54 protein-coding genes and 1 tRNA gene (2 of these 55 cut by a window edge) are annotated in these 57,671 nt (G+C 57.9%); 34 read left to right on the forward strand and 21 right to left on the reverse strand.

The window, feature by feature from the left end; translation table 11 throughout:
• A protein-coding gene (gene ydiJ / locus IE123_RS03855) for a D-2-hydroxyglutarate dehydrogenase YdiJ (RefSeq protein ID WP_189515250.1) crosses the window boundary here: on the reverse strand, window positions 1–96 show its beginning. It extends 3,003 nt beyond the left edge of the window; the window shows 96 of its 3,099 coding nt (coding positions 1–96); the start codon lies at window positions 94–96; its stop codon lies off the left edge, out of view.
• 296 nt (window positions 97–392) lie between these two features.
• Here ydiJ and serS point away from each other — a divergent pair, with 296 nt between their 5' ends.
• Window positions 393–1,673, forward strand: coding sequence for a serine--tRNA ligase (serS, locus tag IE123_RS03860; protein WP_189515252.1), 1,281 nt, complete (start codon window positions 393–395; stop codon window positions 1,671–1,673).
• Between the two features lie 72 nt (window positions 1,674–1,745).
• Complete coding sequence (gene cobA / locus IE123_RS03865; protein ID WP_308430183.1) at window positions 1,746–2,921, forward strand: uroporphyrinogen-III C-methyltransferase; 1,176 nt, start codon at window positions 1,746–1,748, stop codon at window positions 2,919–2,921.
• Window positions 2,922–2,945: 24 nt separating this feature from the next.
• On the opposite strand, the gene IE123_RS03870 is transcribed toward cobA, so the two are convergent.
• Genes IE123_RS03870 through IE123_RS03880 form a run of 3 tightly spaced genes read right to left on the reverse strand, consistent with a single transcriptional unit; the run spans window position 2,946 to window position 3,819 of the window.
• Complete coding sequence (locus tag IE123_RS03870; RefSeq protein ID WP_189515254.1) at window positions 2,946–3,206, reverse strand: hypothetical protein; 261 nt, start codon at window positions 3,204–3,206, stop codon at window positions 2,946–2,948.
• A complete protein-coding gene (locus IE123_RS03875; RefSeq protein WP_189515256.1) occupies window positions 3,206–3,418 on the reverse strand; it encodes a hypothetical protein in 213 nt (70 codons plus the stop codon). Before IE123_RS03875 ends, IE123_RS03870 begins: the two co-directional genes overlap by 1 nt.
• 41 nt (window positions 3,419–3,459) lie before the next feature.
• Window positions 3,460–3,819 carry a hypothetical protein gene (locus IE123_RS03880; RefSeq protein WP_189515258.1) on the reverse strand — a complete coding sequence of 120 codons (360 nt, stop codon included), beginning with the start codon at window positions 3,817–3,819 and terminating at the stop codon, window positions 3,460–3,462.
• 672 nt (window positions 3,820–4,491) lie between these two features.
• Here IE123_RS03880 and IE123_RS03885 point away from each other — a divergent pair.
• Window positions 4,492–4,576 (forward strand) — tRNA-Leu (locus IE123_RS03885).
• 169 nt (window positions 4,577–4,745) lie between these two features.
• Here the strand turns inward: IE123_RS03885 and IE123_RS03890 are convergent.
• Both IE123_RS03890 and IE123_RS03895 read right to left on the reverse strand, forming a co-directional pair.
• Window positions 4,746–4,925: a hypothetical protein gene (locus tag IE123_RS03890; RefSeq protein WP_189515260.1), complete on the reverse strand. Its 180-nt coding sequence runs from the start codon at window positions 4,923–4,925 to the stop codon at window positions 4,746–4,748.
• A 217-nt stretch (window positions 4,926–5,142) separates the two neighbouring features.
• Window positions 5,143–5,358 (reverse strand): hypothetical protein, encoded by a 216-nt coding sequence (locus tag IE123_RS03895; protein ID WP_189515262.1) that lies wholly within the window; start codon window positions 5,356–5,358, stop codon window positions 5,143–5,145.
• A 437-nt stretch (window positions 5,359–5,795) separates the two neighbouring features.
• Here IE123_RS03895 and IE123_RS03900 point away from each other — a divergent pair, with 437 nt between their 5' ends.
• The 4 genes from IE123_RS03900 (at window position 5,796) to IE123_RS03915 (ending at window position 9,592) form a co-directional block, all read left to right on the forward strand.
• A complete protein-coding gene (locus tag IE123_RS03900; protein WP_229819573.1) occupies window positions 5,796–6,332 on the forward strand; it encodes a ComF family protein in 537 nt (178 codons plus the stop codon).
• A 34-nt stretch (window positions 6,333–6,366) separates the two neighbouring features.
• On the forward strand, window positions 6,367–7,341 hold the full coding sequence (locus IE123_RS03905; RefSeq protein WP_189515897.1) for a serine/threonine protein kinase: 975 nt from the start codon (window positions 6,367–6,369) through the stop codon (window positions 7,339–7,341).
• 94 nt (window positions 7,342–7,435) lie between these two features.
• Window positions 7,436–7,990, forward strand: coding sequence for a GTP cyclohydrolase I FolE (folE, locus tag IE123_RS03910; protein WP_229819574.1), 555 nt, complete (start codon window positions 7,436–7,438; stop codon window positions 7,988–7,990).
• A 144-nt stretch (window positions 7,991–8,134) separates the two neighbouring features.
• A complete protein-coding gene (locus tag IE123_RS03915; protein WP_189515266.1) occupies window positions 8,135–9,592 on the forward strand; it encodes an NAD-dependent succinate-semialdehyde dehydrogenase in 1,458 nt (485 codons plus the stop codon).
• Between the two features lie 106 nt (window positions 9,593–9,698).
• Here IE123_RS03915 and IE123_RS03920 read toward each other — a convergent pair whose 3' ends face one another.
• From IE123_RS03920 to ppa, 9 genes are all read right to left on the reverse strand, one after another.
• Window positions 9,699–9,854, reverse strand: a complete 156-nt coding sequence (locus IE123_RS03920) for a hypothetical protein (protein WP_189515268.1) — start codon at window positions 9,852–9,854, stop codon at window positions 9,699–9,701.
• Between the two features lie 301 nt (window positions 9,855–10,155).
• A complete protein-coding gene (gene purH, locus IE123_RS03925; RefSeq protein WP_229819575.1) occupies window positions 10,156–11,769 on the reverse strand; it encodes a bifunctional phosphoribosylaminoimidazolecarboxamide formyltransferase/IMP cyclohydrolase in 1,614 nt (537 codons plus the stop codon).
• Between the two features lie 52 nt (window positions 11,770–11,821).
• The gene (gene fis / locus IE123_RS03930) at window positions 11,822–12,118 is read right to left on the reverse strand and encodes a DNA-binding transcriptional regulator Fis (protein WP_229819576.1); all 297 of its coding nucleotides are present in this window, start codon (window positions 12,116–12,118) and stop codon (window positions 11,822–11,824) included.
• Window positions 12,115–13,128 carry a tRNA dihydrouridine synthase DusB gene (gene dusB, locus IE123_RS03935; protein ID WP_189515270.1) on the reverse strand — a complete coding sequence of 338 codons (1,014 nt, stop codon included), beginning with the start codon at window positions 13,126–13,128 and terminating at the stop codon, window positions 12,115–12,117. Before dusB ends, fis begins: the two co-directional genes overlap by 4 nt.
• A 94-nt stretch (window positions 13,129–13,222) precedes the next feature.
• Window positions 13,223–14,143, reverse strand: a complete 921-nt coding sequence (prmA, locus tag IE123_RS03940) for a 50S ribosomal protein L11 methyltransferase (RefSeq protein WP_189515272.1) — start codon at window positions 14,141–14,143, stop codon at window positions 13,223–13,225.
• Between the two features lie 111 nt (window positions 14,144–14,254).
• Entirely contained in the window at window positions 14,255–15,598 is a 1,344-nt protein-coding gene (gene accC / locus IE123_RS03945) for an acetyl-CoA carboxylase biotin carboxylase subunit (protein WP_189515274.1), read from the reverse strand.
• Window positions 15,599–15,611: 13 nt separating this feature from the next.
• Window positions 15,612–16,091: an acetyl-CoA carboxylase biotin carboxyl carrier protein gene (gene accB / locus IE123_RS03950; RefSeq protein WP_189515276.1), complete on the reverse strand. Its 480-nt coding sequence runs from the start codon at window positions 16,089–16,091 to the stop codon at window positions 15,612–15,614.
• A 230-nt stretch (window positions 16,092–16,321) separates the two neighbouring features.
• Window positions 16,322–18,232, reverse strand: coding sequence for a protein-disulfide reductase DsbD (gene dsbD, locus IE123_RS03955; RefSeq protein WP_189515278.1), 1,911 nt, complete (start codon window positions 18,230–18,232; stop codon window positions 16,322–16,324).
• A gap of 173 nt (window positions 18,233–18,405) precedes the next feature.
• Window positions 18,406–18,942, reverse strand: a complete 537-nt coding sequence (ppa, locus tag IE123_RS03960; RefSeq protein WP_115852970.1) for an inorganic diphosphatase — start codon at window positions 18,940–18,942, stop codon at window positions 18,406–18,408.
• Between the two features lie 228 nt (window positions 18,943–19,170).
• Between ppa and IE123_RS03965 the strand changes: the two genes are divergently transcribed.
• The gene (locus IE123_RS03965) at window positions 19,171–20,856 is read left to right on the forward strand and encodes a bifunctional protein-serine/threonine kinase/phosphatase (RefSeq protein ID WP_189515902.1); all 1,686 of its coding nucleotides are present in this window, start codon (window positions 19,171–19,173) and stop codon (window positions 20,854–20,856) included.
• A gap of 106 nt (window positions 20,857–20,962) precedes the next feature.
• Here IE123_RS03965 and IE123_RS03970 read toward each other — a convergent pair whose 3' ends face one another.
• On the reverse strand, window positions 20,963–22,222 hold the full coding sequence (locus tag IE123_RS03970) for a 6-phosphofructokinase (protein WP_189515280.1): 1,260 nt from the start codon (window positions 22,220–22,222) through the stop codon (window positions 20,963–20,965).
• 277 nt (window positions 22,223–22,499) lie between these two features.
• Between IE123_RS03970 and mpl the strand changes: the two genes are divergently transcribed.
• Window positions 22,500–23,885 carry a UDP-N-acetylmuramate:L-alanyl-gamma-D-glutamyl-meso-diaminopimelate ligase gene (mpl, locus tag IE123_RS03975; RefSeq protein WP_189515282.1) on the forward strand — a complete coding sequence of 462 codons (1,386 nt, stop codon included), beginning with the start codon at window positions 22,500–22,502 and terminating at the stop codon, window positions 23,883–23,885.
• Window positions 23,886–23,978: 93 nt separating this feature from the next.
• On the opposite strand, the gene IE123_RS03980 is transcribed toward mpl, so the two are convergent.
• On the reverse strand, window positions 23,979–25,397 hold the full coding sequence (locus tag IE123_RS03980; RefSeq protein WP_189515284.1) for a bifunctional DedA family/phosphatase PAP2 family protein: 1,419 nt from the start codon (window positions 25,395–25,397) through the stop codon (window positions 23,979–23,981).
• 208 nt (window positions 25,398–25,605) lie between these two features.
• Here IE123_RS03980 and IE123_RS03985 point away from each other — a divergent pair, with 208 nt between their 5' ends.
• The 14 genes from IE123_RS03985 to msrQ all read left to right on the forward strand — a co-directional run bounded on the left by IE123_RS03985 (window position 25,606) and on the right by msrQ (window position 38,803).
• On the forward strand, window positions 25,606–26,886 hold the full coding sequence (locus tag IE123_RS03985; RefSeq protein ID WP_229819577.1) for a glutamate-5-semialdehyde dehydrogenase: 1,281 nt from the start codon (window positions 25,606–25,608) through the stop codon (window positions 26,884–26,886).
• Window positions 26,873–27,535 carry a nicotinate-nucleotide adenylyltransferase gene (gene nadD, locus IE123_RS03990; RefSeq protein WP_308430184.1) on the forward strand — a complete coding sequence of 221 codons (663 nt, stop codon included), beginning with the start codon at window positions 26,873–26,875 and terminating at the stop codon, window positions 27,533–27,535. Before IE123_RS03985 ends, nadD begins: the two co-directional genes overlap by 14 nt.
• 91 nt (window positions 27,536–27,626) lie before the next feature.
• Window positions 27,627–27,992 (forward strand): ribosome silencing factor, encoded by a 366-nt coding sequence (gene rsfS / locus IE123_RS03995; protein WP_189515288.1) that lies wholly within the window; start codon window positions 27,627–27,629, stop codon window positions 27,990–27,992.
• Window positions 27,989–28,456: a 23S rRNA (pseudouridine(1915)-N(3))-methyltransferase RlmH gene (gene rlmH / locus IE123_RS04000; RefSeq protein WP_189515290.1), complete on the forward strand. Its 468-nt coding sequence runs from the start codon at window positions 27,989–27,991 to the stop codon at window positions 28,454–28,456. Before rsfS ends, rlmH begins: the two co-directional genes overlap by 4 nt.
• Window positions 28,457–28,529: 73 nt before the next feature.
• Window positions 28,530–30,446, forward strand: coding sequence for a penicillin-binding protein 2 (mrdA, locus tag IE123_RS04005; RefSeq protein ID WP_189515292.1), 1,917 nt, complete (start codon window positions 28,530–28,532; stop codon window positions 30,444–30,446).
• Between the two features lie 5 nt (window positions 30,447–30,451).
• Entirely contained in the window at window positions 30,452–31,588 is a 1,137-nt protein-coding gene (rodA, locus tag IE123_RS04010; protein WP_189515906.1) for a rod shape-determining protein RodA, read from the forward strand.
• Between the two features lie 56 nt (window positions 31,589–31,644).
• Complete coding sequence (gene mltB, locus IE123_RS04015; RefSeq protein WP_229819578.1) at window positions 31,645–32,625, forward strand: lytic murein transglycosylase B; 981 nt, start codon at window positions 31,645–31,647, stop codon at window positions 32,623–32,625.
• A gap of 1 nt (window position 32,626) precedes the next feature.
• Window positions 32,627–33,580, forward strand: a complete 954-nt coding sequence (locus IE123_RS04020; RefSeq protein WP_229819579.1) for a septal ring lytic transglycosylase RlpA family protein — start codon at window positions 32,627–32,629, stop codon at window positions 33,578–33,580.
• Window positions 33,581–33,605: 25 nt separating this feature from the next.
• Window positions 33,606–34,799, forward strand: coding sequence for a D-alanyl-D-alanine carboxypeptidase family protein (locus IE123_RS04025; protein WP_189515294.1), 1,194 nt, complete (start codon window positions 33,606–33,608; stop codon window positions 34,797–34,799).
• Between the two features lie 124 nt (window positions 34,800–34,923).
• Window positions 34,924–35,250 carry an HP0495 family protein gene (locus IE123_RS04030; RefSeq protein ID WP_189515296.1) on the forward strand — a complete coding sequence of 109 codons (327 nt, stop codon included), beginning with the start codon at window positions 34,924–34,926 and terminating at the stop codon, window positions 35,248–35,250.
• A gap of 49 nt (window positions 35,251–35,299) precedes the next feature.
• Window positions 35,300–36,037 (forward strand): lipoyl(octanoyl) transferase LipB, encoded by a 738-nt coding sequence (gene lipB, locus IE123_RS04035; RefSeq protein WP_189515298.1) that lies wholly within the window; start codon window positions 35,300–35,302, stop codon window positions 36,035–36,037.
• Window positions 36,037–37,011 carry a lipoyl synthase gene (gene lipA / locus IE123_RS04040; protein WP_189515300.1) on the forward strand — a complete coding sequence of 325 codons (975 nt, stop codon included), beginning with the start codon at window positions 36,037–36,039 and terminating at the stop codon, window positions 37,009–37,011. The genes lipB and lipA overlap by 1 nt, the downstream gene beginning before the upstream one ends.
• 164 nt (window positions 37,012–37,175) lie before the next feature.
• Window positions 37,176–38,186 (forward strand): protein-methionine-sulfoxide reductase catalytic subunit MsrP, encoded by a 1,011-nt coding sequence (msrP, locus tag IE123_RS04045; RefSeq protein ID WP_189515302.1) that lies wholly within the window; start codon window positions 37,176–37,178, stop codon window positions 38,184–38,186.
• Window positions 38,186–38,803, forward strand: a complete 618-nt coding sequence (gene msrQ / locus IE123_RS04050; RefSeq protein ID WP_189515304.1) for a protein-methionine-sulfoxide reductase heme-binding subunit MsrQ — start codon at window positions 38,186–38,188, stop codon at window positions 38,801–38,803. Before msrP ends, msrQ begins: the two co-directional genes overlap by 1 nt.
• Before the next feature lie 49 nt (window positions 38,804–38,852).
• Here the strand turns inward: msrQ and IE123_RS04055 are convergent, their stop codons facing one another.
• Window positions 38,853–39,875, reverse strand: coding sequence for a zinc-binding alcohol dehydrogenase family protein (locus tag IE123_RS04055; RefSeq protein WP_189515306.1), 1,023 nt, complete (start codon window positions 39,873–39,875; stop codon window positions 38,853–38,855).
• A gap of 140 nt (window positions 39,876–40,015) precedes the next feature.
• Here IE123_RS04055 and IE123_RS04060 point away from each other — a divergent pair, with 140 nt between their 5' ends.
• On the forward strand, window positions 40,016–40,639 hold the full coding sequence (locus IE123_RS04060; RefSeq protein WP_189515308.1) for an NUDIX hydrolase: 624 nt from the start codon (window positions 40,016–40,018) through the stop codon (window positions 40,637–40,639).
• On the forward strand, window positions 40,639–41,589 hold the full coding sequence (locus tag IE123_RS04065; protein WP_189515310.1) for a DUF429 domain-containing protein: 951 nt from the start codon (window positions 40,639–40,641) through the stop codon (window positions 41,587–41,589). Before IE123_RS04060 ends, IE123_RS04065 begins: the two co-directional genes overlap by 1 nt.
• Window positions 41,590–41,675: 86 nt before the next feature.
• On the opposite strand, the gene pyk is transcribed toward IE123_RS04065, so the two are convergent.
• Window positions 41,676–43,145 (reverse strand): pyruvate kinase, encoded by a 1,470-nt coding sequence (pyk, locus tag IE123_RS04070; RefSeq protein WP_189515312.1) that lies wholly within the window; start codon window positions 43,143–43,145, stop codon window positions 41,676–41,678.
• Window positions 43,146–43,466: 321 nt separating this feature from the next.
• Here pyk and topA point away from each other — a divergent pair, with 321 nt between their 5' ends.
• From topA to IE123_RS04090, 4 genes are all read left to right on the forward strand, one after another.
• Window positions 43,467–46,136, forward strand: a complete 2,670-nt coding sequence (topA, locus tag IE123_RS04075; protein ID WP_189515314.1) for a type I DNA topoisomerase — start codon at window positions 43,467–43,469, stop codon at window positions 46,134–46,136.
• Window positions 46,133–46,591 (forward strand): DUF6586 family protein, encoded by a 459-nt coding sequence (locus IE123_RS04080; RefSeq protein ID WP_189515316.1) that lies wholly within the window; start codon window positions 46,133–46,135, stop codon window positions 46,589–46,591. Before topA ends, IE123_RS04080 begins: the two co-directional genes overlap by 4 nt.
• Window positions 46,592–46,680: 89 nt before the next feature.
• Window positions 46,681–46,926 (forward strand): hypothetical protein, encoded by a 246-nt coding sequence (locus IE123_RS04085; RefSeq protein WP_189515318.1) that lies wholly within the window; start codon window positions 46,681–46,683, stop codon window positions 46,924–46,926.
• Window positions 46,927–47,015: 89 nt separating this feature from the next.
• Window positions 47,016–47,717, forward strand: coding sequence for a lipopolysaccharide kinase InaA family protein (locus tag IE123_RS04090; protein ID WP_189515319.1), 702 nt, complete (start codon window positions 47,016–47,018; stop codon window positions 47,715–47,717).
• 35 nt (window positions 47,718–47,752) lie between these two features.
• On the opposite strand, the gene lexA is transcribed toward IE123_RS04090, so the two are convergent.
• Entirely contained in the window at window positions 47,753–48,382 is a 630-nt protein-coding gene (gene lexA / locus IE123_RS04095; RefSeq protein ID WP_189515321.1) for a transcriptional repressor LexA, read from the reverse strand.
• Between the two features lie 165 nt (window positions 48,383–48,547).
• Between lexA and IE123_RS04100 the strand changes: the two genes are divergently transcribed.
• From IE123_RS04100 to IE123_RS04110, 3 genes are all read left to right on the forward strand, one after another.
• Window positions 48,548–49,258, forward strand: coding sequence for a TetR/AcrR family transcriptional regulator (locus IE123_RS04100; RefSeq protein WP_189515322.1), 711 nt, complete (start codon window positions 48,548–48,550; stop codon window positions 49,256–49,258).
• Between the two features lie 35 nt (window positions 49,259–49,293).
• A complete protein-coding gene (nagZ, locus tag IE123_RS04105; protein WP_229819580.1) occupies window positions 49,294–50,292 on the forward strand; it encodes a beta-N-acetylhexosaminidase in 999 nt (332 codons plus the stop codon).
• A gap of 256 nt (window positions 50,293–50,548) precedes the next feature.
• On the forward strand, window positions 50,549–51,085 hold the full coding sequence (locus IE123_RS04110) for a hypoxanthine-guanine phosphoribosyltransferase (protein ID WP_189515912.1): 537 nt from the start codon (window positions 50,549–50,551) through the stop codon (window positions 51,083–51,085).
• A 137-nt stretch (window positions 51,086–51,222) separates the two neighbouring features.
• On the opposite strand, the gene mfd is transcribed toward IE123_RS04110, so the two are convergent.
• Window positions 51,223–54,681, reverse strand: a complete 3,459-nt coding sequence (mfd, locus tag IE123_RS04115; RefSeq protein ID WP_189515324.1) for a transcription-repair coupling factor — start codon at window positions 54,679–54,681, stop codon at window positions 51,223–51,225.
• 388 nt (window positions 54,682–55,069) lie between these two features.
• On the opposite strand from mfd, the gene IE123_RS04120 reads away from it, so the two are divergent.
• Window positions 55,070–56,518 carry a glyceraldehyde-3-phosphate dehydrogenase gene (locus tag IE123_RS04120; protein WP_189515325.1) on the forward strand — a complete coding sequence of 483 codons (1,449 nt, stop codon included), beginning with the start codon at window positions 55,070–55,072 and terminating at the stop codon, window positions 56,516–56,518.
• A 278-nt stretch (window positions 56,519–56,796) separates the two neighbouring features.
• On the forward strand, window positions 56,797–57,671 hold the 5' portion of the coding sequence (locus IE123_RS04125) for a Na(+)-translocating NADH-quinone reductase subunit A (protein WP_189515326.1). Its footprint extends 481 nt past the window's final position; the window shows 875 of its 1,356 coding nt (coding positions 1–875); the start codon lies at window positions 56,797–56,799; its stop codon lies beyond the right edge, outside the window.

Here is a 57,671-nt window from a genome sequence, read left to right on the forward strand (position 1 = left end):
CGCGGCAATGTCACCCTTGAAACCGCGGGCCTCAAGGGTGTCAAGAAACTGCTGATAGCACTGCTCGAGCGCTGAAGTCTTAAGCTGTTCGGTCATGATCAAGTCTTGCGGCTGTCGTCTGTCAGGAGCGTTCGATTGTTCTGCGCCATCGGCTCGGGCGGCAGTTGGCGTGCGTATTCTGTCTCATCGCAGTAGGCAGGCGGCTGTCGCCATTGCGGATCGGTATGCGCATAATGCACTGGCGGTCATGCAGCTGCGGCAGATAAAGTGTCGTGGTCGGCTGTCGGCCAATAGTGTCGGGCAGCGTTATTTTTTACAATGTGTTCCTTTTTTTGATTCCGCATCGCGTTCGCGATTGGCGGACATTATTGTCACGAACCGACAGGATAGTCATGCTCGATCCCAAACTGCTGCGCAGCGACCCTGACAGCGTTGCCGCAAGCCTTGCCCGCCGCGGCTATGCCCTTGATGTTGACCAGGTCCGCACGCTCGAGGCACGCCGACGTGAGCTTCAGACCCGTACCGAAGAACTCCAGAACGAGCGTAACACCCGCTCAAAGGAGATCGGGCAGGCCAAGTCACGCGGCGAGGACATCGAGCCGTTGCTGGCAAGTGTTGGCAATCTGGGCGATGAACTCGACAGCGCCAGCCGTGAACTCGCTCAGGTGCAGGCCGAATTCGAGGCCATCGCGACTGCCATTCCCAATCTGCCGCACGAGAGCGTGCCCAATGGGCAGGACGAGGAAGACAACGTCGAGCTGCACCGCTGGGGCACACCGCGCGAGTTTGACTTTACCGTGCGCGATCATACCGACCTGGGCGGCATGTATGGCTATCTCGACTTTGAGCTGGCGACCAAAATCACCGGCTCCCGCTTTGCCGTCATGCGCGGGCCCATCGCGCGGCTGCACCGGGCACTGGCACAGTTCATGCTCGACAAGCAGACGCTTGAGCACGGCTATGAAGAGGTGGCCGTACCCTATATTGTCAATCGTGACTCGCTCTTTGGTACCGGACAGCTGCCCAAGTTCGGCGATGACCTCTTCAAGCTGGAAGGCGATCAGGAGTATTACCTGATCCCGACCGCCGAGGTACCGCTGACCAACATCGTGCGTGATGAGATTATTGACGGCGCGAAACTGCCGCTTCGTATGACCGCACATACACCCTGTTATCGCAGTGAAGCCGGCGCCTATGGCCGCGATACTCGTGGCATGATTCGCCAGCATCAGTTCGACAAGGTCGAGATGGTGCAGGTCGTTGATCCCGAGCACTCCTATGAAGCGCTCGAAGAGATGCGCGGGCACGCCGAGGCGATCCTGCAGGCGCTGGAGCTGCCGTATCGGGTGGTCACCCTGTGTACCGGCGACATGGGCTTTGGCGCTGCCAAGACCTATGACCTTGAAGTGTGGCTGCCCAGCCAGAACACCTTCCGCGAAATCTCCTCGGTGTCCAACACGGAAGATTTCCAGGCGCGACGCATGCATGCACGCTTTCGTGCCCAGGGGCAGAAAAAGCCATCACTGGTGCATACGCTCAACGGCTCGGGGCTCGCGGTCGGCCGCTGTCTGCTGGCATTGATGGAAAATCATCAGCAGGCCGATGGCTCGATCACCATTCCCGAGGCCCTTCGCCCCTGGATGGGGGGGGTGGAGCGTATTAACCAGCCATGATGATGCGCGCGTCGGCACGCAAGGGTCGGCGCGCTGTATGATCAGGCGATAACAACAACGCTTGGAGGGCTTATGGAACTGCTTTCACTCCAGTTTGATCCTCGTCATCTGGAGGCGCATCTGATCGGCGCCGGTCAGGCGGCGCTGTTAATGGCGCGTCAGTTCGAAGGCCTTGAGCTGGCCCTGACCCTGCATGGTGAAATGATGCCGGCGCTGGCGGCGCTGGCGGATCAAGAGGGCTGGCACTGTGTCGACGACATGCCGCAGACCGGTCAGCTCTGGATGGTGGCCACCGGCAGCAAGGATGAGGATGCCCACTGGGCAGCCATGGCGCGCGAGCGCCATATCGGGGTCCATGTGCCTGCCTGTCCTGAGCTATCTACCGTGCGTTTACCGGTTCGCACCCGGGCGCTGGCCCCCGAGACATCAAACTCCCTGCGACGTGGTCATGTCTCCCTGGTTGGCGCCGGCCCCGGCGATCCCGGGCTTTTGACACTGCGCGCGCTGGAGCGACTCCAGGAGGCGGAAGTGGTCATTCATGACCGGTTGGTCAGCCCGGAAATTCTGGCGCTTGCCAATCCGCAGGCGCGCCGCCTGTACGTTGGCAAGGCACGCTCGGCACATAGTGTGCCTCAGGAAGGCATCAATCAGTCACTGGTGGACTGGGCGCGCGCGGGATATCGCGTCGTACGACTGAAAGGAGGGGATCCCTTCATTTTCGGTCGCGGTGGCGAAGAGCTACAGGCGCTGGCGGCCGCAGGGCTCTCCTTTGAAGTCGTGCCGGGCATTACGGCAGCCACGGGGATTTCGGCCTACACCGGTATTCCGCTGACGCATCGCGATCATGCACAGTCCGTGCGTTTTGTCACCGGACATCTGCGTAATGGCACCTGTGATCTTGACTGGCAGACCCTGGCGGCGCCTGGGCAGACGCTGGTCTTTTACATGGGCCTTGGGACGCTGGACACCCTCTGTGAGCAGCTGATACGTCACGGGTTGTCTGCCTCAACGCCGATCGCGTTGGTAGAGCAGGGCACAACCGCCAGACAGCGCCTGCATACCGGTACGCTTGAGAATTTGCCGGGCCAGCTTGAAGATCTGAAGGCAGCGCCACCGACCCTGATTATTGTCGGGGAGGTTGTGACCCTGCATGACACGCTGGGCTGGTTTGCCACGCAAACGGCCAAAAGCCTTGGCTGGGAAAGCGGCAAGCATCCCTCACCGCTACCGCTGGCCGACAGCCGCTGATTGGAAAGCGCTTGCCTTGCGTTGTCAGTGCAAAAAGGGGATATCGGGGATTGCGGGTACCGGGAAGGGCATCGGTATGTTCTGCATATAGCTGATTACCAGTGCCAGTACAATGGGGCTGAACAGGGCAAACAGGGTCAGCATCAGCCAGTTGAAACGTTCATACCAGAGCACATTGCGATAGCGGCGGTTGGAAGGCAGCGGGTTGCGCAGCGAACGATACCCCATCGGCATCTTTTCTTCTGGCACTTCGTCAGTGGCGACATCAGCATCCGGCTGGGACATTACGACACCATCTGTGCCTGAATCAGTGAATCGATCAATATATCCTCACCCAGCTCGGGGCGTGTCACGCGCAAAATGATAAAGGCGGTACGGTGTGCGGACTCGAACGTGTTCCACGCCTCGTCGGGGCACGCCAGAAAGGATTCCATCCAGCGTGATGCCCATGCCTGACAGGGCGTGTGATGTTCCGGATAGCAGGCGCTGGTCATCACGGGCCACTCCATCAAGAAATCGATATGTTCATGACAGTGTATCAGCGAACGTCACGATCGCGATCATTGGTTGTTGTGCTTGATGAGCGTGGTACAGAGGTGGCATTGCGCTGCTGATAACTGCGCTTTTCCCGTTGAAGATTACGCTGTGATTGCCGCAACTGTTGCTGTTGCAGTGACCGCTCGCCATGCGAGGTAGTCTGCGGGTTGCGCAGGCTGGATTTCTGACGGTTGATGCTGGATTCATTGGACTGAATACGGGAGTGTTGCTGAGCGCGCTCGAAGCGTTGTTGTGCTTCACTGCCGGCGCGCTCCTGGGATGCGGCAACACCCTGAGCCATGCCTGCTGCCAGCATCAGACCGACAGACAAGGATAGAAGACCAATGCGATGTTGACGCATGCTGACGCTCCTCTGATCGGGCACGGCTCATTCAACCAGGGGGTTAGCCTGCCTTGCGGGCCAGGCCGGCACGATGGAGTTGAAACTCTTCGACCATGGCAAGTTCGTAGGCCGCCTGACGAAACTCCTGCATGGTGCAGATATAGTGTCCATTAGGACAGTGTAGTTCGTGATGGCCTGAAGTATGCCCAGGCCATGAAAGCGGGACATTGCATTCAGGACAACGCGGGCCACCGCGGGAAGCAGTAGTTGGGTTCATGACATTTCCCTTGTCAGTTTGGATAGCAATTACATGATGACGGTCACCAAAGGCATTCCTTGCCCTTGATGCGCTGCGGACTCTAGCACACTGTAGCGGTCTGTACAGGCTTACTTATATTGATAAATAGGCGAGAAATGTCTCAATTTAAGGCTGGAGTAATAACCCGGGGTTGTTGAAAGGAGAGTCGTCATCAGAGTTGAAATGAAATATCGGTCACGATTTTCAAGATTAATTCAAAAGTCATGGAACCAATCCTGACCATCACGGTCAGAGATAGTGCAAGACATCCTTCTGGGTTTCTTTGCCCCTCACCTTGAGGGGCTTTTCTTTGCCCGGAATTCACAGGATGACGGCGGATATGTCTGTGCCAATTGACTGTGGCGATGCAATGCGTACAATACGCCGCACTCGCGGGAGTGGTGGAATTGGTAGACACGCTGGATTTAGGTTCCAGTGCCGCAAGGCGTGAGAGTTCGAGTCTCTCCTTCCGCACCATTTGTTATTGCCTCTGTTGTTATTCCCCCTTTATATAGTCATCAATAGTCATCAAGACCTGTTGTCCGTGATCGGCACGCTATCAGGCATCGCCCGCTCCTGAGTAATACAGTCAGAAAACGGGCATGGACATGCGCGCCAGTCTCTCTTTCTTTTAAAAGCCTTCAGCTTACTGATCCTGCTCCTGTTGATTAAGTTCCTCACAGGCAGCTTTCGCGGCGTCTTCCGTCGTATAGGTCGATATTTCCATTTTTGTCCCTTCCAGAAATACGACAAATCCTTCGACGTGATCGTTCTCACCCGTGGAGGTGAATTCTCCTGCTTTGGCATATTGATAACGATAAGGCATGGATGCCTCCAGTGAATTGATGCTAGTGGGTGTGCTGTCATAAAAATCAGGGCAACAGCTTCTGTCACGCCATGCCCGTACTGTTGCATTTGCAGTCGTTTCACTGCATCCGCTCAACGCCACGTTTGGGTCTGTCAGCGGCATGCATCACTTGATAACGCCTGTAATGAAACACCCGGCCATGGGCCGGGCGCCCTCCGGTGCTCTACTGTCATCATTACATATCGTTGTCCTGTTCCACGTCCGAGGCGCTGGGATTGCTTGAATCCTCGCGATTGAGCAGGTCGCACTGCATCCTTGCTTCGTTTTCAGAGGCAAAGATGCCTGACTGATCACCGGTTTCTTCGTCGTAGACGATAAAGCTCTGATCGGTTTCAGCTGCAGCAGTCGCATCCAGTGCATCCTGTGAAGCCGGTTTATAGGCGTAAGTCATGGCATGACCCTCAGTAGATGACCTTTTCAATGTAGCGCCGCGAAGCCTGTGTCGATGATGTCCAATGGTCCTGTCTCCTGAGACAGACAATCGAGGAGTCAGTGTTCACTAATCCATGTTTCATCGAATGTGACCGGCAGGTGCGGGTGGCAGGGCAGTGTTTAGTGCAGGCCATATCTGCCGATAGCCTTTTGATACTGTCAAAAAGGCTTCGCATGACAATCAGCTCAGGATACCCACTGCTGGTAAAAGGCAGACGTCTTGTTGAAAGGCTTGATCGCACCCTTGCCTGGAGCATGCCGGGATACTGCAGCTTTTGTCTGGCGGGCACTGCAGGCAACAGACCCTGGTGTGAGCCTTGCTTCAGGGCGTTGTCATGGCATACCAGTGCCTGCCCGCTGTGCAGTGAGCCACGGCCGGCTTCGGTGTCGGGGAGTATGCCCTGTGGTTATTGTCTGAGGCAGCGACCGAATTTCGATGACAGCTGGGTGCCCTTTCTCTATGAAGGCGAGATTGCGCAGCTGATTCAGCGCTTCAAGTTCCGGGCCGAGCGCCGCGCTGGCCAGGTTCTTTTGCAGCTCATGCTGCAGGCACTTGAGCTACGTCATGGCCCTCTCCCTGTGCAGGCCATTGTCACGGCGGATCTTCATGTCAGGCGCGCACGAGAGCGTGGGTTTGATCAGACCCTGTGGCTGGGCAGGCGCATGGCTCGCGCGCTTGATCTGCCGCTGTATCGCGCCACGCGACTTCGCCTGACGCCAACGCAACGAGGGCTATCGCGCGCTGCCCGACAACGTAACGTCCGGCGCATCTATCATGTGCGCTCACCGCTGCCGGATGCTGTGTTGCTGCTGGATGATGTCATGACCACTGGTGCCACGCTTGAGGCGCTCTCTCGTGCCTGCCGCGAGCAGGGCGCCCGTCATGTCACTGTCTGTGCGCTTGCCCGTACCCCGGCGGCACGCGCAATCTGATAGCATGGCGCCTTCAGACGCGGAGGTTGTTATGGTGGCTCATCCCTTTGAACAGCTGGACCCGGCGCGCATTGTGGCGGCCATAGAAGCGCAGGGCTTTTACACCGAAGGCGAGCCCTTTGCGCTGAACAGCTATGAAAATCGGGTCTTTCTCTGGCGCGATGACGAAAACCAGCGCTTTATCGTCAAGTTTTACCGCCCGGACCGACTCGAAGATGCCGCCATCCTGGAGGAGCATGCCTTCGTCGATGAGCTTGATAGGGCGGGCTGCCCGGTCAACCGGCTCTGGCGAAACGACCAGGGCGATACGCTGCTACAGCATGACGGTTTTCGCCTGGCGATCTTTTATTTCGTCCCGGGTCAGGCGCCGGAGCTGGACAGTCCCGAGCACCTTTTTGCGCTGGGCGGCACGATTGGACAAATGCATGCCATCGCCCGGCGCAAACCCTTTACACATCGCGCCATACTGCGACCACACGCCATCGCGCACGAGAGTCTTGAAAGCATTCGTACCAGTCACTGGCTCAACGCACGTCAGCGTCGCGCCCATGAGCAGATCAGTCAGGCCCTGCTGGACATGCTGCCCGAAAAGGCCTGGCCCGATGATGCCTTTCAGCGTGTGCATGGCGACTGCCATCTGGGCAATATTCTGGGGCGGGAAAGTCATTTCTCGCTGGTGGATTTTGATGACTGCGTCATGGCCCCGGCCGTTCAGGACCTCTGGATGCTCCTGACCGGAGAGGATGAGCCCACCTGGCAGGCACAGCTGGCGGAACTGGTCGAGGGTTACGAAGAGCACTGCCCGCTGGACCGGCGCCAGCTGGGATGGATCGAACAGCTACGAACGCTTCGTCTGGTACGTTATAGTGCCTGGCTGGTGGAACGCTGGAGTGATCCGGCCTTTCCGCGGGCCTTCCCCTGGCTTGCCAGTGAAAATTACTGGGATCAGCACATCAGAACCCTTGAACAGCAACGTGTTGCGCTGTCGTCACCCCGCTGGCTGGCCTGATGCAGTGCCGGCACAATTTCCGGATTGACCGGAAATGAAACACGACACGGTGTCCGACCGGGCACTGGATATACCCGAAACGCAGGAAAGAAACATGAGTCAGGAGATGGAAAACCATTATCGCGAGATCCTTTCTGCTCTGGGTGAAAACCCCGAGCGTGAAGGACTTCAGGACACGCCGGCACGGGCGGCCAAGGCCATGCAGTTTCTGACAAATGGCTATCAGCAAAGCCTTGGCGATATCGTCAACGACGCCGTGTTTTCATCGGATACCGATGAGATGGTGATCGTGAAGGACATCGAACTCTATTCGATGTGCGAACATCATATGCTGCCCTTTATCGGCAAGTGTCATATCGGTTATCTCCCCCGCGGCAAGGTGCTGGGGCTTTCCAAGTTTGCCCGGATCGTGGACATGTATGCCCGTCGCCTGCAGATTCAGGAAGAGCTGACGCGCCAGATTGCCAATGCCGTACTCGATGCCACCGATGCTCGTGGCGTGGGCGTCATTGTCGAGGCGCGCCACATGTGCATGATGATGCGCGGCGTACAAAAACAGAATTCCAGCATGAAAACCTCGGTCATGCTGGGCGATTTCCGTGAGAACCTGCCCACACGTCAGGAGTTTCTGACGCTCGTCTACAACTGATGGCCATACGCTGCTGCCTTGCTGGTCAGCCCTGACCAGAGGCGGTGGCGGTTCTTTTGTTCCCTGTCTTCAGTCCAGAGGCATGTCCTATGCTTGGTACATATCCCGAGTGCCTCAGGGGCGCCAAGCCGACAGGAGAACGACATGGATACGTTGAACGACAAAAGCCTTTACAGACCCTTTGCCTATATCGACGGTAACTGGGTAGCGGCCGACAGCGGTGAGCAGATCGAGGTCGATAACCCTGCCACGGGTGAGATCATTGCCCGCGTCCCGCGTCTGGGAGCCGTCGAGGCCCAGCGTGCCATCGAGGCGGCTCATGCGGCCTTCCCTGACTGGCGCAGCCGTACTGCACTTGAGCGTGCTGACATCCTGTATCGCTGGTATGAGCTGATGATCGAGCACAAGCGCGATCTCGGCAGAATCATGACCCTTGAGCAGGGCAAGCCTGTCGCCGAGGCCGAAGGTGAAATTGTCTACGCGGCCAGCTTCATGCGCTGGTTCGCCGAAGAGGCGCGACGTGTCTATGGGGATACCATTCCCGGAGCGAAGGACAATCAGCGCATTATGGTGCTCAAACAGCCGGTGGGTGTGGTGGGTGCCATTACCCCATGGAACTTTCCCTCATCAATGATTACCCGCAAGGCAGCGGCCGCGCTGGCCTCGGGCTGTCCGATTGTCATCAAGCCGGCCGGCCAGACGCCACTGTCAGCCACGGCGCTGGCAGTACTGGCCGAGCGTGCCGGAGTGCCACGTGGTGTATTCAATGTGCTGCCGGGCAGCGCCAGTGAGATTGGCAAGGCCATGACCGAATCAAGCCTGGTGCGCAAGATCACTTTCACCGGTTCAACCGAAGTCGGGCGCAAGCTGATGTCCCAGGCCTCGACCCACATTCAGAAGATTTCACTGGAGCTTGGCGGCAACGCGCCCTTTATCGTGTTTGACGACGCCGACCTTGATGCAGCGGTTGCCGGCGCCATGGCGTCCAAGTTTCGCAACGCAGGGCAGACCTGCATCTGTACCAATCGCTTTCTGGTGCAGTCAGGCGTGATCAATGCCTTTTGCGAAAAGATGGCAGCGGCCATGAATGCTGATCTGGTCGTGGGCGATGGCATGCAGGACGGTATCAATATTGGCCCCATGATCAATGAAGAGGCGGTCAACAAGGTGCATGAGCACGTTCAGGATGCCATCGACAAGGGCGCCGAGCTCATGATCGGCGGTCATCAGCACACGCTGGGAGGCCGTTTTTATCAGCCTACCCTGATCAATGGTGCGGATGCATCGATGAAGGTGGCCTGCGAGGAGACGTTTGGACCATTGGCGGCCGTTTTCCCCTTTGACGATGAAGCGCAGGCGATCAGCATGGCCAACGATACCGAGTTTGGTCTGGCTGCTTATTTCTACACGCGCGACGCCGGGCGTATCTGGCGTGTGGGCGAGGCACTTGAATACGGTATTGTGGGGGTCAATGAAGGTCTTGTTTCCAACGCAGCAGCGCCGTTTGGTGGCATGAAGGAGTCCGGGCTGGGACGTGAAGGCTCGCGCTACGGGCTGGAAGAATATATGGAAACGAAATATTTGTGCATGACGATCCAGTAATCAGTACTTGCGCCTGATCCTCGCATGGGCCATCAAAAAACCCCGCCATGGCGGGGTTTTGCGCACGTTGATGATCAGAACTCATCACGTCGATTGTTCAGGGTGCTCAGGAGCACATGCCAGGCGTGGCGTGTGCCGGTGTGAACCACCAGCTCTGCTCACTGGCGTAGCCATAGGTACCGGCAGTAGTCACGATGGTGATCGCGACAGCGACGGTGATTTTCTTGATGGTCAATCCCTTGAGAGACAGTGCCTTCCACATGCGGTTTTACTCCGGACAATTTTTTTAATTTTTTGCCATTGCAGGTCACTGCTGCCGACGCTGCCCGGGCAACGCATTATTGCCTGCAGCAATGTCTGGACACTATGCCGTTTGGATTAAGAAACATTTCAGGAGGGAATTATTTTTGCCCGGGTCAATACACATCAATTGCGGGTACATGATCGGCATGCCATGGCTTTTGAACGAGACAATGTGATGAGCTGATCCGGCCTTGATCAAGCAGCAATAAAAAGGCCACCATCTCGCGATGGCGGCCTTTTTTGATGGTCAGGGCGCAGATTTAGTGCCTGAAATGGCGCATGCCGGTAAAGACCATGGCCATGCCGGCGTCATCGGCGGCCTGAATGACTTCCTCGTCACGCATCGAGCCACCGGGCTGGATCACCGCCGTAATACCCGCCGCCGCGGCGTTGTCGATGCCATCACGGAAGGGGAAGAAGGCATCAGACGCCATGACGCTGCCTTTTACTTCAAGGCCTGCATGATCTGCCTTGATGGCCGCAATGCGCGCGGAGTTGACACGGCTCATCTGACCGGCACCCACGCCGACCGTCTGGCCGTTGCGAGCGTAGACAATGGCGTTGGATTTCACGTATTTGGCCACTTTCCAGGCAAACAACAGGTCGTCAAGCTCTTCGCTGGAAGGCGCACGCTGTGTGACCGTGCGAAGTTCCTCGGCCGTGATCATGCCATCATCACGTGACTGCACAAGAAGACCACCGGTGACCCGCTTGTAGTCAAAGCTTTCAGGGGTACTTTCAGGCCAGGCGCCGCATTCCAGTAGCCGCACATTTTTCTTGTCGGCCACTGCCTGGCGAGCTGCATCGCTGATGGTGGGTGCGATAATGACTTCAACAAACTGGCGCTCGACGATGGCGGCCGCTGTCTCGCCATCGAGTTCACGGTTGAAGGCGATGATGCCGCCAAAGGCGGATTCGCTGTCGGTGGCGAAGGCAAGCTCATAGGCGCTCTTGAGCTGGCCGTCACGACTGATGCCCACACCACAGGGGTTGGCATGCTTGACGATGACGCAGGCCGGGGCGTCAAACGTCTTGACGCATTCAAGTGCGGCGTCGGTATCTGCCACGTTGTTATAGGACAGTTCCTTGCCCTGCAGCTGTACGGCGCTGGCGACACTGCCCGGTGCCGGCTCGCGCTCGGTATAAAAGGCTGCCTGCTGATGCGGGTTCTCACCGTAGCGCATCTGCTGGCGCTTGTGGAACTGGGTCGACCAGGTGCGGGGCAGGGCAGCAGTATCGCTGTCATTGCTTTCGACGATGCCACCCAGATAGCTGGCAATGGCGGCGTCATAACCTGCCGTATGCTCAAAGGCCTTGACGGCCAGATCAAAGCGCAGGGTGTCATTAGTGCCCTGGTCTGCGCCTTCCAGCGCTTCAAGCACGCGGGTGTAATCGGCCGGGTCTACCACGATGGTGGTGTAGGCATGATTCTTGGCGCAGGCGCGCACCATGGTGGGCCCGCCGATATCGATGTTCTCGATGGCGCGCTCAAGTGTGCAGTCCGGATTGGCAATGGTCTCCTCGAAGGGGTAGAGGTTAACCACCACCATGTCGATCGGCGCGATGTCGTGCTCGGCCATGACGTCATCGTCCTGGCCGCGGCGGCCCAGAATGCCCCCGTGAATGCGTGGATGCAGGGTCTTGACCCGGCCATCCATGATTTCGGGGAATCCCGTATGCTCGGAGACTTCGGTGACGGCAATCCCCTGCTCGTTCAACAGACGCCATGTACCGCCGGTAGACAGAATCTCAACGCCAAGCGAGGCGAGGCGGCGGGCGAAGTCCACAATGCCTTCCTTGTCGGAGACACTGATCAGGGCGCGGCGAATCGGCAGGCAGGCGTGAGGCATTGCAGTCTCTTCTTGATGAGTCATGGGATTTCCGTGGCAGGCAGTAAGCTTGTCGCGCGCGATCAACGTATCAGGCTCAGATCAGGTCGTACTGTTTGAGCTTTTTGCGCAGTGTCCCGCGATTAAGACCCAGCATCTGTGATGCCTGGGTCTGGTTACCGCGGGTATGGTTCATGACCGAGCGCAGAAGCGGCGCTTCCACCTCGGCCATGACCATGTTGTAAAGGTCGGTCACGTTTTCGCCATCAAGATGGGAAAAATAAAGCGACATGGCCTGATCGACCGCTTCGCGCAGCGTGCGCGACTGAGACGGATGCTGGTGAAGCTGAATGGGGCTTTCACCCTGGTGATCAGGCAATGGATGACTACTCATGCGGCACGCGTTCCATCTATAGGGGCGAACGGAGAATTTTCGGCGAAAAGCGCTTTCAGGTAGCGCTGCTGTTCATCGCAGCCTTCAAGCGTATTGAACTCGCGGCGCCAGTGTTCGCCATGCTCGGCACCGGCGAGATACCAGCCAATATGCTTGCGGGCGATGCGCACGCCCATATGTTCGCCGTACAGCGCATAAAGGGCTTCCAGATGGCGGGTCATGACCTCGGCACGCTCAAGGGCGGTCGGCGCTGCGAGCAGACTGCCATTTTCAAGGTAGTGCTCGATCTCGCGAAAGATCCATGGATTCCCCTGGGCAGCACGGCCAACCATGACTGCATCGGCGCCGGTATAGGCCAGCACCTGACGCGCCTTTTCGGGCCCATCAATATCGCCGTTGGCAAAGACCGGTATGGAAAGCCTTGATTTGATCAGGGCGATGGTGTCGTACTCGGCATACCCCTGGTAGCGCTGCTCACGGGTGCGCCCGTGAACGCTCAGTGCTGCAATGCCGGCCGACTCCGCCATGCGTGCAATGTTGAGCGCGTTGCGGGTTTTATCACACCAACCCGTGCGTATCTTGAGTGTCACGGGGATATCCACGGCACTGACAACCCGCTCAAGGATATCGGCGACCAGCGCTTCATCACGCATCAGAGCGGAGCCCGCAGCCTTGTTGCAGACCTTCTTGGCCGGGCAGCCCATGTTGATATCGATGATCTCGGCACCGTTGTCGGCGTTGATGCGGGCAGCGTCTGCCAGCATGGCGGCATCGCCACCGGCGATCTGCACCGAGCGCGGGCCGGGTTCGCCAGTATGATCCAGTCGCAGTCGCGATTTGGGCGTATGCCATAGCCGCTTGTCGGCGGTCACCATTTCAGAGACCACCAGGCCTGCGCCCAGCGTTCTGCAAAGCTGGCGAAAGGGGCGATCGGTAATTCCCGCCATGGGCGCAAGAATCACACGCCCGGCCAGCCGGTGGGGGCCGATACAGGGCAGTCCGCTAACCATTGAAAGCTTTATCCGGAAAAGGGGAGGATATGATAGCGACCTGAACGCCGATCTTGAAGGGCCAGGTCGCGTTGCTACGCCGAAAGAACGGTTCTCAGGTGGCGTTGCCGGGATGATAGCCTTCCACGCAAACCCAGCCCTCGCGCTCGCGGGGCTCGTTCATGTAAAGCCCTTGACTACGATAGGCCTCGAGAATGTCTTCTGCCTGATGCGACAGAATGCCCGAGAGTGCCAGGCGCCCGCCCGGTGCGACATGGCCTGCAATCATCGGCGCAAGTTCCACCAGCGGCCCGGCCAGAATATTGGCCACGACCACTTCAAATCGATCCTTCGGTGCCTGCTCCGGCAGATAAAGATCAAGGTCCTGCTCGGCAATATTGTTGCGTCCGGCATTGTCCCGGCTGGCCAGCAGGGCCTGCGGGTCAATATCGGTGCCGACAGCGTGGGCGGCCCCGAGCTTGAGGGCGGCAATGGCCAGAATGCCCGAACCACAGCCAATATCGATCAGACGCTTTTGGTCAAGCTCGCCGGCCACGGCCAGCTCGTCGAGCCACTGCAGACACAGGGCGGTGGTCGGGTGAGTGCCGGTGCCAAAGGCCAGCCCCGGGTCGAGCATCAGATTGACCGCATCGATCTCCGGCGGATCGAACCAGCTGGGCACGATCCATAGACGCTGACCCATTTTCATGGGTTCAAAGCCGTCCATCCATTCGCGGCTCCAGTCGCGATCCTCGAGAATTTCATATTCGATCTCGGGACAGGGATCATCGCTGGAAACGCTTGCCCAGTGCTCGCGCACCCGCGCGATCATGTCGCTGACGCCTTCAAGGTCGTCGTAAAGACCGGTCAATACGGTCTGATTCCACAGCGGCGTAGTGCCACGTTCAGGCTCAAATACCGGGTCATCGACGGCGTCTTCAAGCGTAATGGCCTGAGCACCTTCGTTGGTCAAGAGTTCTTCGAGCAGCTCGGCGTGTTCCGGCGCAATATGCGCCCTGAGTTGAAGCCAGGCCATAAGGCCTCCTGCAAACCGGGTGAAAGGCAGTCGGACTGCCCTAAAAGCGTCAGGGGGCGATGCGATCGCCCCCTGACGGGTCCTGAGTATCAATACGCTATCCGGCGGGTGTCAGTGCAGACCCAGCTTGTTTTCCAGATAGTGAATATTGACCCCGCCACGCTGGAATTCGCCATCGCGGACCAAATCCTTTTGCAGATCGATATTGGTCTTGATGCCTTCTACCAGCAGCTCATCGAGCGCGTTCTGCATGCGGGTCAGCGCGCTTTCACGGTTTTCGCCCCAGGTGATCAGCTTGCCGATCAGCGAGTCGTAATTGGGCGGCACCGTATAGCCGGTATAAAGATGCGAATCCATGCGCACACCCAGACCGCCGGGAGCGTGATAGAAACTGATCTTGCCGGGAGAGGGCATGAAGGTGCGTGAATCCTCGGCATTGATACGACACTCAAAGGCGTGCCCGTTAAGCACCACATCTTCCTGTCGAATCGACAGGGGAATGCCGGAGGCAATCTTGAGCTGCTCCTTGACGATGTCAACACCGGTGACCATCTCGGTGACCGGGTGCTCCACCTGGACACGGGTATTCATCTCGATGAAGAAGAACTCGCCGTTTTCGTACAGGAACTCGAAGGTGCCCGCACCGCGGTAACCGATTTCAAGACAGGCATCGACACAGGCCTTGAGTACGTGTGCACGTGCCTGTTCATCGATATGTGGCGCCGGCGCTTCCTCGAGAACCTTCTGGTGACGGCGCTGCAGTGAGCAGTCACGATCATAAAGGTGAATGGCGTTGCCCTGACCGTCGGCCAGTACCTGAACCTCAACGTGGCGAGGACGTTCCAGATACTTCTCCATGTAGACGACATCGCTGCCGAAGGCGGCGTTGGCTTCCGATTTGGTGACTGCTACGGCCGATACCAGCTGAGACTCTTCACGCACTACGCGCATGCCGCGACCACCGCCGCCGGCAGCGGCCTTGATCATGACCGGAAAACCGATGCGTCGACCGATTTCCAGTACTTCGGCCTCGTCGTCGGGCAGCGGACCGTCGGAGCCTGGCACCGTGGGGACACCCGCCTTTTTCATGGACTCGATGGCCGAGACCTTGTCACCCATCAGGCGAATGACATCCGCCGTCGGTCCGACAAAGACAAAGCCCGAGCGTTCGACCTGTTCGGCGAAATTGGCGTTTTCCGAGAGAAAGCCATAGCCGGGATGGATGGCGGTGGCATCTGTCACTTCGGCAGCGGAAATCAGGGCCGGAATGTTCAGATAGGAGGCCGGCGAGGGCGCCGGACCAATACATACCGCTTCATCGGCAAGACGTACATGGATCAGATCACGGTCGGCCTTTGAATGAACGGCCACCGTTCTGATACCGAGCTCCTTGCAGGCGCGCAGTATGCGTAGTGCGATTTCGCCGCGATTGGCGATCAGTACCTTTTCCAGCATGCTGAAAATCCTGTCAGACAATGATGATCATGGGCTGGTCAAATTCAACCGGCTCGCCATCTTCAACAAGGATGGCATCGATCACGCCGTCCTTGTCTGCTTCGATCTGGTTCATCATCTTCATGGCTTCAACGATGCAGATGGTGTCACCCTTTCTGACGGTCTGGCCGATCTCGACGAATGACTTGGCACCCGGTGCCGGCGCACGGTAGAACGTGCCTACCATGGGTGAGAGTACCTGGTGCCCGCTGGGCATGGCGGGTGCGGCTTCATCACTTGCTGCTGCTGATGCAACGCCGGAAACACCCTGCTGGGGCTGCGCCTGAGCCTGGGGGTAATAACCCATCGGCGCCTGCGGCATCATCATCTGGCCCTGCTGGCCGGGCAGATTGCGACTAATGCGGACGGACTCCTCGCCTTCCTGAATCTCGATTTCGCTGATGTTGGATTCTTCCAGCAGCTCGATGAGCTTCTTGACCTTGCGAATGTCCATGACAATACCTGTTGATCGATCGAGCCTTGGTCAGTGCAAGGCACGGGAAAGTAAACTTGGTTATCAGGCAGTAAATGCACCTTCAAACCCCTGATGGTTAACCTGCAGGTCAACCGGCAAGATAGCGACATGATCTCAGACGATCACGCCGCCGCAAATGTGTCGGGGGAGTTTGCCGAAAAAAGCGAACGGTGTCCAGAAAGTCACTGCCTGATAAAGGACAATCCCGGTCAGGCGTTTTTCAGAACCTGCTTGAGCAGATCGCGCATTTGAAAGCGTTCGATTTCGCCCTGCGTACGCTGCGCGCGCATTTCCTGCCCGTCGCTGAAAAAGAGCAGGGCCGGCGGTCCAAAAAGGTTATAGCGCTTGAGCAGCGCACGCGCTTCTGCGTCGTTATCGGTGACATCAAGGCGCACCAGTGAGAATCCCTGTAGCTGTGCACGAATGCCGGGATCACCCAGAACATCACGCTCGAAGCGGCGACAGCTGATGCACCAGTCAGCGTAGACATCAATCATGACGGGCCTGTCAGCATTGGCCAGGATGGCATCCAGTGCCGGCCTGGTCGTGACCGTTGTCATCTCAAATGCTGCCGTGTCACTGGCCCTTGAGGTGGTAGTGTCACCTGCCAGTGGCGTCCAGGGATCATCATGACCCATGGCGGCGCCGACCAGACACAGAGCACCCCAGAGCAGTACGATCAGGGCAATCGCCTGACGTAGTCGCGACCAGAGTTCCTGGCCGGACCATGACAGCGCGCCCATACCCACGCCGGTCAATACTGCAAGCCCACCCCACAGCGCCAGAGACAGCGTCGGGGCCAGAAGACGGTCAAGCAGCCACAGGGCCACGCAGGCCAGTGCCACGGCGAAAAGGCTGCGGATACCTTCCATCCAGGGCCCGCTGCGCGGTAACCATCCGGCACCGAGTGTGGCGACCAGGATTAGTGGAATGCCCATGCCCAACCCTAGTGCCAGTAGTGCAAGCATGCCCGCCAGCGGATCGGCGCCTGCCGAGAGATAGACCAGCACGCCCGCCAGCGGTGCTGAAATGCAGGGAGACACAATCAGGGTAGAGAGTGCGCCAGCCAATGTCGCTCCCGGTACTCCGACCTGTCGCAGCCGATCCTGCCAGGCGTTGATGCGCTGTTGAGTGCGTGTTCCTGTGGGCAGCTGCCAGACATCCAGCAGCCACAGGGCAAACACAACAAACAGGCAGGCAAAGGGAATCAATACCCATGGTGACTGCAGGCGTGCCTGAAGGTTGAGGCTGGCCCCAAACAGGCCCATCAGGGTGCCAAGAGCAGCGTAGGTCAGTGACATGCCTGCCACGTAGGCCGATGACAGCATCAACGCGCGACCCTTGCCTGCATTCTGGCCGACCACCAGCGTAGTCACGATCGGCAGCATGGGCAGCACACAGGGCGTGAAGGCAAGCCCCAGTCCTGCCAGAAGGAAAATCCCCATCATGACCGGCAGACTGGACTGGCCGGGCAGAGTAGAAGTTTCAGTATCACGCGGTTGATCCATGTCCTGCGCTTTTGCGACAGGTGCAGGATCACCTGGCATTTGCGCACCGATAAAACGCTCGGGCGTTGTGCCGGGTAATGCCTGAAGATGCCTTGTTTCGGGGGAGTAGCAAAGACCTGCTTCGGCGCATCCCTGAAAATCGATGCGAAGCGGCACGGGGGCACTGTCGGGCAGCGGCGTTTTCAGCGTCGCCGTGATGATCAGCGGGTGGTGAAATACTTCCACATCACCCAGAAACTCATCATGAATGGCTTCGCCGCGCGGGATGTCGGGAGCCTCCAGCGTGATGTCAGCGCTGTCGCTGCGGATATCAAAGCGGTGGCGATAGAGGTAGTAGGCCTCGGCACTGGTAAACCCCACCTTGATCGTATTGCCTTCACGCCATGTCCTGTAGGTAAATGCTTGATCGACCGGCAGGAAATCGCTGTCGCTGGCGGTGTCTTCGGTCTGCGTCTGCCACGGCATGTCGGCCGTGCTGTCGCGTTCAATACGACTGGCGCCTTCAACGCCAACAGTATCATCGGATGAAGAAAAGAAATTGCTGGCCGGCGCTGTCGCTGACAGCAGAACACCCAGCAGTGCAATAATTAAAAAAAACAGGGCGCGCGACATCATGGACTCCGCAGCGCTGGCATGGGTAATGCCGAGGGTGAAAGAGGATAGAGTCTGAATAAAACATGTCGCGGCGCAATAAAGACGCCGCGACATGCTGGTATGAAGACCTTTTTTCAGCGAAAGGGTTCGCCAATCAGTCTTTCTGGCACCACTGGATCATGACTGAATGATCAGTGGCTATCCTTCTGGAAGGCATCGATGGATTTTTCGATGGCCTTGATGGCAGCGGCCTTGTCACCCCAGGTGTCAATCTTGACCCACTTGCCCTTTTCGAGATCCTTGTAGTTCTCAAAGAAGTGCGCAATCTGCTGGCGCAGAAGTTCGGGGAGGTCGGTGACTTCCTCAACATCGTCATAGGCGGCAGAAAGCTTCTGATGCGGGACGCAGATCAGCTTGGCGTCTTCACCGGCTTCATCGGTCATGTGCAGGATGCCGACCGGACGGGCACGAATCACACAGCCAGGCTGCACCGGGTAGGGTGTGACGACCAGCGCATCCAGCGGGTCACCGTCGTCGGCCAGCGTATTGGGAATGAATCCGTAGTTGGCCGGGTAGAACATCGGGGTCGGCATGAAACGATCGACCAGCAGGGCGTCGAGATCCTTGTCAATTTCATACTTGATTGGCGTATGGTTGGCAGGAATTTCAATCGCCACGAACAGATCGTGGGGAACATCCTTGCCGGCGGGGATCTTGTCGAAACTCATCGATCGAGTCCTTGCGTTTGCGGGTTGAAAATTCGAGAGTGAAAATCGTGGAAAATTATACGAACCAGGCACGACGATTACCAATCCGGTCGATCGGCAGCCCCCGATCCGCACAATACGATAAATCCGTTGTCTCGTAAAAAGGATGCCAGTGACGTGCAAAGTGGCCTGTCATTAAGTTTCGGACACGCGTTCGTGGCGCCCGATCAACGACGTCATCGCTCGTCGATGGCAGTTCAGATTCCCGACAATCCACGCCAGCTCGAGATCAAGGGTGCCTGTGCAATCATTGCCGATTCCACCTGGCGTAATGCGATTGCACGTCAGGCCGGTGATATCTCGGTGCGCGGGTTTCTGGCCGATTACTATTCCACACCCGATCACTGGGACATCAAGACCTCGGCTACCAGAGTGCTGCGTGCACTCAATGGCTGGTGCTACAGCCAGAGTCGCTACGTACAGGGCGGCAGCTATATCAGTTCGCTGTCCGCCATTATCTTTCGTGGCCGGGAAAGTTTTCTGTTTCATATGGGCGATACGCTGGTCTTTCGCCTGCGCGGTGCCGAGTTCGAACAGATATCACGTGATCATGTCACGGATCTGGGGGGCTATCGCTATCCTTCCCGGGCGCTGGGCATGGATAACAATGTCGATATTGATCACATGAATCTGTCGCTCAAGACCGGCGATGTGTTCCTGTTTACCTCTCAGGCCGTGCGGGGGACGCTGACGCCCACGGACTATATGCACGCCATACGACAGCAGGCAAGCGACCTTGATGGTGCCTGCGAACGCCTCGCCGGTATTGCGCGTGAGCGTGCCGGTGCACGCGGCTATGGTGCTGAAGCCTTCTGCTTCCAGCTGGTACGGGTCGATAGTCTACCCGCGCAGGACATGGGGCCTCCCGTTCAGTTGCCCGGACAGCTGCCGATTCCGGCCGAGCTCGAGATCGGGGACCGGATTGATGGATTGCTGATCGAGTCGATCATTTCCAGAACGGCCCGGGCGCATGTCTATGGCGTCAGGGATGAAGCGTCGCTGCGTCGAATGGTGATGAAGACCCCCAGCCCCGCGCTTTCCTCGCGCAATCCCTATCTGGAGCATTTTCTGCTGCAGCAGTGGATCGGCGAACGGGTGCGCTCCTCCTTCGTCGTGCGCATCGTGGCGCCTCCGCGTCCCCGTCGGCATCTCTATTACCTGATGCGCCCGATTGAAGGACAGCCGCTGGATCACTGGCTGGAACAGCATCCCGAGGCCTGCATCGAACAGCGTCTGGATATTGCGCGCCAGCTGGCCCGCGCCGTACATGCCCTGCATCGACGCGACATTCTTCATCAGGCCATTCGGCCTGAGAACATCATGATCGACCAGCATGAGCAGGTGGTGCTGATTGATTTTGGCGCCTGCGCGCGCCGGCTCGATGATGACAATAATGCGGCGCTGGCACTGGCCCGTGATGCCGGGCTTGGCATGCACAGTGCACCGGAGTACGCCCTGGGTCTGGGTGTGAGTCGTCGCAGCGACCAGTATTCGCTGGCCTCCACCATTTACTGGCTGCTGACCGGGGCCATGCCCTACGACATGGCGCCGGACATGCTTGAAGATGAACAGGGGCTGTCATTGCTCACCTATCGTCGCGCCCGTGATATCAACCCACAGGTGCCGGCTATTCTGGACAATGCGCTGCAGCGTGCGCTGTCACCGTGTCGGGCGCTGCGTTTTCGGCGGTTGTCGGAGCTGATTCATGCGCTGCGTCATGCCATGACGTTTGCCGATGCCGATGAGGAGGATGAATCCTCGCCGTTACCTGAAAAAACGCTGGACGCACCTTCCCGGCACAAGGCGCTTCGCCTATGGCAGGGCATTGCGGCAACGCTGCTGCTGTCGCTGGTCGCTGTCATGTTGATCAAGTAGGTCGTCACGCATGGCCAGGCGCATTAAAAAACCCCGGTCACATGACCGGGGTTTTTGTATTGACGAAAGCCGGAATGGCTATATCGTCAAAGGCGTGCTGCAGCGCTTAGAGATGGTATTCGGGCAGCTTTTTGGCAATGCGTTCCAGCCGCAGATTGGCCACTTTGGGCAGGCCATTTTCAAAGGGCGGGAAATCTTCTCCCTGAATCAGCGGGCGCAGGTAGCGGCGACCGGCATCGTTGATGCCAAAGCCATCCTCTCGGATGTACTCGGCCGGCATGAATTTTTCCTGATTGGCCACCTTTTCAAGCGGTGCATCAATGATCGACCAGCGGTACGGGTCCTCGCTGTCACGCTGGATGGCCGGCATGACGGCGTTCTTGCCTTCCAGGGCGCACTCAACGGCGCGCTGACCCACGGCGTAGGCCTGTTCGACGTCAACGGCCGAGGCCAGGTGACGCGCTGCACGCTGCAGGTAATCGGCAACAGCCCAGTGATACTTGTAGCCCAGATCCTGCTTGACCATGCCGGCAAGCGTGGGGGCAACACCGCCGAGCTGGCGGTGGCCAAAGGCATCGGTGTTGCCGGCATCGGCCAGGAAGGTGCCGTCTTCGTAGCGTGCGCCTTCGGAGACCACGACCACGCAGTAGCCGTGCTTTTTGACCGCAGCATCGATGTGGTTCATGACGCGCTGGCGGTCAAAGGGCACCTCGGGCAGCAGGATCATGTGCGGCGGGCCATCATTGGTTTCACTGGCCAGTGCGCCGGCGGCCGCAATCCAGCCGGCATGACGCCCCATGGATTCAAGGATAAACACCTTGGTGGACGTTGAGCACATCGAGGCGATGTCCAGCGCCGCTTCACGGGTTGAGGTGGCAATGTACTTGGCCACCGAGCCAAAGCCGGGCGAGTTGTCGGTAATGGGCAGGTCATTATCGACGGTCTTGGCCACGTGGATGGCCTGCAGAGGATAACCCATGCGCTCGGAAAGCCGGGAGATCTTCAGGCAGGTATCGGCACTGTCGCCGCCGCCGTTGTAGAAGAAATAACGAATGTCATGGGCCTTGAAGACTTCGATGAGCCGCTCGTACTGACTACGGTGGGTCTCGATGTCCTTGAGCTTGTAACGACAGGAGCCAAAGGCGCCGCCGGGGGTATGTCTCAGTGCTGCGATGGCCTCGTCACTTTCCAGGCTGGTATCAATCAGGTCTTCGGTCAATGCACCGATAATGCCATTGTGCCCGGCATAGAGTGTCCCAATGCGATCGCTGTGCTTGCGGCATGTTTCGATGACGCCGCAGGCACTGGCATTGATAACAGCCGTCACACCACCTGATTGTGCGTAAAAGGCGTTATTGGAGGTCATGAGCTTCCTGCTTCTTATGAATGAAGGTCGGCCAACGCCGTTGTTGCTGACCGCGCTGTCTCTCGGCAACGTGGCGCGCCTCTTGTGGGCTGCGCTGCTGTTGGTTGGTCAGCGGATCGATGGCCGGCATCGGGTATTACCCGTGGGGCGATCATATCCATTACCTGCAGGCCTGATCCAGTCAGAGATGAATAGAGTTGCAGGCGAACCGGAGCCTGACGTCGATTCACGGGCCATGCTAGGCTGATTCGGCTTTTGACGGAGAGCCCTATTTTTCATGCATATTCATATTCTCGGCATCTGTGGCACTTTCATGGGCAGCCTGGCGCTGCTGGCGCGTGAGCTTGGCCATCGTGTCACCGGCTCGGACAAGGGGGTCTATCCCCCCATGAGTACACAGCTTGCAGCACACGGCATCGATGCCGGGCACGGCTTTGATGAGGCCAATCTGCACCCCAGACCCGACCTGGTCATCATTGGCAATGCGTTGTCGCGCGGCAACGTCGAGGTCGAGGCCGTCCTCAATCAACGCATTCCTTATACATCCGGGCCACAGTGGCTGGCGGAAAATGTGTTGCGAAAGCGTCGGGTGCTGGCGGTGGCTGGCACCCATGGCAAGACCACCACGGCCAGCATGCTGGCATGGATCCTCGAGCAGGCCGGTCTGGCGCCGGGGTTTTTGATCGGTGGTATTCCGCGCAATCTGGGCGTATCGGCGCGTGCGGGGGCAGATGACGGGGTCTTCGTGATCGAGGCCGATGAGTACGACACAGCCTTTTTCGACAAGCGCTCCAAGTTTGTTCACTACCTGCCGGAAGTGGCCGTGCTCAATAATCTGGAATTTGATCACGCCGACATCTTCAGCGACCTGGCCGCCATCGAGCGTCAGTTCCATCACCTGGTGCGTCTGGTACCGGGCAATGGACAGTTGGTGGTAGCGGATGATGAAGCGGCGCTGTCGCGTGTGCTGGACATGGGTGCCTGGTCACCCGTGGCGCACTTTGGACGTACGGATCAGGCCCAATGGCAACTCGGTGATGGCACCGATGATCAGCAGTTTATCGTCAGGGCGCCTGAAGGTGAGGTCGTGGTGCAGTGGAGAATGAGTGGCGAACACAACCGACGCAATGCCCTGGCCGCGATGGCGGCCGCCAGTGCCGTTGGCGTGACGCTTGAACAGTCTGCCGCGGCGCTGGCCACATTTGCCTCGCCGCGACGCCGACAGGAGGTGCGCGGCATCGTCAACGACATTCAGGTCATTGATGATTTTGCCCATCATCCCACGGCCATTGCCATGACGCTGGAGGGGCTCAAGGCCGTGCCATCACGCGGGCGTTTGATTGCCGTGATCGAACCGCGCTCCAATACCATGAAACTTGGCACCATGAAGGCGCGCCTGCCGGAAAGTGTCGCCAGTGCAGATCAGGTCTACTGGTACCAGCCGGCCACGCTGGACTGGCCGGTGGCGGAGGTGGCCGGGGCCTGCTCGGTGCCGGCCCATGCCATGACCACCACCGAGCAACTGATTGAAGCGCTGGTGGACCATGCCTGTCCGGGAGATCGCATTGTCATCATGAGCAATGGCGGCTTTGACAACATCCATGAGCGCTTGCTTGAAGCGCTGCGGCAGCGCCATGGTCAGACGGTGGAAACCGGGGTGTAATACATCGGCCCCTGCCTGAGCCAGCGCCGGAGGCCATCAGCAGGTTGTGATGGCCTCCGGCGTTTTTGTATCCGCGATAGGGCGCCAAAAGGGTTAAAAGGCAGGCAGCCATACAATGCGCGCAATGACCAGCACTACCGAGGTCAGCGTTAGCAGGATCAACTGCCCGGGATTGACGGCGTCGGTCAGATAGCGGCGTGCAAAAAAATGGTAGCTGATGCGGGTGGCACCGCAGATGATCAGACCCAGCAGGGCACCACCTACAAGATCACTGAGCCAGTGCACGCCAAAGGTCAGCCGGGACAGGGCAACGATCCCTGCGGCCACGATGGCCACCCAGTAGGGCCAGCGTCTGGCACGACTTGATAGTCCTTCGGCAATGAAGGCGGCACTCAAGCCCCAGAACACGACCGCGGTCGATGCATGAGCGCTTGGATAGGAATAGGAGCCGACCAGATGATCGGGTGTGTCCGGACGTACCCGACCGATCATCTGCTTGAGTGCCGTATTGCTGAAGGCCAGCAGTACCAGCGCACCGCCCCAGTGCAAAAGGGCGGCCAGACGTTTTCGTAGCAAAAGCCAGCCAAGCCAGGGCAGCAGCATGGCGATAATGCCCAGGGCGTCGCCAATGCGATCCAGCACCATCGAGAGACGCATCAGGAGCAGATTGCCGGGACGTGAGAAGAAGCCCTGCGCCGCGACATCCAGCGCCAGCGGTTGATGAAGTCCGGCCACCAGCCATGTCCAGCCAATAAAGGCGAGTATACCCATGACCAGCAACACGATAGAGGCCAGTGGAATTTCACCGCCGACTCGTTGCTGGCGAAGGCTCAGCCATATCCTGCGTGTGATGCCATGACGTCGCGCCCTGACCAGAAGGCCGCGATAGAGGTGGCTGTCCCGATCCAGACGCCGTCGTAGCCATGACAGCGCAAAGCCAAGCATGATGAAAATGAACACCAGGACCGACAGCCACTGTTCGGTTCCGGGTGGCAGGTGCAACAGATGTTGCCAGCTTCGTCCCAGATAATACCCGGGCAATAGATAGGCCGGTGCCCACAGCAGCGCCGAGATCACGTTGACCACCAGAAAGCGCGCCGGGGGCATGTACATCATGCCGGCTACCATGGGAATGACGGGACGGACCGGGCCGACAAAGCGGCCGAACGCCACCGACAGGGCGCCGTGGCGAGTGAAGAACTGCTCGCCCTTGTCGACCCAGTGTGGATAGCGGTTGAACGGCCACCAGCCGCGAATGCGATCGCGCTGTGTACGCCCAAGCCAGTAACTGGCCCCATCGCCGATGACGGCACCAGCAAAGGCACTCAGCAGCAGGGCGACAATGGATATCTGGTCATGACCTGCCAGTGAGGCGGCTGCCGTTAGCATGACCACACCGGGCATGACCAGGCCTACCAGCGCCAGGGATTCGAGCAGGGCAACAACACCGACAATCAGGATCAAAATCGTCGGGTTATGTGCCCACTGATCAATCAGGGCAACAGGATGCATCAGACAGGACTCCACACAATGACTTGCCGCGCCTGGCGCGGTTTTTACTGCTGCCGGCAACTGACTTATAGTGACGAACAATAAGTATCGGACGAGCAAACATAAAATCGTCGGCCAGTATAGTCAGCCGCTGTGCACTCCGATAGCGTCAGGTTACGACAACAGACAAGCGCGGCCGCGCTTATTGGGACACAGGAGAACAGCGCAGATGATGTCTGAGGTGCAAAAGGAAAGTATCGATACTGCCACACGCATGACCCTGCTGGGCCAGCAGGCGCGCAAGGCGTCTCAAGTACTTCGCAGCAGTACCACGCAGCAGCGAAACAATGCGCTGGGGGCGATTGCCGCCGAGCTTTCGCAGCAACGCGACACGCTTTTAAAAGCCAATGCTCACGATATTGCGCGTGGTGAAAGGGAGGGGCTCTCCGAGGCGCTCATGGATCGGCTGTTGCTGACGCCTGCGCGCATTGACGCCATGATCGCGGGCCTTGAGACCGTCGCTGCGCTCCCGGACCCGGTGGGCGGTATCGATGAGCTTCGCACGCAGGCCAATGGGCTGCGTATCGGGCGCATGCGCACGCCGCTGGGCGTGATCGGTATCATCTACGAATCGCGTCCCAACGTGACGGTGGACGCTGCTGCACTGTGTCTCAAGTCAGGTAACGCCGTCATTTTACGCGGCGGTTCGGAAGCCTTCGAATCCAATTGCGCCATTGCCCGCTGTATCGCCTCGGGTCTTGAACAGGCCGGATTGCCGGGTCATGCCGTGCAGCTGGTGGAAACCACCGATCGTGACGCCGTGGGGGCGCTGATCACGGCCAGCGAGTATGTGGATGTCATCATTCCGCGTGGCGGGAAGTCGTTGATCAAACGCATCTCGGAGCAGGCCACCATACCGGTCATCAAACATCTGGAAGGGCTGTGCCATGTCTTTGTCGATCGTCATGCATCGCTCGAGATGGCATCTACTATCGCCTTCAACGCCAAGTGTTTTCGTTACGGTATCTGCGGCGCCATGGAAACGCTTTTGGTGGATCGGGACATTGCCGATGCCTTTTTGCCTGACATGATCACGCGTTTTAAGGACGCTGGCGTCACCGTACGTGGCTGCGCTGCAGTACAGGCACTGGCAGATGTCGAACCGGCCACCGAGGAAGACTGGCAGACCGAATACCTGGGTCCGTTTTTGTCCATTCGGGTAGTCGAGGGGCTTGATGCAGCGATTGAACACATCAATCACTACGGCTCACATCACACCGACGCCATTGTCAGCGACCACTTCGGGCATACCCAGCGCTTTTTGACACAGGTGGATTCAAGCTCTGTCATGATCAATGCACCGACCTGTTTTGCCGATGGCGCGCAGTATGGGCTGGGTGCCGAGATCGGTATTTCGACCGACAAGCTGCATGTTCGCGGGCCGGTAGGGCTGGAAGGGCTGACCACGCGTAAATACATCGTGCTGGGCGATGGTCATGTCAGAACATAACCCGCGTGTCGCCATGTTTGGCGGCACGTTTAATCCCATTCATATTGCGCATCTGCGCGCGGCCGTGGAGCTGCGTGATGCGCTTTCGCTGGATGCCGTGCATATGGTGCCGGCCCATCTGCCGCCGCATCGCAGCGCCCCGGGGGTCAGTTCCGGGGATCGCCTGCGCATGTTAAAGCTGGCACTGGCAGATACGCCGGGGCTGATTGCCGATGATCGCGAAATCCGTCGGGATGGACCGTCCTGGTCGCTGGATACGCTCAAATCGCTGCGCGAGCAGTACGGTGAGACGGCGCGTCTTCTCATGGTGCTGGGGCGGGACGCTTTTCTAAAACTGCACGAGTGGCATGAACCTGCGGCACTGTTTGATTATGCCCATATTCTGGTAATCGGGCGCCCGGAGAGTCAGGAGCTGCAGTGTCAGGTCCTTGAGGATCTGGTTGAATCGCGGCGTGTGGACAGTGTCGAGGCCATGATGGCGGCGCCTTTCGGGCGGGTGCTGGATTATGATCAGACCACTGCGATGGCCGTCTCCGCGACCGCCATCCGTCAGACACTGGCGGCAGGTCGCAGCGTGAGGTACCTGATGCCATCGGCCGTTGAGGCCTTCATCAGTGAGCATGGGCTGTACGGTGAAGCAGCAGACTAACGCCATCAGGGTGTCAAAAGCGTCAAATGTCTATGGTGCATGCGCCTGACAGCGGTACAATGCGGTTTGAACCGTTTATATCCGAGGAGCTATGCAGACAGTACTTTCATCTCTGGTGGTTGACGCCCTGGAAGAGCTCAAGGGGCGTGATATCGCCGAGCTCGATGTATCCAGACTGACCAGCGTGACCGATGTCATGGTGGTCGCCAGCGGTACTTCCAGCCGACACGTCAAGGCACTGGCAGACAATGTGGTAGAGCGCGCCAAGAATGAGGGCGTTCGCCCGCTGGGCGTAGAAGGTGAGGCCGGCAGCGATTGGGTGCTGGTGGATCTGGGCGATGTTGTGGTCCACGTCATGATGCCGGACGCCCGCAGACTCTACGACCTGGAAAGGCTCTGGAGCGAGTTGCCCAATGATCTGGGCCGTCATGAGGCGGTCAGCGAGCAACATTCTTGAAATTGAGGATGCTTGCTGTCGGCACGCGAATGCCGGGTTGGGTCACGCAGGGCGTTGAAGAATATCGCAAGCGCCTGCCGCGTGAGATGGCGCTTGAGATCATTGAGCTGCCACCCGGTCCGCGTCAGAAAAGCGCGGACCCTGCGAAGGCAATACGCGTTGAAGGCGATCGTCTGCTGTCGAAAATCAGGGACAGTGAACTCGTGGTGGCGCTCGATGTCGAAGGCAAGCCATGGTCGACACCGACGCTGTCCGAGCGCATGAGCGACTGGCAGATGTCCGGCAGCGACGTATCACTCCTGATCGGTGGCCCTGACGGCCTTGATCAGCGCTGCCTGTCACGTGCCGATCTTCGCTGGTCCCTGTCGCCTCTGACGCTGCCTCATCCACTGGTGCGTGTATTGCTGGCCGAACAGCTCTACCGTGGCTGGACGCTGATGACCGGGCATCCCTACCATCGCTAGCGGGGCCTGAGCATGCAGCACGTTGTGCCTGCCGGGCGGCTTATCCGTTTATTGTTTTTGGGCAATCTTCTCAATGCGCCCACGTCGCGCCACGCTTAAGGATTCCGAACAACAGGCACGCATCTTTCGCCACCGCAGTATCGTGGCGGCGTTTTTTGTTCTTATCATGTTTTCCGGCCTCATCGGGCGCATGGTATGGCTGCAGGTTGTTCAACACGACATCTTCATCACGCGCTCGGATAAAAACCGTATGCGGGTCGAGCCGTTGCCGCCCAATCGTGGTCTGATCCTTGATCGCAACCACGAGGTGCTGGCCGAAAATCGACCGACCTACAACCTCACCCTGGTGCGTGAGCAGGCCGGCGATGTCGGCCAGACCATTGCTCGCCTGATCAATATTCTGGATCTTCCCGAGGATCAGCATGATGTGCTGACGCAGCGATCACGCGAGCGTCTGCGCTCCTATGAGCCTGCGCTGTTGCTCAGTGATCTCAACGAAGACCAGATTGCCAGGGTCGCGGTCAACCGTTACCGGCTGCCCGGGGTAGAGGTCGAGGCCCAGCTCATTCGCTACTATCCCGACGGCGAGTGGATGTCACATGTGCTGGGGTATGTCGGGCGTATCAGCCAGGACGATCAGCAGCGCATCGATACCAGCAACTATGCTGGTACCCACTTTATCGGCAAGACCGGCATCGAGCGGTTTTATGAAGATGAGCTGCATGGCCAGGCAGGGGTGCGGCGCATCGAAACCAACGCCCGGGGCAGGGCCCTGCGCGAGATCAGTCGTACGCCGCCGCAGCCGGGTAAAAATCTGACGCTGACGCTGGATTCGAAGCTTCAAAAGCTTGGCCACGAACTTCTGAAGGGCAAGCGCGGCGCCATCGTTGCCATTGAACCTGATACCGGGGCCATTCTGGCCATGGTGTCGGAGCCCGGCTTTGATAACAACAAGTTTGTCACCGGCATCGATACCAAATCCTATGCAGCCCTTCGTGATGACATTGACATGCCGCTGTTCAATCGTGCCTCGCGAGGTGCCTATCCACCGGCGTCCACGGTCAAGCCCTACATGGCTTCCGCGGGTCTGGAATATGGTCTGGTTCAGCCATCCGACTCCGTATACGACCCCGGCTATTACCAGTTGCCCAACGACTCCCGACGCTATCGCAACTGGCTGCGCTGGGGGCATGGCCGGGTCGACATGAAGCGTGCCATCACGGTTTCCAATGACACCTATTTCTTCAGTCTTGCCCATCGCATGGGCATCGATCGCCTCTCCGAATTCATGCATAAATACGGGTTTGGCGAGGATCACAGCCTGGATGTCTGGGGCGCCGGCAGTGGCCTGATGCCCAGCCGCGACTGGAAGCGTGGCCGCTACAACCAGGCGTGGTATCCAGGGGAGACCCTGTCGGTAGGTATCGGGCAGGGCTACTGGCTGGCTACGCCCCTGCAGATGGCTACCGCCGTTGCCGTGCTGGCCAATGATGGCCGATGGGTGCGTCCCCACCTTGCCATGCAGGTGGGCGATCAGCAGATTGAGCCACCTTTCGAGAACACACCGGATAATGTTGAGCTGGACAATCCGCGCTGGTGGGATCTGATTCATCAGGCCATGGAAAATGTCATGGTTGGCGGTGAAGGCTCGGGACGCGCCTCGGGGCGCAACCTTCAGTATCGCATGGCGGGCAAGTCAGGCACGGCGCAGGTATTTACCCTGGGGCAGAAGGAAAAATACAACGCTGCCGAGCTTGAGGAGCGCCTTCATGACCATGCCCTGTTTACGGCGTATGGTCCGGTGGATGATCCCAAAATCGCGCTTGCCGTCATTATTGAAAACGGCGGTGGCGGCAGTAAGGTAGCGGCGCCCATTGCGCGTGAGATGCTGGATGCCTGGATACTGCCGGGTCTGAAATCCAGCGAGGAAGCGCAGCGTCATGCCCGGCAAAATGAAAGTGCCGCTCAGCAGATCGTGACGGGAGACTGACGATGATGATGGACTACTGGCAGCGGGTCTATCGCCGCAGCCGTCGACAGTATCAGCGTTTGAGCTGGCGGACCCTGCATCTGGACCCCTGGCTTTTGCTGGCACTGCTGACCATTGTCGCAGGCGGTCTGATCGTACTTTACAGCGCTGGCGGTGAATCCACCTATCTGGTGGAAGCTCAGGCGCTTCGCTTTGCTGCCGCGCTTTTGATCATGTTGCTGATCGCGCAGTTTTCACCACGCACCATGCAGCGCTTTGCGTGGTTTTTTTATGTCGTGGTCACCCTGATGCTGGTGGCAGTGGATGTGATTGGTACTCATGCCATGGGGGCACAGCGCTGGCTGACCATCCCCGGTGTCATTCGCTTTCAGCCCTCCGAGCTCATGAAGCTTGCCATGCCCATGACCATTGCCGCCTATCTGTCACGCAGGGTGTTGCCGCCCGGATGGCTGGATCTTCTTGTCTGCCTGTTGCTGATGGGAATTCCGGTTGGGCTGATTGCCAATCAACCCGATCTGGGCACCTCCATGCTGGTGACGGCTTCGGCGGTATTCGTGATACTGCTGGCAGGCCTGTCCTGGCGCTTTATTGCCGTCTGCGTCGGGCTGGGGGTCGCGGCCATGCCGCTTTTGTGGTTCAACATGCATCAGTACCAGCGTCAGCGAGTACTGACCTTTCTGAACCCGGAAAGTGATCCGCTGGGCACAGGCTGGAACATCATCCAGTCCAAGACGGCGATCGGTTCAGGCGGTATCCATGGCAAGGGCTGGATGCAGGGGACACAGTCGCAGCTTGAGTTTTTGCCCGAGCGGCATACCGATTTCATTGTGGCCGTGCTTGCCGAGGAGTTCGGGCTGATCGGCATGGCCGTGCTGATGAGCTGTTATCTGCTGTTGATATGGCGTGGCCTTTATATGGCCAGTCAGGCACATGACACTTTTGGCCGCTTGCTGGGTGGCAGTCTGGTGCTGACCTTTTTCGTTTATGTGTTCGTCAACGTGGGTATGGTCAGCGGTGTTCTGCCGGTGGTGGGTGTGCCGTTGCCGTTGATCAGCTATGGCGGTACTGCCAGCGTGACCCTGATGGCCGGCTTCGGTATGCTGATGGCCGTTTTTACCCACCACAAGACCACGCCACGCTAGAGAGAGTCGGGATGAAGCTGGATCGATGTCATTCAGGTAGAAAATGGCGCTGGGCCATGGCAATGCTGTTGGCGGTATCGCCGCTGGTGAACGCCGCGGGCGAGTATGATCCGGCCACCAGCGAACAGGCGCGTGCCATGGTCGACAGGCTGGTCGATGCAGGACTTGATCGTCGAGAGCTGACCACCACACTCGCGCAGGCCAGTCGTCAGCAAAAGATCATCGATGCGATTTCAAAACCCGCCGAGCGCCATCTGCGCTGGGACCAGTATCGCGACATCTTTATCAAGCCCGAGCGCGTGGCTGGCGGGGTGGATTTCATTCGTGCCCACCGTGATGCCATGGCGCGCGCCGAGCAGGAATATGGTGTGCCGCGTGAAATCATTGCCGCCATCATTGGCGTCGAAACCTGGTATGGACGCCACACCGGCAGCTATCGCGTCGTTGATGCCCTGACCACGCTGGCTTTTGACTATCCGCCTCGCAGCGATTTCTTTGGTCGTGAGCTTGAGGCCTTTCTGACCCTGACCAGTGAGCAGGGACTTGATCCGCTGGAGCTCAAGGGCTCCTACGCCGGCGCCATGGGGCTGCCGCAGTTCATGCCCAGCAGCTATCAGGCCTATGCCGTTGATTTCAATAATGATGGCATCAAGGATCTCTGGAAGGAGCCTGTCGATGCCATCGGCAGTGTGGCCAACTACTTCGCCGAGCATGGCTGGCGTTCGGGCCAGCCGCTGACGGTGGCTGCGCATCTGAGCGCGTCGCAAAAGCCCGAAAGTGTCGAGTTCAATCAGGCAAAACCGCCCTATGCGCGGGTCGGTACGCTAAAAGAGCAGGGCATTGTTGCCGACATCGCCATTCCCGAGGATGAAGAGGTCATTCCGCTGGCGCTCGATTACGCCGATGGGCACGACGATTATCTGTTTGGCCTGCATAACTTCTATGTGATTACGCGCTATAACCATAGCCATCTCTACGCCATGGCCGTGACGACGCTGGCCGAACAGATTCAGGCCGCACTGCAGCGGGAGGATTAGGGTGTCGCCCGGAGAAGATGCGTTGTCTGGTGGCTTCTGGCGGCCGGTTGTGCTGCTGATGATGATAACGCTGGTGGCGGGCTGTGCCAGCGGTGGCGGTGGTTCGGGCGGGCGTTATGCCATGTCCCGGGACGCCTATCCCGATCGTCATGTTGATGTGTCTCAGGTGCCTGATGCTGTTCCACGGGTCGAGCCCCTGTCGCGCAGCGGCAATCAGTCCAGCTACCAGGTGCTGGGCAAACGCTATCACGTTCTCTCGTCGAGCGAAGGCTATAGCCAGACAGGGCGGGCCTCTTTTTACGGTCAAAAATTTCAGGGCTACGATACCGCCAATGGTGAGCAGTACGATATGTATGCCATGTCGGCAGCGCACCGCTCCCTGCCGCTGCCTACCTTTGCACGCGTCACCAATCTGGATAATGACCGCTCCGTGATTGTTCGCGTTAATGATCGTGGCCCGTTTCATGATGATCGTTTGATTGATCTCTCCTATGCAGCGGCGTCTCGCCTGGATATGCTCGGCGCTGGCACTGCCAGAGTGCGGGTCACTGCCATAAACCCGCAGAAGTGGCAGGCACAACACAACAATGATCAGCAGGTAGCCACCCGGTCAGGGCGTACTGAAGACTCTCCGGGAGCTTCAAGAGCCCATGACACTGCTCAGCAAGGCGCTGGTACATCCCCGGAACAGGAGATCGCACCCGTGACGAGCAGTAATGATCAGGGAGGCGCTGTCTATCTGCAGGTGGCGGCCCTTGGATCGGATGAGCATGCTCGGGCGCTCAGGGACAAGCTCGAAGCGCGTCTTTCCAGGCCGGTTCGGGTAACACGACATGCCGCCATGCATCGGGTACAGGTGGGCCCACTTGACGATCCGATCATGGTGGAATCAGTCAGGTCCGAACTGCATGAAGCAGGTTATGACCAGGTACATCGGGTAGCTGGTACGGACTGAATACAAGCAAACAGAGAAAGGCAATATGATCCTTTTTGCAGTAAACGTACGCCGTTGGCGCCACCTTGTCGCGTTCTCCTCACTGGCGCTGACACTGACCGCTGCCCCTGCAATGGCATCCGATGGGCCGTCACCTTCAAGCTTTGTTCCTTCGCCGCCCGGGCTTGCAGCCACGTCGTGGGTATTGATGGATGCCAAGTCCGGCCGTGTACTGGTTGAGCATGATGGCAACGAGCGTGTTCCGCCGGCCAGCCTGACCAAAATGATGTCAGCCTATATTGCTGAAAGCGAGATCGAAAGCGGCAACATGTCTCCCACTGATGAAGTTCGCATCAGCAAGGAAGCCTGGCAGACCGGTGGCTCGCGCATGTTCGTCAAGGTCAACAGCCATGTGCCGGTGCAGGCACTGATGCAGGGTATCGTGGTGCAGTCCGGCAATGATGCCACGGTGGCCATGGCCGAACATATTGCCGGCAGCCAGTCATCGTTTGCAGACCTCATGAATGAGCATGCACGTCAGATGGGACTGCAGAATACGCACTTCATGAACCCGACCGGTCTGCCGGACCCGGAGCACTACTCCTCGGCGTATGACATGGCCGTGATTGCACGCCATATCATCAATGATTTCCCTGACCATTATTCGCTTTATGCCGAGAAATACTTTACCTGGAACGGCATCAAGCAGCCCAATCGTAATCTGCTGCTGTGGCGTGACAAGACGGTCGATGGTCTGAAAACCGGTCATACCGAAGAGGCAGGCTACTGCCTGGTCGCCTCGGCCCAGCAAAGCGACACGCGTCTGATCGCCGCCGTCATGGGTACCAACTCTGAAGAAGCCCGCTCTCAGGAAACCCAGAAGCTTCTGAGCTACGGCTTTCGCTATTTCCAGACCCAGAAGGTGTATGACGCCGGGCAGGAGCTTACGCGCGCGCGTGTCTGGGGCGGGACCCAGGATGAGGGCAGCTTCGGTGTAGCCAATGATGTTTACCTGACGGCTTCCAGACAAAACGATGCTGGACTTTCCAACCGGATCAATATCAACGGTGATCTGCAGGCGCCCATTCAGGCCGGCCAGCAGTATGGTACCGTTCAGATCGTGCAAAATGATGAAGTCATCGATGAGCAGCCGCTGGTCGCGCTCGAAAGCATCGAGCAGGGCGGTCTGTTCAAGCGTCTCTGGGATGGCCTTTTGAAGTTTGTTCAGGGACTTTTCTAAGTGATCTGAAGCAGGACAGGTCCATGACCATGAAGGGGCGATTCGGCTGACGAATCGCCCCTTTTTAAGTAACATGGTGGGCAATCGGGCGAACGTTCAGCCTGCAATGCTCAAGAGGTTTATCATGTCCAGGCCGTCATCCAAAAAGCCTGCCGCTATCCTGTCGTCACCCGTTGACAGCAACAAGACGCCGGAGGCGCCAAAGATCGAGTTTCCCTGCGATTACGCCATCAAGATCGTGGGCAACAACGATGTCGATTTTGATCGTGACATGCTCGATATCGTGGAAGATTTTTCTCCGGAACTTGATCGTTCCCGGGTGACCCATCGCGATAGCCGCAATGGCAAGTATCGCTCCTTGCATGTCACCATTTACGCCACCGGCGAAAAGCAGCTCAATGATCTTTTTCTGGCACTCAAGGCTACTGGCCGTGTCCAGATGGTGCTGTGATATCCCTGCCGGCTGGTGAACGCCTTGTGTCTTCCCTGAGGTAGCGCTGATGAGTGACACACACCTGGATGATCGGCAGGCATCTGCCTGCACATCCCGAAATGATCAGCCCATTGCCGTGTATCGTCTGGGTACCCGGGACTACACGACAACATGGGAGGCCATGCGTCGCTTCACCGATGAACGTGACAGCACAACGCCGGATCAGATCTGGCTGGTAGAACATTTCCCCGTTTTTACCCAGGGGCGTGCCGGCAAGCCCGAACATCTGCTCAATCCTGGCAATATTCCGCTGGTACACAGTGACCGGGGCGGGCAGGTCACCTATCATGGGCCCGGCCAGCTGATCATGTATCCCCTGATTGATGTCAAAAGGCGAGGCATTGGGGTACGTGCCATGGTAGAGGCCCTTGAAAATGCCGTGATCAATACGCTGCGTGAGCACGATATCGATGCCCGCTCGCGAACGGATGCGCCGGGTGTCTATGTCAATGATGCCAAGATTGCCTCGCTGGGCCTGCGTATCCGCCGGGGCAGCAGCTTTCACGGTATCGCCTTCAATATCGATATGGATCTTTCTCCCTTTGACCATATCAATCCCTGCGGTTATGCAGGGCTTAGAATGACCCAGCTTCGCGATCTGCTGTCGCAACCGCCGAACATGGCGCGTGAAGCACAAGGATTGCTCGGAGCCTTTGCCGCCGAACTTGGCAACCCCGAGCTTCAGGAGATGGTGAGCGCACCCGGGGTGCTGACCCACATTTCTCGAGTAACAGGATCAAACTGATGACCGAGACAACTGCTACCACCCCCAAACATCGGGCTGAAAAAGGTGTCAAACTTCGCGGTGCCGACAAGGTCGCGCGCATTCCGGTAAAGGTCATTCCGACCGAGACCCTGCCGACCAAGCCGAGCTGGCTCAAGGTGCGCATGCCGATCTCGAAAGAGGTCACGCGTATCAAGGAAACGTTGCGTCGGCACAAGCTTGTCACGGTATGCGAAGAGGCGTCCTGCCCCAATCTTGGCGAATGCTTCAACGGCGGTACAGCCACCTTCATGATCATGGGAGATATCTGCACGCGTCGCTGTCCGTTCTGTGACGTCGCCCATGGCAGGCCCAATGCACTCAATGAAGATGAGCCGCGTGAACTTGCCGAAGCCATTGCCGAGATGCGTCTGAAGTATGTGGTTATCACCTCCGTGGATCGTGATGATCTGCGTGATGGCGGTGCACAGCACTTCAATAACTGCATCGAAGAGATCAGAAAGCGCAGTCCGGATCTCGAAATCGAGGTGCTGGTACCCGATTTTCGCGGTCGTATGGACAAGGCGATCGATATCATGCGTCAGGAACCGCCGGATGTGTTCAATCACAACCTTGAGACGGTGCCCTCGCTGTATCGTCGTGTTCGACCAGGCGCGGACTATCAGTGGTCGCTTGATCTTCTCAAGCGCTACAAGGAAGTCCGCCCGGAAGTATTGACCAAGTCCGGGCTGATGCTTGGCGTAGGTGAAACCGACGACGAGGTGGTCGAGGTCATGCGTGATCTTCGCGCCCACAATGTCGACATGCTCACCCTTGGCCAGTACATGCAACCCTCACGCAATCACCTGCCGGTGGATCGCTGGGTGCATCCCGACACTTTTGCCTGGTTTGCCGAGAAGGGACGCGAGCTGGGCTTCAAGCATGTCGCATCAGGTCCGCTGGTACGTTCAAGCTATCATGCTGACAAACAGGCGCATGGTGAAAAGGTGTCCTGAGACTCAAAAGGCAAAAGGGCAGGTTTCCCCTGTAGGTCATATCTGTCACGCCCGGTACTGCCGGGCGTTGTCGTATCTGCTGGATGTACATTGCATTTGAGCGTCTGAAACTATTATTTGATGTAACGGTCAGTAATCGTAACGATTGTTCAGTGGAGGGTGCCATGCTGCTCAAGACACGCAAGCGTCACCATATTGGTGAAAACGAGGTTACCTCGGAGTCGGTCTATCATGCGCGACGCCACTTCATGGCAGGCGTGGCAGGCCTGGGCATGGCCGCGGCTCTGCCGCGCGGGGCTTGGGCGGCCTCGCACTATGATGACGTCGAAAAGGGGGCGCGTCCCGAGTGGTTTGCCTCCCGTCTTGAGAAGGCAAAGTGGGAAGCAGTGACGGCGGGGGACAGCGATAAGCTCACGCCCTTTAACGACGCCTCGCACTACAACAATTTTTTCGAATTCGGTACCAGCAAGGATGACCCCTACAAGCGCGCCGGCGCCATGACCACCGAGCCCTGGACCATCGAGATTGATGGCGAGGTGGCCAGACCCGGAACGCTAAATGTAGATCAGCTGCTGGGCGAGCATCAGCTTGAAGAGCGCATCTATCGGCTGCGCTGCGTCGAGGCCTGGTCGATGGTCATTCCCTGGCTGGGTGTGCCGCTGTCAGCCATCCTCAAGCGTGCCGAGCCAACCAGCGATGCGAAATTCGTGCGTTTTCAGACTCTGATGCGCCCTGAGGAAATGCCCGGTCAGCGTTCCCGTTTTGGTTTGATTGATTGGCCCTATCAGGAAGGGCTGCGCATGGATGAAGCCATGCATCCACTGACGCTTTTGAGCGTGGGCATGTATGGTCGAGTACTGCCCAACCAGAACGGCGCCCCCGTGCGGCTGGTGGTTCCCTGGAAGTATGGCTTCAAGAGCATCAAGTCAATCGTTCGTATTTCGCTGGTCAAGGAGCAGCCCTCAACGGCCTGGCCCACCATCAATGCCAATGAATATGGCTTTTACTCCAACGTAAATCCTGAGGTAGATCACCCACGCTGGAGTCAGGCGCGTGAGCGGCGACTGCCCAACAGCCTGTTCAGTACCAACATGATTGATACACAAATGTTCAACGGCTACGGGGAAGAAGTGGCGTCACTCTACAAGGGCATGGACCTGCGGAAGTATTTTTGATGCGATTCTGGCGATGTGGCATTTTCGTGGCAGCGTTGTTGCCCTTTCTCTGGTGGGCCTGGCAGGTGGCAGCGGGGCAGGCCGGCCCCGAGCCCGGACAGTATCTGCTGCTCAATTTCGGCCAGTGCGCGCTGATTCTGTTGCTTTTGACGTTGAGCCTGACTCCGCTCATGAAGCTGACCCGCTGGAAGGGGTTCGCCGTGATTCGTCGCCAGCTGGGGCTTTGGACCTTCAGCTATGGCGTGCTGCATCTGACGAGTTATCTGCTGTTCATACTGGGGCTTGATTTTTCGGCGCTGGGAGAGGATTTACAGCGTCGGCCTTACATCATTGTCGGATTTGCGGCACTTTTGATGCTGCTGGCGCTGGCGGTTACCTCCAATCGCTATTCCATGAAGCGACTGGGCAAACGCTGGAAGTTTCTGCACCGAATTGTCTATATCGCCCTGGCACTGGTGCTGCTGCACTTTTTCTGGGTTGTGCGTGCCGACATGACACAGTGGAGTGGCTACGCCTTTGTCGGCGTCATATTGATGCTGCTTCGAATTCCCGTCATCTCACGGGCACTCGGCAGGGTTCGCCCGCGCCGTGGCCGTATCTCCGACACGCAGCATTGATCCTGAAAAAACGCCGGCCATGAGGCCGGCGTTTTTGATGCAGTCCAAATCAGTCCTGTGGCATCGCGGTCAGTACCAGCTTGCCGATGGTATGGCCCTCTTCCAGCATCTGGTGCGCGCGGGTGAGGTTCTCGACACTCAGAGGCCCGACAATTTCACCCAGTGTACTGCGCAGGCGACCTTCGTCCAGCAGGCGCGCCATGGTGGCCAGCGCCGCACCCTGTTGTTCACGCTGCACGTCATGCAGGGGGCGGGCAAACATGAACTCCCAGTGGAAGCTGGCCGCCTTGCCCTGTAGTGCGTTGAGATCCACTTGCGTTTTGGTCTCGGCGATCGCCACGATCTCGCCCAGCGGCTTGATCAGGGAGACCATGTTGTCCCAGTGAACACCGATGTCGTGACAGTTGAAGATATAATCAACCGTTTCAATGCCCAGACCATCAAGCTCATTGACCAGATCATGATGGTCCACCACGTCATGGGCGCCCATCTCACGGCACCACTGCACGGATTGCTCTCGTGAGGCCGTGGCAATCACGTGAATATTGGTTAACTGACGCGCCAATTGAATGGCGATCGAGCCCACACCGCCGGCGCCGTTGATGATCAAAAGCGTCTGATCAGCGTGATCACTGGTGTCCTGTGCCAGACGCAGCTTGTCAAACAGCGCCTCCCATGCGGTCAGTGCCGTCAGCGGCATGGCTGCAATTTCCTCGATATCAAGCGTCTGAGGGGCGCGTGCCACCAGACGAGAATCGATCAGCTGGTACTGGGCATTACAGCCGGGGCGGCTGACTTCACCCGAGTAATAAATGCGCTCACCAATGTCCAGATCGCTGACGTTATCACCCAGGGCTTCCACGATGCCCGTAGCGTCCCAGCCCAGAATGGTGGGTTCTTTGATCTCGCCCAGCGCACCGGCGCGAACCTTGGTATCTACCGGGTTGACCGAAATGGCCTCAATGCGTACCAGCACGTCTTCCTTGCCGGGGGAAGGGCGCTCGATGTCGATTTCTTCAAAAGCGTCGGGCGCGTTGATGTCGCTGGCACCGCGCGTGGCAATGGCTTTCATGACCTCTCCCTGAGTTAACGAACGCATGCTCATGCGTCATCCACTAGAATATCAGCCATCAATCTGGACCATGATGACAGCCGATGCCAATCGCTGTGCTTGTGGTAACACGGCGTGACAGAAAGCAGGAGAGGCGTGGCATGACGCATGACTGGTTAGTCTTTGCAAAAGAACTCAGATCCATCGCCCAGACCGGGCAGACCTACACCACCAACAAGTATGAAATGGAGCGCTATCAACAGCTGGAAAAACTGACCAACCAGATGTTTGCCGTCCTCGGTGATGTACCCATCGAACGGATCGAAAATCTGATTATCCCTGATCGGGGATATGCCACGCCCAAGGTGGACGTGCGTGGTGCGGTCTTTGATGACAGTGGTCGTGTGCTGCTGGTGCGCGAAATAAAGGACGGGCTCTGGACGCTTCCCGGTGGCTGGGCCGATGTCAATGAAAGTCCCGGTGCCAACGTGCTCAAGGAGATCCTCGAGGAATCCGGGCACCGGGCGAGCCAGCCGCGTCTGGCCATGCTCAAGGATCGCAGCCTTCATCCCTATGCCTACTATTCACCGGATCATATCTACAAGCTTTTTTATGTCTGTACCCATGAGGGCGGTGAATTCGTGCCCAACAATGAGACGGATGCGGCAGCGTTTTTCGATCTGGACGATCTGCCCCCGCTGTCGGAAGGGCGAACGCTGCCCATCGATATTCATGAATGCTGGGCCTTTGCCGCCTCTAGCGCCACAGGGGTCTACAGCGACTGATGGTCATTGCCGGCATCGATCGACTGCTGCATGCCGACTGGAGCCTGTCGCCTTCAAAGCGATGGTACGCCCAGGCCCGGCGCATCGATGGTCAGTGGCTGGTCAGTGATGCTGCCCGTATTGAGCATGTCTACCGCTGGCGTGACAACGTACTGATGTCGTCGGATCACGGTACAACGCTTGCCGGGTTCGACTTTCCGATTGGTGTGCCCGCGCAGTGGGCCGCACGGGCTGGTGTCACGGATTTCAGAGCGTGGCTGGCAATGCTGGATACGCCGCGGTGGCAGCAATTTTTTGACACGGCATCTACACCGGAAGAGATCTCGCTGACGCGCCCCTTTTATCCGCAACATGCCACAAGGGGCGTGAGCCAGTCGGATCTGACGCAGGCGCTTGACGTTGAGGACTTTGACGCGCTGCGTCGAGGCTGTGAGCGCGACATGCCCGGGCGCAAGCCCTGTCCGCTTTTCTGGACGCTGGGCGCCAATCAGGTTGGCAAGGCTGCCCAGACGGGCTGGTGTGAGGTAATCCTGCCGGCGCTTGATCAGGGGGTGGCGCTCTGGCCCTTCGATGGCGCGCTCGAAGACCTTGCGCAAACGCATCACTGCATTCTGTGTGAGACCTGGCCAACACTTGCCGCCAGGCTGATGAGAGCTGGCTTTTCAGGGCGTCAGAGCAAGCGTCGTCAGACAGACCGGCTTGATGCCTGTCGTCACCTGCTGGAAAGCGATCTGCCGGTGACGTGGGAGGTATCCGCAAAGGCATCGCTCGAATCAGGGTTCGGTGAGCGTGCCGACGGTGAAGATGCCTTTGACGCCATGCTGGGACTTTTGATGATGATTGCAATCGTTGAAGGGAAACTGCCGGTTTCTTCAGTCCTGTCCTGCGAAGAGCGTTATCTTGAGGGCTGGATACTGGGACTCTGTCGAGACGCCACCGCCGTCCAATAGATTTTGAACGGGCGCCTAAACATGAAAGGCCTTCGAATGAAGGCCTTTTTTGAGGCTGTAGGAACGCTCTGAAAGGGCGAAGACGATCAGCCGATGTGTTCGCCGACCTGCACGATTTTCATGGCGTTGGTACCCCCCTGGGCGCTGACGTGGTCACCACGGGTGAGGATGACATAGTCGCCCGGGTTGGCCAGCGCGCGCTTTTCAAGCTCGGCCACGGCACGCTGATTGACCTCGGCGTTGGGCATGTTGTCGGTGTTGAACTCGATGGCAAAGACACCGCGATAAAGTGCCATGCGACGCAGCGTGCGCGGATGCGACGACAGGGCCACGATGGGCAGGCCGGAGCGAATGCGCGAGGCGATCAGCGGGGTGTAGCCGGTCTCGGTCAGGCAGGCAATGGCAGCCACACCCTCAAGATGATTGGCCGCATACATGGCAGACAGCGCCACGGTTTCATCGATGCGATGAAACTCATCGGCCATGCGGTGCTTGGATTCCTGGGCGGCACGTTCGCGCTCGGCACCCATGCAGCAGCGATCCATTGCTTCAATGGTTTCTACCGGGAAGCTGCCGGCGGCCGTTTCGGCCGACAGCATGACAGCGTCGGTACCATCAAGTACGGCATTGGCGACGTCAAAGACCTCGGCGCGCGTGGGCAGCGGGGATTCGATCATCGATTCCATCATCTGCGTGGCCGTGATGACGGCACGATTGAGCGTGCGCGCGCGGGCAATCATGCGCTTTTGTACACCGATAAGCTGGGCATCACCGATTTCGACACCCAGATCACCACGCGCCACCATGACGGCGTCAGAGGCAATGATGATCTCATCAAGCGTGGCTTCATTGGCTACCGCTTCGGCACGCTCGACCTTGGCCACCAGGGCAATGTTTTTGCCGGCCTCGCCGAGCAGATCACGCGCCAGCTCCATGTCGGCACCGGAACGGGGGAAGGATACCGCAAGGAAATCGACTTCCAGCTCGATCGCGGTTTTCATGTCCTCGCGATCCTTGTCGGTCAATGCCGCCGCCGACAGACCGCCACCCTGTTTGTTAATGCCCTTGTTATTGGAGAGCTTGCCCCCCACCTTTACAGTGCATTCAATCCGCCCGCCATCGACACGTTTGACTTCCAGTACGACGCGACCGTCATCAAGCAGCAGCACATCGCCGCCTTCAACGTCATCGGCGAGTTCCTTGTAGTCACAGCCGACCTGGTGCTGGTCGCCTTCATCGCGGCCCAGGTTGATATCAAGAGCAAAGTCCTGACCATTTTCAAGCTCGACCGAGCCGTTGGCGAAACGGGCAATACGAATTTTAGGGCCCTGAAGGTCGCCGAGAATAGCCACATTACGCTGCTGGTTTTTAGCCGCTTCACGCACGGCAACCACACGGCGACGATGGTCTTCGGCGCTGCCGTGGGAGAAGTTGATTCGAACGACATCAACGCCCGCGTGCACCATGGCATCGAGGACACCCTCCTTGTCACTGGCAGGACCAAGGGTGGCAACAATCTTGGTGCGGCGAATCGGACCGGCGGTCGCTTTCGTCATGAAGCATTCTCCTGATGCGGTGTCTGAATGTATTCACTATACCTTCTTCACCCCTTTGGGTGCGACGGCTACGCGCCAAAGTCTTGATGACTCCCGCGAGAATGTCGAGGCATTCGACGTGTCCTGAAGCGTCGATGTGCTCACGAAGATGGCAGATCATTGTCGTGCACCGTTTTTTATCCGGTGGCGCCATGGATAAGGCCAGGGTAGGGTAGTCGCATTTTCAGGGTGTCTGAAGCTGTCCCGATCACGGGACACTCACACATGCTGGCTTTTCTGACATGACAGTGCCGGCAGGACCGGCAGAAGAGACGGAGATCTATGGGCAAGTCACTGGTGATCGTCGAGTCGCCGGCCAAGGCCAAGACCATCAACAAGTACCTCGGCAACGATTTCATCGTGAAATCGAGCGTGGGTCATATTCGTGATCTGCCGACCAGTGGTAGTGGCAAGAATGCCACTGACCCTTCCGAGCGTGCGCGCCAGGCCGCTGCCACACGCAAGATGTCTGCCGAGGAAAAGGCAGTCTATAAAAAGCGCAAGAGCCATGATCAGCTGATCCGCCGTATGGGCGTTGATCCTGAAAATGGCTGGCAGGCGCATTATGAGATCCTGCCGGGCAAGGAAAAGGTCGTCGATGAGCTCAAAAAGCTCGCCGAAAAGGCAGACGCCGTCTATCTCGCCACCGACCTTGACCGCGAAGGGGAGGCCATTGCGTGGCACCTGCGCGAAACCATTGGTGGGGATGCGTCACGCTATCGCCGTGTGGTGTTCAACGAGATCACCAAAAATGCCATTGCCCAGGCGTTTGAAACGCCCGGCGAGCTCAAGCTGGATCGTGTTCATGCCCAGCAGGCTCGACGTTTTCTGGATCGTGTGGTGGGCTTCATGGTATCGCCGCTGCTCTGGAACAAGGTGGCACGCGGACTATCGGCAGGGCGTGTTCAATCCGTGGCCGTGCGTCTGATTGTCGAGCGTGAGCGTGAAATTCGCGCCTTTACGCCGGAAGAGTTCTGGGATGTTCATGCAGATCTTGAGGCCCACAGTGGTGATAGCGTCCGCTTTGAAGTGGCACGCCATGCCGGTCAGGCGTTCCGGCCTGTCAGTGAGGCACAGACAACGTCGCTGATTGCGCCGCTTGAAAAGGCCGAGTACGTCATTACCGGACGTGAGGATCGCCCGACCTCCAGCAAGCCCGGCGCGCCCTTTATTACGTCTACCCTGCAGCAGGCCGCCAGTGGTCGTCTGGGCTTTTCGGTCAAAAAGACCATGACCCTGGCGCAGCGCCTGTATGAAGCAGGCTTTATTACCTATATGCGTACCGATTCGACCAACCTGTCGGCCGATGCCATCAGCATGGCCCGGGACTATATCGAATCGGAAATGGGCAGCAACTACCTGCCCGATGCGCCCAACGTCTATTCCAGCAAGGCGGGCGCGCAGGAGGCACACGAGGCCATCAGGCCCACGGATGTGCGTCGTACGGCAACTGATCTCAATGGCATGGAGCGTGACGCCGAGCGTCTTTATGAGCTGATCTGGCGTCAGTTCCTGGCCTGCCAGATGGTGCCGGCGCAGTATTTGTCGACCACGCTGAGCATTGAAGTGGAAAACTTCGAGCTGCGTGCGAAAGGGCGTGTATTGCGCTTTGATGGTTACACCCGGGTGCTCAAGCCTTCCTCCAGAAAGGAAGAGGATCAGCAGCTGCCTGACCTGGGCAAGGGCGAGAGACTTTCGCTCAAGGCACTTGATCCGCGGCAGCATTTCACCAAGCCGACCGCACGCTACACCGAGGCCAGTCTCGTCAAGGAGCTTGAGAAGCGTGGTATTGGCAGGCCTTCGACCTATGCCGCCATCATCTCCACGATCCAGGAGCGAGGCTATGCCAAGCTTGATAGTCGCCGCTTTTACGCCGAGAAGCTCGGTGAAATCGTAACCGACAGGCTGGTAGAGTCCTTTCATGACCTGCTGGATTATGGTTTTACGGCACGCATGGAAGATGAGCTCGACCATGTAGCCGATGGCGATCGTGACTGGCGGGATCTGCTCAACAGTTTCTACGGCGATTTCCGCGCCCGGCTTGATCATGCCGAGGGCGAAGAGGGCATGCGGCCCAATCAGCCCATCGAGACCGACATTCGGTGTCCGACCTGTGACCGGGCGATGCAGATCCGCATTGCCTCAACCGGTGTCTTTCTGGGCTGTTCAGGCTACAACCTGCCGCCCAAGGAGCGTTGCAAGACCACCATCGATCTTTTGCCGGGCGATGAGGCGGTACCGGCCGATGCCGATGACAATGCCGAAACCGATGCCCTGCGCGCCAAGCGCCGTAATCCGAATACGGGCACGGCCATGGACAGCTATCTCATCGACGAGACGCGCAAGATCCATATCAGCAACGACGATGATGGCTACTACGAAATTGAAGAAGGTCACTTTCGTATCAAGGGCTATGAAGGTCCGACCATCGAATGTGACAAGTGCGGCTCAGAGATGCAGCTTCGTACAGGCCGATTCGGCAAATATTTCGCCTGTACCAATGACGACTGCAAAAATACGCGCAAGCTGCTGAAAAGCGGTGAACCTGCGCCACCCAAGATGGATCCGATCCCGATGCCGGAGCTGGCCTGTCAGAAGGTGGACGACCATTACGTGCTGCGTGATGGCGCCAGCGGACTTTTCCTGGCCGCCAGTCAGTTTCCCAAAAATCGTGAAACACGACCGCCGCTGGTCAGTGAGATCAAAGGGCATGATGAGGCGCTGCCCGAAAAGTATCATTTTCTTTTAAAGGCACCCGAGCAGGACCCGGATGGCCACCCGGCGCAGATCAGGTTCTCTCGCAAGACCAAAAGCCAGTACGTGCTGACCGAGGCGGACGGCAAGGCAACCGGCTGGAAGGCACTGTGGGACGGTGCGCGCTGGCAGGTTGAAGACAATCGAAAGGTTGCTGGTGCCAAAAAGGGCGGCAAGGCAGGGCAGCAGGCCTCATGAGTCATCAGGGTCGAACCAATCAGCTGCTGTATCAGGCCATGCTGCTGCTCGATCAGCCGGCAGGTAATGATGAGCACGCCGATGCGCGGCATCGGGCGCTCGAGGAAGGCGCGCTTTCAATGCTTGAAATGGCGCTTGAAAGTGTGATCAGGGAAATTGCGCATACCTGTCGGTGGCCCCAGGCACACTGGCGTACGGTGCTTGAGCAGCCGCCGGCGCCTGTTGCGGAAATTGAACTGCTGCGGGGGCTTATGGCCCAGCCGGAAAGCTGGCTTGCCAGATTATTGCATCTGCTTGATCGCCTTCATGATGAAAGTGGTGCTGCGCAGCTGCAGCGCCATGACAACATGATTGCGTCCAGTGGGCATGAGGCACTTGCCCAGCAATTGGCCAGGTGTCTTGATGATTTCAGGGCATTGCTCCCAAGACTTCGTGAAACCAGTTATGAATGGTAATTTCTTGTATTTGATAAACGTGACATCGCCATTAAAGGGCCTTAACATTGCTTTAATGTTCTTCGCTGATTGGATCGGTGAGGTGGCCCATGACTGAAGCTGCTGTATTTGAAATCGTTGAGCTTGAGGATGGGCAGTTTGTGCTGCGCGCTGCTGACAGCGATGAAGAACACGAGCCGCTGGTCAGCATTCGTTTTTCATCCCAGACGCTTGAGCTGCTGCGCCATCATCGCTTTGATGTCGCCCGCGAGATGCTTGATCATCTAATCTCCCGCTCCGTGCTGGCAGAAGAAGATGATGCCATCGATGCCCTCAGTCCTGCCGCCATTCATTGATCCACCTTTTTGATCTGATCGATACCTGTCCATGGGCAGGTATCATCGTTTCAGGTCTTCGGGCCTGAAAAATCCGGAATCAATGTGTTATGTCAGAGACCCCGCAGGGCGATTTTGACTTCTGGTGGCAGGCACCGGGAGAGTGGGTAGAGCCTCCCAATGAGCGCAAGGGTGGCCTCAGCGGTGTGCGCTTTATCAGGCCCGACCCACAAGGGCCTTCCTTCTATGTGAAGATTCAGCACGGCCATTTATTTCATAGCCTGCGCTATCCATTTGGCCAGCCCACCACGGTACGTGAGTGGCAGGCCCTCAAGCGATGCCAGAGGCTGGGTGTCAGTGCACCTCCCCCTGTCTTTTTCAAGGCCAGAAAAGGCGAGCAGGGATGGCAGGCCGTCATGGTGACCAGGGCGCTACTGGGGTATCAAAGCCTGCAGGCCATGCTAATGGCGGATCAGCTTGAGCAGATGCAGCGCACGGCAATATTCGAGGCACTGGCGAATAACCTGATCAGACTGCACCGCAGCCGCTACAAGCATGGGCATCTGTATCCCAAGGAAGTACTGGTTCGAATCGATGACGATGGCCAGGCAAGTACGGCGCTTGTAGATCTTGAGAAGTGCCAGCGACGTCCATCGGCGCGTCTGGCCGCCATGCGGGATCTCACACGCCTTTTTGGCGATGCGCGTCCAATGGGAATGCGTGATGAGGAGTGCCATCTGATGATGGACATTTATCAGCGCTCGGGAATTGCCCTGGACAGGGCGCGGCTCATGTTGCCACGAGTGCGTTAGGTGCGCCCGGAGGCGCACCTTCATGCATTCAGTGCTTACAGGCCGTTGCCATCATCACCGCGTATGACACCAACACCCACACCTTCGATATCAAGACTCTGTCGGGTCAGATCAATCATGATGGGTTCAAAATCAGGGTTTTCGGCAATCAGGCTGACAATGCTGCCCTGGCGTTTAAAGCGCTTGACCGTGACGTCGTCTCCCAGACGGGCCACGACAATCTGGCCGTCGCGCGCATCATGTGTGCGATGAACGGCCAGCAGATCCCCATCAAGAATTCCGGCATCACGCATGGAAAGCCCGCGTACGCGAAGCAGATAATCAGCACCGGGATTGAAGAAATCGGCAGGCATCGGGCAGTAACGAGAGATATGTTCTGCTGCAAGAATGGGGCTGCCAGCGGCGACTTCTCCGATCACCGGCAGGCCGGCTGTCGCGCTTTCCTGCTCCTGACCGGAAATGCGAATGCCGCGGGAAGTGCCGGGGATCATTTCGATAACGCCCTTTTTACGCAGGGCACGCAGGTGCTCTTCGGCGGCATTGGGTGAGCGAAACCCCAGTGCGCCGGCAATTTCGGCACGCGTAGGCGGGTAGCCGAGTTCACTGATGGTCCTCGCAATGAAATCGAATACGGCCTGTTGGCGTGCGGTCAACGGTCGTGTCATGTGCAGTGGCCATTGTTGATGTATACAGTATGTGATTGTATCCAGTCATCAGGCCAATGCAAGCATTTGGAGGCTGGCGTGAGTACACGGGTCAAGTGGCAATGGTGATATCATCAAATGCTGGCCTGTACGTTTTATTTTCATGACAGAGAACTGATATTTTCCATGGTGCCATCCGATACCGTGACCCGAATCCTTGATGCGGCCGAAGTTCTGTTTGCCGAGCATGGCTTTTCCGAAACTTCCCTGCGTCGGATCACCGGCCGAGCCGAGGTCAACCTTGCTGCTGTCAATTACCACTTTGGCTCCAAGCAGGCGCTGATTCAGGCTGTTTTCTTCAGATACCTGGATCCGTTCAGTGCAGATCTCAATGCGCGCCTTGATGCGCTCGAGACCCATGAGGCGGGGCCAGCGGATCTTGAAGGACTTCTCGATACGCTATTTGCCAGTGTGCTGGAGATGCCTTCTGAAAGTCATGATCTGAGAACGTTCATGAAGCTTCTGGGGCTTGCCTACTCACAGACACAGCGTCATCTTCGTGACGAGCTCGGAAAGCGTTATGGCAATATCTTTTCACGGTTTTTGAAACTGCTCAGGCAGGCCACGCCGGAACTGGCCGATGATGAACGCTTCTGGCGACTGCATTTCATGCTGGGGTCGGTCATCTTTACCCTTTCCGGGCTCAATACGCTGCGCGATATTGCAGAGCATGACTATCATCAGCGCATTACGATTCGAGAACTGGCTCAGCGGTTGAAGCCGGTTGCCCTGCATGCCCTGCGCGCACCTGTTACCGATATCGGGTCGGCGTCTGTGCCGGGTTATCACTCGGATGTTGATGTGACTCACCACGCCAGAACAGGAACGCATTCATGATCGATTCTCAAGCCCCAGCCTTCGGAGGGGCTCTCATGTGCGATGTCCAGGGCATGCGCCTGAGTGACGAAGAGCGTGACTGGCTATTACATCCTGCCGTGGGCGGTATCATTCTCTTTGCGCGCAACGTTGAATCACCCGACCAGATGCGTCGTTTATGTGACGACATTCGCCGGTGTCGCCCCAATATCGTGATCGGCATCGATCAGGAGGGCGGGCGTGTCCAGCGTCTTCGCCATGGCGTGACAGCACTGCCGCCCATGGCATGTCTTGGCCGGTATTATCGGGACGCTCCGGATAATGCCCTGACGCTCGCTCGTGACACTGGCTGGCTACTGGCCATGGAAATGGCGGCCTGCGGGGCGGATTTTTCCTTTGCGCCGGTGCTGGATCTGGATGATGACCGTTGCCCGGCCATCGGCAATCGTGCCTTTTCTGATGACCCGCAACATGTGGTTGCACTGGCCGGGGCCTTTATCCAGGGATTTGAGGATGCCGGCATGGCCAGTGTCGGCAAGCACTTTCCGGGCCATGGGGGTGTCACGCTCGATTCCCATCTCGTGATGCCTGAAGATACCCGCACACTTGAGGCGCTTGAAGCGCATGATCTGATTCCCTTCAGGTCACTGTCTGACAGATTGACCGGGATCATGCCGGCTCACGTACGTTTTACGAACATCGACGACCGACCCGCAGGTTTTTCACGCCGCTGGCTGGATTATCTGCGTCAGAATATCGGCTTTGAGGGCGTCATTATTTCCGATGATCTCTCCATGGAAGGGGCGGCCATGGCGGGTGGGCCTGGCGAGCGTGTCATGGCAGCACTTGATGCCGGTTGTGATCTTGGTCTTTTATGCAACGATGCCCAGGCAGCCGCGCTTGCCCGCCAAACGCTTGAGCAGCACACCATGCATGAGGAAACGCGCCAGCGCCTGGCAACGCTTCACTTTAAAGGCGAACGCATGACGCTTGAAGCTCTGAGGGCATTGCCAAGATGGCAGAAAACCGCCGAGGACCTGGCAGCACTTGACTGACCTCCTGCCAGCCTTGCAAAGGGTGTTGTGTTGATCTGTGGGATCCTGTCTGGACTTTCTGACGTTGAGTCACTTGAGCCCGGCCGCGATTCCCGGCAGGATAGCGCCCCTTTCAAATCCCGTGCCACCGCCGTGCGTACCTCGCAGCGATATGAGCGGCGCAAGGCCTCCTTCGATACCGATCCAGACAGTGAGTCAGATGGCGATAACTGAAAAGCACGATGATCATCTCGAGATAGCCCAGTATCACAATGACATGAAGGTCTTGATGGAAGAGGCGGACTGCCTGATCGATCTGCCTGCTGTCGAAAAGGCACTGGATGACATGGCCGAGCAATTGACGCGTACGCTTTCCGATCGGCTGCCGGTCTTTTACTGCGTCATGAATGGCGGGTTGATCGCGACCGGCCATCTGCTGACAAGACTGGGGTTCCCGCTGGAGGTCGATTATCTTCATGCGACGCGCTATCGCGGTGGCCTGCGCGGCGGTGAACTGTTCTGGCGGGTTTCACCCGAGATCCCGATGGCAGGGCGCCATGTGGTCATTGTTGACGATATTCTGGATGAGGGAGCCACGCTTGCTGCCATTCTTGAATATTGCCACCAGGCGGGCGCAGCAAGTGTCTCATCGGCGGTGCTGGTCGAAAAAATGCATGACCGCAAGGCAGTCCCGGATCTCAAGGCAGACTACTGTGGCCTGGAGGTCGAGGATCGTTACGTATTCGGCTTCGGCATGGACTACAAGGGCTACTGGCGCAATGCGCCAGGCATCTTTGCCCCACGTGGACTCTGACCAATAGCCTGTCATCTGCTGCTCATCAGCGAGCCTGATGGGCAGCAGATGACAGGGCAGAGCATCATATGTATCCGAGCGATAATGAACCGGCCATCATGGCCGGTTCATTGCATTGTGCCCCGTAATATCTCCTCTTAGGCAGCCCTTGTTTTCTGGTTGAACCGATCAAGCAGCGCCTCGATGGCAGCAAAGCGTGCCTCGGCGGTTTCCATGGGTTGTTCAAATCGCAGCATGTCAGCGCCATCAAGGCGGTACTGGCTGGGTGCTTTCTGCATCATCTGTACCAGCGTCATGGGTTCAACCGAGGTTTCCGCGCTGAACTGTATGCGACCGCGGCTATCGCCTGCCTCCAGACGTGTAATGCCCAGTTGTTCGGCACGCAGGCGCAGGCTGGCCTGACGGAAGAGGTATTTGACGGATTCCGGAAGTAGCCCGAAGCGGTCAATCATCTCGACCTGCAGCTCTCGCAGTTCACCATCGTTTCTGGCATTGCTGATCCGCTTGTACATGATCAGGCGCTGCTGAACGTCATGCATGTACTCCTCGGGGATCAGCGCCGGCAGGCCCAGGTTGATATCGACGCCTTCCGACATGGGCGCTTCAATGTTGGGCGTCTTGCCGCTTCGGATGGCATTTACGGCGCGGTCGAGCATTTCCATGTAAAGGCTGTAGCCAATGGTCTCGATCTGACCACTTTGCTCTTCACCCAGCAGCTCGCCGGCACCACGAATCTCCAGATCATGGCTGGCAAGGGTAAAACCGGCACCCAGATCTTCGGCCTGTGTAATGGCCTCAAGGCGCTTGGTCGCATCCGAGGTGATCTGTTTGGGCGGCGGCGTGAGCAGGTAGGCGTAGGCCTGGTGATGCGAGCGGCCCACGCGGCCACGCAGCTGATGCAGTTGCGCAAGACCGAACTTGTCGGCACGCTCGATAATGATGGTATTGGCACTGGGGACATCGATGCCGGTTTCAATGATGGTGGAGCACACCAGTACATTGAAACGCTTGTGATAGAAGTCCGACATGGCGCGCTCGAGTGCGCGTTCGGCCATTTGTCCATGGGCAACCCCCACACGTGCATCGGGCACCAGCTCACGGACCTTCTCGGCCGTAGCCTCGATCGATTTGACTTCGTTGTGCAGATAGTAGACCTGACCGCCACGCAGCAGTTCGCGCAACACGGCCTCCTTGAGGACGGCCTGGTTGCGCTGCTGCACGAAGGTCTTGACCGAAAGCCTGCGAGCAGGCGGCGTGGCAATGATCGAAAGGTCGCGCATGCCGCTCATGGCCATGGAAAGCGTACGCGGGATCGGCGTGGCCGTCAGTGTCAGGATGTCGACCTCGGCACGCAGCGTCTTGAGCTTTTCCTTTTGATGCACGCCAAAGCGATGTTCTTCATCAATGATGACCAGCCCCAAGTTGGCAAACTCAAGCTCCTTGCCCAGAAGCTTGTGCGTGCCAATGACGATATCAATACGCCCATCACCGAGCCGCTCGAGCGTCTGTGATTGCAGCTTGCCACCCTGAAAGCGTGACAGGATATCGATATTGATGGCCGAGTCGGCGAAACGGTCGCGGAAGTTGTCAAAGTGCTGCTGTGCCAGCAGTGTCGTGGGCACCAGCACCGCCACCTGCCGGCCGGACTGCACGGCCAGAAAGGCGGCCCGCATGGCCACTTCCGTCTTGCCAAAGCCGACATCACCGCAGATAACACGATCCATTGGCTGGGGCGAGGTCATGTCATGGATCACCGCGTCTATCGCCATGCGCTGATCGGGCGTTTCTTCGAAGGGGAAAGTGGCAGCAAAGCGGGCGTATTCCGGACCCGGCGGTTCGCAGGCAAAGCCTTCGCGCGCTTCACGCCTGGCATAGACATCCAGCAGTTCGGCGGCCGTATCCCGGACTTTTTCTGCCGCCTTGCGGCGCGCCTTTTCCCACTGATCACTGCCCAGCTTGTGCAGCGGCGCGCTTTCATCGCTGGCGCCAGCATAGCGCGAAATCAGGTGCAGACTATCCACGGGAACATACAAGCGTGCGCCGCCGGAATATTCGAGCGTCAGAAACTCGGCCGGCATGCCACCAGCGTGCAGGGTTTCAAGTCCCAGATAACGGCCTACGCCATGGGCCTTGTGAACGACCGGCGCGCCTTCCCTGAGCTCGGAGAGATGACGTATGGCCAGCTCGTTATCGTCCGTGGCACGACTGCGGCGCCGGCTCTGGCGCACGATCTCACCATGCAGCTCGGTCTCGGTCAGGACCAGAATTTTTTCACTTTCAAGCCACAGCCCGCGCTCAAGCCCGCCTTCAACCAGCGCATGAGGCTGCGTGGCATCGAGAAAGCTCTGCCAGCTGTCGGTATCACCCAGGGACAGGTTCAAGGGGGCCAGCGTCTCGTGCAACGCTTCCTGCCTGCCTCGAGACTCTGCCACGAACAGCACGCGTAGATCGCTGTGGGTGTTTAGAAACTGCTCCAGCGCCGCCAGTGGTTTGGGCGCCCGGCCATCGATGGCAATGTCGGGCAGCGCTGTACCGTCGACCGGTGTGCCTTCATCATCCGTGCGCCACTGCAAGCGTGGATAACGGTTGATATGGCCGAAGAGTTCTGCCACGGGCACGAAGGCTCTGGTGGGTGGCAGCAGCGGGCGGGTAGGATCAACGCCCAGATTTTCATAGCGTCCCGTAATGGACTGCCAGTGACTTTCAGCGGCCTCGTAGCTGCCCGGTAGCAGCGCGCAGCGCAGCCTGTCACCAATATGGTCAAAAAGCGTTGAAGTTTGCTCAAAAAAGAGCGGCAGATACTGCTCAAGACCCGGGGATGGAATGCCCTGCAGGGCATCCAGATAAAGCGGGCAGTGGCGTGGGTCAACATCAAAAAGTGTTTCGAAGCCTTCACGAAAGCGCGCAATGGCGTCCTGGGTCAACGGGTATTCATGGGCCGGCAGTAGTTCGACACGGTTGATACGTTCACTTGAACGCTGCGTATCCGGATCAAAATGGCGCAGCGTATCAACCTCATCATCAAAAAGATCAATACGCAGCGGCTGCTCGCTGCCAACCGGATAAAGATCGATCAATGCACCACGAAAGGCATATTCGCCCGGCTCATAAACGGTCTCGACGGCGCGATAGCCGGCCCGATGAAGCTGTTCGCGAAAATGCTGGCGGTCCAGCGACATGCCTGTTTCAAGGTGCAGCGCCTGAACGGCAACATAATCGGTAGGTGGCAGGCGCTGCATGAGGGTATTGATAGGCGCCAGTATGATGCTTTGATACTGGTGCTGCAGCTGACGAAGGGTGCGAAGCCGCTCCGACACAATATCCTGATGCGGTGAGAAGCTGTCATAGGGCAGCGTTTCCCAGTCCGGAAAGACCAGAACTTCCTGATCGCTGAAAAAGCGCAGTGACGCCGCCATACGCTGTGCGGCCGCCGAGTCCGGCGTAATCACGAGCAAAGGGGTGTTTTCTGCACTGGCCAGATGGGCCATGGCAAGTGCATCAGCGCTGCCCTCGGGCAGTCGCCAGCGTGTGTTTTCCCGGGCAGGGGCAAGCGCAGGAGGCGCAAGGGGGCTAATGGTGTGGCTATGCGATGGCATGGTTCACTTCAATCGATGGGCACAGGGACAAAATGCGGACAGTATCGTCGAAATGGAAGCGCTTTGCGTTGACACCTGTCTCCTTCAACAATTGCAGATCCCGCAACCATACATGATCACGCCGGTCAGGCGCGCCCATGTGGCGCTTTTCAATACTGACAAAAGGCAAAAAGCTGACGGCTGCGCGGGAGCATTGTCAACACATGCTTTGGTGTAGTCAGGCTACATATTTGCGACTACGCAACCATTGTGGGGAAGCTTCACTCTTTCGATAATGCCGCCACCTTAAGATTGCAGCTGCCGAGAGAGTGCCCACGATACCAACATGGATATCACATAAAACAAGGGCAGGCGCTGCAGGTTTTCGATCACTGCAAGGAAACCTGACGTGAGTATGGAAAAAGAAGAAACGTGTCTGCAGCAGTGGCAGGCACAGGAAGCCCTGGCCGAGGAGATGATCCCGCTATTGGGTCGTCTCTATCGGACCTGTCAGGTCGTACCACTGATGTATGGCCGTTCCATGGTCAATCAGTCGGTCATTCAGTTATTGAAACATCATCGCTATGCCCGACATGCTGAAAACGTCGAGCTGGAGGTTAGCGACACCTTCGCCCTGATCAAGCGATTGATCGAGCTTGAGCCCGGCCCCGCCCATATCGATATTGGCAAGCTCGCCGTAGCGTACAAGCGCAGTGGCGAGCACGATGTGATGGGCTTTTTAAGAAAGTCCCTTGAGCCGATCGTGGGTCAGCAGGGCAAGGGGGCAGGGGCGGCTTCGCGGGATGTGGTGCTTTATGGTTTCGGTCGCATCGGTCGACTGCTGGCCAGACTGCTTATTGAGCGAACCGGCAGCGGGCGTACGCTGAGATTGCGTGGTGTGGTGGTGCGCGGCGACAGCTCTGATCTGGAAAAGCGCGCCAGTCTGTTACGTCGCGACTCCATTCACGGGCCCTTCCCCGGCACGCTGACACTGGATCATGATAACGACGCCATCATTGCCAACGGCAATTATATCCAGTTTATACGCGCTGAATCACCCGACAGCATTGATTACACCGCCTATGGTATCGACAACGCCATCGTGGTGGACAACACTGGCAAGTGGCGTGATCGGGAAGGGCTATCGAAACACTTGTCCGCAAAGGGGGTAGCACGAGTGCTGCTCACAGCGCCGGGCAAGGGCGATATCAAGAATATCGTTTATGGCATTAATGAGCATGAGGCTGGTGAGGACGAACAGATCCTCTCAGCGGCATCGTGCACCACCAATGCCATTGTGCCGGTTCTGAAATGTCTTTCGGATCGTTACGGCATTGAGCGCGGTCATGTGGAAACGGTACATGCCTACACCAATGACCAGAATCTGACCGATAACTATCACAAGGCAGAGCGTCGTGGACGCAGCGCTCCCATGAACATGGTGCTGACCGAAACGGGCGCGGCAAAGGCAGTCGCTCGCGCGTTGCCGGAGCTTTCCGGCAAGCTGACCGGCAACGCCATCCGGGTGCCCATCCCCAATGTCTCCATGGCGATCCTGAATCTGACACTGGAAAAGGCCTGTGACAGGGAATCCCTGAACGGCTATCTTCGCGAAATGTCGATTGATTCGAAACTGCGCAGGCAGATCGATTTCGTCGATTCACCGGAAGTCGTGTCATCGGACTTTGTAGGTAACCGTCATGGTGGCATTGTTGATGGCAAGGCCACGATCGTCGACGGCAGAAATATCGTGCTGTACGTGTGGTACGACAATGAGTTTGGCTACAGTGCTCAGGTGATTCGGCTGGTGCAGCATATGGCGCATGCGCGTCTTCCTTCTTTCCCTTCGCCAAACTGAAGTCAGCTCCTGCTCTCCTGGACTTTGGTCCAGGAGAGACCCTTTCCCCGTGTGAATCCCCTGTAACTCATGTGGTTTTTCATGTTCCAGCTCCTTATAATACGGCTGGTTTTTTAAACGGGTTAAACCATGTCCGCTCTGGCGGATCACCGAAACACCTCATCTGATTGATCATCACCCAAGGGGATCACCGGGAATAACGGTTGCTATCAATAGCTTGCGTCAAACGGTTATCAAACCCTGCATGACTGCATCAGATTCGACTACTGGGCGAGACTATGATCGAAGTCAAACGAGGCCTGGATCTCCCCATCGCGGGTTCACCTTCCCAGACCATCGATAATGGTCAGCCGGTGAAGCATGTGGCCGTCCTTGGTCCCGACTACATCGGTATGCGGCCGACCATGGAAGTGCGCGAGGGAGACCAGGTATCGCTTGGTCAGGTACTTTTCACTGACAAGAAGACCGAAGGCGTTCGTTATGTAGCGCCTGCCGCCGGTGAAGTAGTAGCCATCAACCGTGGTGAGAAACGCCGCCTTTTATCGGTGGTTATTCGCCTTGATGACAGCAGCGATAGTCAGGCGCCAGCCTTCGAGCGTCATGATGCCAGCCGTCTTGAGACACTTGAGCGTCAGACGGTTGTCGACCAGCTGGTCGCCGCCGGGCTGTGGACCAGCTTTCGAAAGCGTCCCTTTTCCCGGGTACCATCCGTTTCCGAGCAACCGCTCAATATCTTCGTAACAGCCATCGATACGCATCCTCTGAGTGCTGATCCGGCGCCCATTATCCAGGAGCGCCGCGAAGATTTCGTCAACGGACTCAAGGTCATTCGTCGATTGACCGAGGGACAGGTATATCTTTGTACTGCGCCTGCTGCCGAGATTGCAGGGAGTGAGCTTGAAGGAATAAGACACGAAAGCTTTTCCGGTCCTCATCCGGCAGGACTTGCAGGTACTCATATACATTATCTGTCCCCGGTGGGCATCAGCCGTCAGGTATGGCACCTGAACTATCAGGATGTCATGGCCATCGGTACGCTTTTCACGGAAGGTCGCCTGGATACGCGTCGGGTTGTCGCACTCGGTGGTCCTGCCGCTACAAGGCCACGTCTGGTACGTACGCGTCTGGGAGCAAGCCTTGATGAACTCCTTGC

The sequence above is a fragment of the Kushneria pakistanensis genome (assembly GCF_014652795.1).
GTDB classification, from domain to species: Bacteria; Pseudomonadota; Gammaproteobacteria; order Pseudomonadales; family Halomonadaceae; genus Kushneria; species Kushneria pakistanensis.

Coding starts and splice junctions, on each gene's coding strand:
- IE123_RS04060 (WP_189515308.1), top strand. CDS start 40,016: ATGACGCATGACTGGTTAGTCTTTGCAAAAGAACTCAGATCCATCGCC.
- IE123_RS03890 (WP_189515260.1), bottom strand. CDS start 4,925: ATGCCTTATCGTTATCAATATGCCAAAGCAGGAGAATTCACCTCCACG.
- IE123_RS04030 (WP_189515296.1), top strand. CDS start 34,924: ATGTCCAGGCCGTCATCCAAAAAGCCTGCCGCTATCCTGTCGTCACCC.
- mpl (WP_189515282.1), top strand. CDS start 22,500: ATGCATATTCATATTCTCGGCATCTGTGGCACTTTCATGGGCAGCCTG.
- IE123_RS04085 (WP_189515318.1), top strand. CDS start 46,681: ATGACTGAAGCTGCTGTATTTGAAATCGTTGAGCTTGAGGATGGGCAG.
- accC (WP_189515274.1), bottom strand. CDS start 15,598: ATGCTGGAAAAGGTACTGATCGCCAATCGCGGCGAAATCGCACTACGC.
- fis (WP_229819576.1), bottom strand. CDS start 12,118: ATGAGTAGTCATCCATTGCCTGATCACCAGGGTGAAAGCCCCATTCAG.
- mfd (WP_189515324.1), bottom strand. CDS start 54,681: ATGCCATCGCATAGCCACACCATTAGCCCCCTTGCGCCTCCTGCGCTT.
- serS (WP_189515252.1), top strand. CDS start 393: ATGCTCGATCCCAAACTGCTGCGCAGCGACCCTGACAGCGTTGCCGCA.
- nagZ (WP_229819580.1), top strand. CDS start 49,294: ATGTGCGATGTCCAGGGCATGCGCCTGAGTGACGAAGAGCGTGACTGG.
- dsbD (WP_189515278.1), bottom strand. CDS start 18,232: ATGTCGCGCGCCCTGTTTTTTTTAATTATTGCACTGCTGGGTGTTCTG.
- msrP (WP_189515302.1), top strand. CDS start 37,176: ATGCTGCTCAAGACACGCAAGCGTCACCATATTGGTGAAAACGAGGTT.
- msrQ (WP_189515304.1), top strand. CDS start 38,186: ATGCGATTCTGGCGATGTGGCATTTTCGTGGCAGCGTTGTTGCCCTTT.
- prmA (WP_189515272.1), bottom strand. CDS start 14,143: ATGGCCTGGCTTCAACTCAGGGCGCATATTGCGCCGGAACACGCCGAG.
- pyk (WP_189515312.1), bottom strand. CDS start 43,145: ATGACGAAAGCGACCGCCGGTCCGATTCGCCGCACCAAGATTGTTGCC.
- IE123_RS03980 (WP_189515284.1), bottom strand. CDS start 25,397: ATGCATCCTGTTGCCCTGATTGATCAGTGGGCACATAACCCGACGATT.
- rodA (WP_189515906.1), top strand. CDS start 30,452: ATGATGGACTACTGGCAGCGGGTCTATCGCCGCAGCCGTCGACAGTAT.
- IE123_RS03920 (WP_189515268.1), bottom strand. CDS start 9,854: ATGTGGAAGGCACTGTCTCTCAAGGGATTGACCATCAAGAAAATCACC.
- topA (WP_189515314.1), top strand. CDS start 43,467: ATGGGCAAGTCACTGGTGATCGTCGAGTCGCCGGCCAAGGCCAAGACC.
- lipB (WP_189515298.1), top strand. CDS start 35,300: ATGAGTGACACACACCTGGATGATCGGCAGGCATCTGCCTGCACATCC.
- IE123_RS03970 (WP_189515280.1), bottom strand. CDS start 22,222: ATGACCTCCAATAACGCCTTTTACGCACAATCAGGTGGTGTGACGGCT.
- IE123_RS04090 (WP_189515319.1), top strand. CDS start 47,016: ATGTCAGAGACCCCGCAGGGCGATTTTGACTTCTGGTGGCAGGCACCG.
- folE (WP_229819574.1), top strand. CDS start 7,436: ATGAGTCAGGAGATGGAAAACCATTATCGCGAGATCCTTTCTGCTCTG.
- lipA (WP_189515300.1), top strand. CDS start 36,037: ATGACCGAGACAACTGCTACCACCCCCAAACATCGGGCTGAAAAAGGT.
- IE123_RS03870 (WP_189515254.1), bottom strand. CDS start 3,206: ATGTCCCAGCCGGATGCTGATGTCGCCACTGACGAAGTGCCAGAAGAA.
- IE123_RS04065 (WP_189515310.1), top strand. CDS start 40,639: ATGGTCATTGCCGGCATCGATCGACTGCTGCATGCCGACTGGAGCCTG.
- IE123_RS03900 (WP_229819573.1), top strand. CDS start 5,796: ATGCCCTGTGGTTATTGTCTGAGGCAGCGACCGAATTTCGATGACAGC.
- IE123_RS04080 (WP_189515316.1), top strand. CDS start 46,133: ATGAGTCATCAGGGTCGAACCAATCAGCTGCTGTATCAGGCCATGCTG.
- IE123_RS03915 (WP_189515266.1), top strand. CDS start 8,135: ATGGATACGTTGAACGACAAAAGCCTTTACAGACCCTTTGCCTATATC.
- lexA (WP_189515321.1), bottom strand. CDS start 48,382: ATGACACGACCGTTGACCGCACGCCAACAGGCCGTATTCGATTTCATT.
- IE123_RS04025 (WP_189515294.1), top strand. CDS start 33,606: ATGATCCTTTTTGCAGTAAACGTACGCCGTTGGCGCCACCTTGTCGCG.
- IE123_RS03985 (WP_229819577.1), top strand. CDS start 25,606: ATGATGTCTGAGGTGCAAAAGGAAAGTATCGATACTGCCACACGCATG.
- IE123_RS04100 (WP_189515322.1), top strand. CDS start 48,548: ATGGTGCCATCCGATACCGTGACCCGAATCCTTGATGCGGCCGAAGTT.
- IE123_RS03895 (WP_189515262.1), bottom strand. CDS start 5,358: ATGACTTACGCCTATAAACCGGCTTCACAGGATGCACTGGATGCGACT.
- IE123_RS04110 (WP_189515912.1), top strand. CDS start 50,549: ATGAAGGTCTTGATGGAAGAGGCGGACTGCCTGATCGATCTGCCTGCT.
- IE123_RS03880 (WP_189515258.1), bottom strand. CDS start 3,819: ATGCGTCAACATCGCATTGGTCTTCTATCCTTGTCTGTCGGTCTGATG.
- IE123_RS04055 (WP_189515306.1), bottom strand. CDS start 39,875: ATGAAAGCCATTGCCACGCGCGGTGCCAGCGACATCAACGCGCCCGAC.
- IE123_RS03965 (WP_189515902.1), top strand. CDS start 19,171: ATGGCAGTTCAGATTCCCGACAATCCACGCCAGCTCGAGATCAAGGGT.
- purH (WP_229819575.1), bottom strand. CDS start 11,769: ATGACTCATCAAGAAGAGACTGCAATGCCTCACGCCTGCCTGCCGATT.
- mrdA (WP_189515292.1), top strand. CDS start 28,530: ATGCGCCCACGTCGCGCCACGCTTAAGGATTCCGAACAACAGGCACGC.
- dusB (WP_189515270.1), bottom strand. CDS start 13,128: ATGGTTAGCGGACTGCCCTGTATCGGCCCCCACCGGCTGGCCGGGCGT.
- nadD (WP_308430184.1), top strand. CDS start 26,873: ATGTCAGAACATAACCCGCGTGTCGCCATGTTTGGCGGCACGTTTAAT.
- cobA (WP_308430183.1), top strand. CDS start 1,746: ATGGAACTGCTTTCACTCCAGTTTGATCCTCGTCATCTGGAGGCGCAT.
- ppa (WP_115852970.1), bottom strand. CDS start 18,942: ATGAGTTTCGACAAGATCCCCGCCGGCAAGGATGTTCCCCACGATCTG.
- rsfS (WP_189515288.1), top strand. CDS start 27,627: ATGCAGACAGTACTTTCATCTCTGGTGGTTGACGCCCTGGAAGAGCTC.
- accB (WP_189515276.1), bottom strand. CDS start 16,091: ATGGACATTCGCAAGGTCAAGAAGCTCATCGAGCTGCTGGAAGAATCC.
- mltB (WP_229819578.1), top strand. CDS start 31,645: ATGGCAATGCTGTTGGCGGTATCGCCGCTGGTGAACGCCGCGGGCGAG.